Here is a 44,722-nt window from a genome sequence, read left to right on the forward strand (position 1 = left end):
CCCAATTGATTCACTCTATTAACCTGGTCGACGATGTTGTTCGACGAATCGCGCAACACCAGCAGCTCGCCGCCATCGTCAAGCTCCACGGAGCTGTCACAATAATCTTCCACAATGTCATTATCACTGAATACATTTGAATTATCGGCGATAATGAAAAACCCTTTTGCGGCGATGCTTTTCCCCGACGGTATTGTAATCGCATTCGATCCGGCCCCCAATCCCTCTATCTGCCAGCCGGAAAGATTTACAGACGCATTCGTGTTGTTGTATAGCTCGATCCACTCATGCTCAGGGTTGGCCCCTGTTCCCATCCAGGCAACCTCGTTAATCACCACGCGCGGGGGCTCGATGACACTGTTGAATCTCCTGGGTGTACCGTCGATTGGATCACCAGTCGCGTCCAATCCGTTACGCCAACCCAGATTATTGTTTTCCCAGTTCCGATCATAATCTCCCGATGCGGGATTAATCCTCTCCATGCTCAGTTTTGGCGGTGGGGCATTCTCCCCGGCCGGCCAGCAATTGTACTCCGGATGGTTATGATCTTCCATGTTAGCGCTGTCTATGACGCCGCCTTCTCGATCTTTAAGCCGCAGTTTCTCGCCGTCATTGTCGAGCCCATACCCTCCGTAGGGCATGATCAGATCCGCGGCAATATCAGTCACTGCTCCGTCGTGCCGCTCTATCAGATAGTAACCTCCGGGTCCTGTGGACTCGCCGCTGTCCCCATCCAGGCAACTTCATTGATAACAATATCCCCGGCGTTCACAGTGTAGATGGACGAGCCGGCTGAGACGCTGTTGAGATTTTTGGGCGTGCCATTGATAGGATCACTGTTTGCATCCAGGCCGTTCCTCGCGCGCCTGTCGTTATAGATCCAGTTGGAATCAATTCCCGGCGAGGCTGGATTGATCCGCTCCATGCTGTATTTTACAGGCTCGTTGCTGCCCGCAGGCCACGGCCCGCCATCGCTGTTCGCCGAGTCTATAGTCTGCCCCGTGTGATCTTTCAGCTCAAGGCCCTCTCCATCATTGGAGAGAGCGCCCTGATAGATCTTGTCAGCGGCAATGTCGCTGATTGTCATGTCATCCCCGCATTCGAGAAGGTAATAGCCATGTGATGGAATCGTCCCGCTCAGAGTAAGATACGGGCTCCCGCTCGATGCCCGAAGCGTCCAGCCGGCAAGGGATATAGCCGCGGCAGTATTGTTGTACAACTCGATCCACTCGTCATTGAAACTCGCCGTGGTCCCCATCCAGCCGATCTCGTTGATCACGACACTGAGCGGATCGGCGGGCGGGGGCGTCGTGGTCGGCGTGGCCGTAGGCGGGCCGCCGGAGGTGATCGTCGGCTCCGGAGTGTCCGTTGCCGTAGGTGTAGGAGAGATTGTCGGAGTGGGCGTTATCGTCGGCGTATCCGTCGGCGCGACAGTCGGCGTTTCCGTGGGCGTTGGAGTAGGCTGTACCCCGACCGCCATCCCGGGATTCGGTATCTGAGGCTCGAAATCCGCCGCGTTATCGCCGGTATCGCTGTATCCCGCCGGATGCCTTCCAAGACTCAAGCCCGCTCCGGAGCTTCCCGCCGCCGTTCCTTCGCCGTGGAAATATGCGAAATGATTATTATCGCCCGGCGAATCAAGATCGTACGCGAGAGAATCCACCACCTGTCCCCACGCATCCCTCAGCTCCAGGTTATCAGGGCCGTTCGCGAGATCGATCTCCTCCGCCGCGTAATCATAATTCGCAACTTCCGTCTGCCCGTTATTCAAATCGGCGACGACCAGCATCCCTAATCCGTTCCCGTCGTCAGGAATAATCGCATGCTCCGGGAATCTGTAACTCTGTGTCTCCTCTCCGGTGTCCCCGTCAATCCCCACGAGATACCATTCCCCGGCGTCGGTCCCCGCAGGGCCGATTATCTCGATGAATGCACGCCCGTCGTCGTACCCGGCGGGATTGTAATACAGCTCGCTGATCTTCACTTCAGGCGGCGCAGGCGGAGTGGGTGTGACGCTCGGCGTCGCGCCGGGTGTCGGTGTTGGCTGCACGCCTGCCGCGGCCCCTGGATTCGGCGCCTGTGGCTCAAAATCAACCGCATTGTCATCTGTGTCGCTGTTCCCCTCAGGATGCCTCCCCAGGCTGTATCCCTCGCCCGAGCTCCCCGCCGCATTCCCTTCACCGGCAAAATGCTCGAAGTTGAAGTTCGAGCCGGGGGATACCGCATCGTATCCAAGCGCATCCACCACGTTTCCGTCTATGTCCTTAAGCTGAATATTGTACCTGCCGTTCGGCAAATTCACATTCGGCGCCGTATAGTCGGCATGTGTCACATAAGTTATGCCTGAGGCATCGGTATCGGCCACCACGAGCAATCCCAACCCGTTCCCCTCGTCACTGAATAGTGCGCCTGCCGGGAACATGAAGATGAGTTCCGACTGTCCACTATCGGGGTCGACTCCCATCAGCCGCGAGCCGCTTATATCCGTTCCCGCAGGCCCCACCAGCTCTACAAACGTCCGCCCCTCATCCTGCCCCAGCGCGTCATACAGCACCTCGCTTATTTTTACGGGGTCAGAGGCGGGCGGCTGCACGCCTGCCGCGTAACCCGGATTCGGGTAATCCACCACAAAATCATATGTGTTATTGTCCGTATCAAAGAGCGCCGGATATCTCACAAGGCTGAATCCTTCTCCGGATGTTCCGGCGGCTGTCCCCTCACCGGCAAAGACTCCGAAATGGCTGTTGTCTCCGGGCGTGACACCGTCATAAGCGAGCGCGTCAATAATCCTGCCGTAGTTATCTATAATCTGCACATTATCAGGGCCGTTGGAAAAGTCCATGTCGGGATCGGTGAAGTCGTAGTGCGAGACATAGGTGACGCTATCAGCCTCATCTGCCACCACAAGCAGCCCCAGCCCCCCGCCATCATCGGGGAATACCGAGCCCGGCGGGAATGTGAACTGCTCATCAATACTTCCATCATCTCCGTCAATCCCCACTATCTGCCACCCGCTGATGTCCCTCCCCGCAAAGCCCACCAGCTCTATAAATGAGTGCCCATTATCCTCGCCATCCGGGTTATAAAGGATTTCGCTTATCAAAACTATCGGCAGCTCGGGTTCAGGCGTGGCTGTTGGGATAGCGGCACGGAGCGCATAGACGGCATTGTCGTGGGAACCGACATAGACACGTCCGTCATCGCCGATCGCCGGGGAAGAGTCAAACCAGCTCCCGCTCTCGTAGCTCCCGGCGAGCGTCCCGTCGGAATTGAGCGCGTACAACATCTTGTCCTGCGCGCCCACGTACACCATCCCGTTGCCGCCTATCGCGGGAGAGGAATCAATGTTCATGCCCGCTCCGTAGCTCCAGAAGAACGCTCCCACAGAGGTCAACACATAAAGGTTATTGTCCCTGGAACCGGCATAGACATTTCCGGAAATGCCAATCGCGGGAGACGAGTACACATCGGACCCGGTCAGATATGACCAGGAGAGCGCACCCGCCGATGTGCATGCATAGACATTGTTATCATAGCACCCGATGTAGACGCTGCCGTCGGAGCCGATCGCGGGGGATGATTGCAGTGTGCCGCCTGTCCTATAGCTTCACACGAGCGATCTGCCGGAGTTGATTGCATACACAGTGTCCTTATCACCGGTGCCCCAGAATATCTGACCGTCAGTCCCCACCGCGGGCGACGAGGGATGAGCATTGGTCGCCGCGCCGGTAGTGAAGCTCCATGCCATTTCCCCCATGGAGCCGTCCCACAGGCTGAACGCTATGAGGCTCCGCCGCGCCTGGACATAGACTTCACCCGCAGTGCTTATCACGGGGGACGATGCCCAGGTGTCCTCCGCTCCATCGCCCGGATGGGTATAGCTCCACAACAGGCCGCCAGTGGAATTGAACGCATAGAACCGGTTGTCTTTCGAACCGATGTAGACTTCCTGAGTGGCGCTGATCGCGGGAGACGAGGATATGGCGCCTTCGGTCGCGTAGCTCCATGCAAGCGCTCCGGTTGAAGAATACGCATAGAACAGATTGTCGTCGCTCCCGACGTATATTGTCCCATCCGTACCCATGGCGGGTGAAGAGGCCACGTTGTCAGCCGCCAGATAACTCCACGCGAGCGCGGGCAGCGAAGGCCCCGCGTAGCTACTCCGGCCCGTATGCTGGAGATCGGAATGGAACATCGGCCACGGGCCCTCCGGCCTCGGCGTCGGCGTGATGGTCGGCGTCGGGGTAATCGTGGGGGTTTCAGTGGGGGCCGTGGGCGTGGGGGTCGGTGTCTCAGTGGGCGTAGGAGTTTCCGTCGGGGTCTCGGTCGGAGTAGGTGTAACTGTGGGGGTTTCCGTCGGCGTCAATGTGGGTATCGAAGTCGGCTCGGTGAGCACGTACAGGAAGGTATCATCTGAGCCTACGTATACATTGCCCGCATCTATTGCCACAGACGATTCGACCACACCGCCAGTCGCGTATGTCCACGCCAGTGTGCCATCAGAGTTGAGACTATAAATTATGTTATCCCTGGATCCAACATACACCGTATCAATTCCGCTCACTGCCGGCGAGGAAGAAATATCGCCGCCAGTCACATAGCTCCAGGAGAGCGCCCCGCTCAGGTCAATCACGCAGTACAGACAGTTGTCATCAGAACCCACGTACACCGTGTCGGTGCTTACCGCAGGTGATGAGGAAATAGGCCCTGAGGCGGCATAGCTCCATATCAAGGCGCCGGCTGAGTCAATGCGGTAGAGCTTGTTGTCTCTCGAGGCGACGTACACCGTGTCGATTCCGCTCACCGCAGGAGCGGAAGAGATATCACCAGCCGTTGCGTAGCTCCACGAGAGCAGGCCCCCCCCGTCAATCACGCAGTACAGACGGTTGTCATCAGAACCCACGTACACCGTGTCGGTGCCTATGCCTATCGCAGGCGACGAAAAGATAGGCTCGGAGGCCGCGTAGCTCCACAATAATGAACCGACCGAGTTGAGACTGTAGAGCCGGTTGTCCTCTGACCCCACGTACACCGTGCCGGTGCCGCTCACCGCAGGCGAGGAGGATATGTCGCCGCCCGTCACATAGCTCCACAGCATGGCGCCGCCTGAGTCAATGCTGTAGAGGCAGTCGTCATCGGCACCGATGTTCACCGTGCCGGCGCTTATTGCCGCTGATGAGGAAACAGGCCCGGAGGCGGCATAGCTCCACAGCAATGCGCCGCCTGAGTCAATGCTGTAGAGTCGGGCGTCCTCGGCGCCCACATAGACGGCGCCTGAGGAACTCAACACGGGAGCGGAGGAAATCCCACCGCCTGCTCCGTAACTCCAACGTAGCGCAGGGATGAGAGGGCCTACGGCGGAGCTCTTACCCGTGCGTTGAGGGTCATTACGGAACATCGGCCACCAGCCGCTGGCGGGATAGACGCAGTGGAGAATGATGCACGAAACAATGAGTGCGAGGACAGTCAAACGACAGCGAGGAATTGACTTTTTCATGCGCCCCCCTCCTCTGCTTCGGCGCCTGAGAAACAAACGCTATCGAGTGTGGGAAGATTCCTGTAAGTTTCTGTTACTTTCAGATGTCACAAGGCAGCCCGCTTGACTTTGCCGCGCTTCTTTTGGTAGTATAATAAACACACCCATTTCATCTCCGCAACACCACTAAATAATCCATAAATCATCCATACTGAATGGGTGCCGGCATCCCGATTGATATTATGCATAACCGCTTTTATCTCAGTCCATTAAATCTCGGAATCCCCGAAGGGGCAGAAACGCACGGGCTTACCCGTGGGAGAATGAATAAGCGGCGAGATGGCATAACGGCATGTGGAACTTGACCCCTGCCCGCCGTCTCGGGCGCGGGGCGTATCTTGCGGATCATCATGTTACGTGCTATTTTTATAATGAGGGATGATACATCCCTGACGTTCTCAGCATGCGGAGAATCAGACGCCATGAAAAGGATTTTGGCGGCGGCCCAATTTACTCTCATCGCGATGAGCGCGCTGCCGCTCTTCGCCCAGACCCGCCATTTTCCAGACACCCGAAACGGCATACACCTCTTTTCCGACCAGCTCCAGGACGGGATGACCGCATCGCAATATTCGTTCGCGGCCGGCAGGTATGCGGGATGCCAGAAGATGCGCGTGAGCGACGTGCGGAAATTACGGCTGTACAACCCGACCTTCATCGTGCTGCATTACCAGCTCGGCTGCGGAAACGGTCCCGCGCCCTTCATTGACGGGGATAACTGGATATCCGACTGGGATTACGTGACCGGACAGGAGGGCTGGTTCATGCATCAGGGCGGATCACGCCTCCACCAGTCGGCGTGGGACTGGTACCTGATGGACATCAACAATGCCGCCTATCGAACATACTGGATCGAAAAATGCAAGGATCGCATGCGCGACACGGAATGCGACGGGGTCTTCGCGGACAGCTTCACCGTTGACGGCTATTTCGATCAGCTCACCCCCGCGCATCCCTGGTTTACCGATACCAACCTGTGCCTGGATAACTGGCTGCCGCGTCTTGAGTCTTATGCAGACTCCATCACGAGCAACTTCGCCGCGTCACCCGAAAGGTTTTACTTCCTGCCCAACCTCGGCGGGTTGGTGACGGGCTGGGATACCACCGACTACGCGGCGCTGGGCGATGGCGGCATGGTGGAGGGGTTCGGAGCCTGGGGGAACGGAGACTATTTCAGCCCTGATGACTGGAATCTCCAGATGACCCGCGCCCTCCAGCTCGTGCGGCTGGACAGGATCGTCATCTGCCAGTCGTACACGAGCGATGATAATCTCCGCGAGCGCATGTTCCTCGTCGGCTGCTACCTCCTCATCAAGGGGAACCATACCTATTTCAACATGATCGGCGCCGAGCACGGCGAGGAGCTGCTGTACTATCCTGAATACGGCGCCGCCCCCGGTTCATACACGGGTGAGATCCCCAGCAGCACGGCTGACCTCTACGATTCCGCCACGGGGTGTTACCGGAGGGAATATTCAAACGGCCGGGTCTTCGTCAATCCGGGAGAAACAGATGTCCACATCGGCAATCCGGGCGGCACCTACCAGCTCGTCTCCGCGAGCGGCGGCGGCTCGGTGGACACACAGGGGGGGAATGCAGGCAGCCTCTCATACAGCGCGGTGACGAGCGTCGATCTCCCGGCGCACAGCGCGGCGATACTCCTCGGCGAAGTGCCGTCTACACACCATACCGTGACGCTCGCGCTCGACCGGGCGAGCTTCTCAACCGCCGACGCGCTCACATTGAGCTGGCAGATCGGAGCGGCTTCCGGCGCACCGATACACGTCGCGGACGCCTATGTGGCGGGCATGACGCCGGGAGGAAAACTATATTTCTACAGGCGGGGATTCACCACCAAGACAGCCCCCATCGCCCCCTCGCTGCGGGTGACCGACCGCTCGGGAACACTCGGGCCGTTTTCGCTCGCCGGACTCTCTCCGGGCAACTATGCCTGGTACGCCGTGCTCGCAATCCCGGGGAGCGATCCGCGGAGCGCTTCAAACCGGCTCAGCAACCTGGGCACTATCCCCTTCGCGATCAATTGATCCATGCCGATGCCGCCACCTGGGGTTCTCAATTGGATAATGCAGCAGAAAATGTGGGCTTCTCTCAGAATACGGTCATTGCGAGGGAGTGTAATGACCGCAATGACGGCCTAAAGCCCACACTTATGTGTCCATCATCCTCAATCATGGCGCGATCACCAAGGCGGTGATCGGGACGGCGTGGGCTCCTCACCTCACCCGCCCCTTCATGGCGCGCTCGATTTCCCTCTCGGCCACACGCCTCTTGATCGTCTCCCGCTTGTCGTGGGCCTTTTTGCCTTTCGCCAGGGCCAGCTCCACCTTCGCCCTCCCCTCTTTGAAGTAGAGCTTCAAGGGGATACAAGCGAGCCCCTTCTGGGCGGTCTGCCCTTCGAGGTATGCGATCTCGCGCTTGTGGAGGAGGAGCTTCCGCTTCCTCAGTGGATCGGGATTTTCGCGATTGCCGAACTCGTACGGGCTCACGTGGGCGTTGCAGAGAAACGCTTCCCCACCCGCGACCATCCCGTAGCTGTCGTTGATGTTGGCCCTTCCCTGGCGGAGGGACTTCACCTCGGTCCCCTTGAGGGCGAGGCCCGCCTCGAATGTCTCCAGTATTTGGTAGTCGTGGCGGGCCTTCCTGTTTGTCGCAATCAGTTTGGTCTCTGTCATGGGATGAAAAAGGCCCTCATCCGACAAAAGCCCAGGTATAGAAGCGCGCTACCTAAGTTAGCCCTGCCTTTTTTGTGTGCACCTGATCTCTCTGATCAACCTGATTTTTCAGAGTAATCAGGTCAATCAGGTGCTCATCTCAAAGTTCATTGAAATTCCGAATAGGGAGATCCCACATACTCGTCATTTGAATCTTGTCATTGGGGATTTGGGATTTGTTTGGGATTCGGAATTTGGGATTTGGGATTTATTCCTATTCCTTCCCTCCCACCGTCCCCGGGACCTGATCCTCCTCCAGCTCCGCCTCCTTCCCGGATGGGCTGAGATCAACCTTTTCGGCTTCAATCGTCGCGGGCGCTTCGGCGCGCTCCCCCGAGGCCTTCTCCAGCTTGGCGCTGATCGTGAGATCATTATCAGCGAGCACGCTGATGACCCTGGCGTACTGTTTATAGCCTGGTTTCCGGATCTTCAACACGTAGCTTCCTGCCGCGAGTTTCAGGAGGGATGTCTTCCCATTGCCGATGAGGCTGTCGTTGATATAAATCTCGGCATCGGGTTCCTCGGGGACTGCTGAGATGATCACGTTTCCGTACTCCTTCTCCGCCGCGAGCTCCTTTTCATCCAGGTAGAGCGTGATAGCGCCCTTGTATTTCTTCACCTGATCGGTCACTCCCTCGTTCTCCAGAGAGAGTTTCTTGTAACAATTGGCGACGGTCACGGTTTCGACCTCGTCATCATAGCCGCGCTTGCGCGTCACGATCTCGGAAAGATCAGCGGCGATAAAATGCGCGGACGAATCACCCTCATTGACCGCCGTGTATTTGTACGGAGTGCGGCCCACATAGTGGCCGTTAAAGTAAAGGCGAGCTCCCTGAGGCATCGAATATATCCAGACCTCGCACACCGTCTTGCTCACTCCCTTCAGGTATTTTGTCGTGCAACCGAAGATCGCGCACGCGCCGAACGCCAGCCCCCACAGCATCGCCCGTTTCATTTGCCAGCTCCTTTCATGATCACACCGTCAAAGAAAAGCGGTTCCCTCTCCCCTGACTTTCATCTCCACGGCATTTTGCAATTCTATCACAAGGGTCACGCGGGGCAAATTGTTTTCAGGTGAGGCCATTGCGCGCGATCCCGAGCGGCAACTCGCCCCCCCCGCGCGGGTGCTGCGCTTAGTGGACCCGAAGGTCGGGAGGGAAATGCAGGTAGCAGTGCCGGTTGCGGGAGAGTATCGAGTAGAGCAGATCGACGGATTTACTTTCCGGGAAGGGGCTGTCGAATCCCCCGCTCATGGATGAAAAAACCAGCTCCTTCAAGCTGTCGATCGCCTCGTCAGGCGATCTGCCCAACGCATCGAGGGAGAGCTCAGGGCATCTGGCTTCGTAGTCCCCGCAGGGTCTTTCCGTAATCTCTATTGTGAGATGCAGCCGCTGAACCATAGGTACCCCATCCCACCCAGTTTTAAATATATCAAGTTTGTAGCGCACACCTGTAGCTCACCCTTTAGGGTGAGGCGCTACGCCCGTGGACAATCTTATGGCGCTATTTTCTCGCCGCACAGCTGGAGCAACTCGCTCCAGCGCCTGTCGACGTCCGCCTGTATCTCGGCGACCGCGGGCGCGTTCTCCGGCTTGAGCAGGTGCTGAAACCGCTTCTGAGTTTTGAACCATTCGATGATCGGCACTTTCGTCTTCGGCCGGTAGTTGAGCTTCCACACGCCGTTTTCGATCTCGAAGAGCGGCCAGTAGCACGTTTCGACAGCCATCCTGCACACCTCGAGCGAGTTGCTCATCGGGACGCGCCAGCCCCGGTGGCATGAGGAAAGCGCGTTTATGAATTTGGGGCCTTCGATCCTGAGCGCTTTCTGAACCTTGGTCATGAGATCGAGCCACCTGTGCGGGGAGGCCTGGGCGATGTACGGGATGCGGTGGGCGGCCATGATCCTGGTAAGATCTTTGGGATACTGCTTCTTCCCCTGCGCCGCCTTCCCCACAGGTGACGTGGACGTGGCGGCGCACATAGGTGTTGAGCCGGAGCGCTGTATCCCGGTATTCATGTACGCCTCATTGTCGTAGCAGACGTACAGCATGTCGTGGCCCCGCTCCATTGCCCCTGAGAGCGACTGGAGGCCTATGTCGTAGGTGCCGCCATCCCCGCCGAACGCGATGAACTTGATGTTCTTGCCGATCCTCCCCTGCTTCTTCAGCGACCGGTACGCTGACTCGATTCCGCTCATCGTCGCCGCGGCGTTCTCGAACGCGTTATGCATGAACGGGACGCGCCAGGCGGTATACGGGTAAATGGTCGTCACCACCTCCATGCATCCCGTGGCGCAGGCGCAGACGATCGGATCCTCGGCGGCCATGAGGACGAGCTTGATCGTGATGATGCTCCCGCAGCCGGCGCACGCCCTGTGCCCAGGGCTGATCGGTATCGGTTTCTTCGAGAGCTCCTTCAGATTGATCGCCATAACAACGTCTTTCAAACCACTGAGAACACTGAAGCCACTGAAATTATTTTTTATAACAACTCGGTTTTCAGTGTATTCAGTGCCTTCAGTGGTTAATTCAAATCTATTCCCTGACCCCCAAATGAATCGCTTGGCGCGCGTCGGCACGGCCTTCGGCCAGATCATCGAAGACAGAGCGGATCATCACGGGGCTCAGGTCCCTGCCGCCGAGGCCGTAGACGTAGTTGCACACGTCCGCGTCGCTTTTCTTATAGAGGGCCGATTTCACTTCGGGCGCGAGCGGCCCGCCAACCGCGTTAAACCCCTCAGCCCTGTCCAGCACCGCGATCGCCCTGGCGTGCCCTATCGCACGGGCCAACTCCCCATCGGGGAATGGGCGGAATACGCGCAACTTCAGGACGCCGACCTTCCGCCCCCTGTTCCTCAGCTCGTCCACCACCGATTTAACCGTGCCCGCTGCAGATCCCAGGCACAGGATGATATACTCCGCGTCGTCCGTCCGGTACTCATCGAAGAACCCGTAGCCGCGCCCCGTGAGTTTTCCGTACTCCTTCCCGATCGCCAGAATCACCTCTTTCGCGCGCGTCATCGCCTCCGCCTGCTGCTTCTTGTGTTCGAAATAGTAGTCCTGCAGGTCGAGGGCCCCGAAGGTAATCGGGTGGTCCACATCGAGCAGTGGATATGCGGGCCGCCACTCGCCGATAAACTTCTTCACCGCATCGTCGGCCAGGGTCTCGACCCTCTCGAGCGTGTGGCTTATGATGAATCCGTCGAGCGTGGGCATGACGGGAAGGAGGACGTCCGGGTGCTCGGCGATCCGCACCGCCTGCACGACATTGTCGTAGACCTCCTGGGGATTCTCGCTGTAGAGCTGTATCCAGCCGCTGTCGCGGCAGCCCATGGAATCGCTGTGGTCGCAGTGGATATTGATCGGGGCGCTGAGCGCACGGTTGACCACGGTCATCACGATCGGGAGGCGCGTGGAGGCGGCGATATACACAATCTCCCACATGAGGGCGAGGCCCTGAGAGCTCGTCGCCGTCATCACGCGCGCGCCGGCGGCGCACGCGCCCACGCAGGCGCTCATAGCGCTGTGCTCCGACTCCACGAGGACCACTTCGGTCTTCACAATGCCGTCGGCGACGAACTGCGCAAATTTCTGCATCAGCTCGGTCTGAGGCGTGATCGGGTAAGCCGCGACAACGTCAGGCTCAATCTGGCGCATCGCCTCTGCCGCGGCTTCATTTCCCGTGAGGGCTGCAATTCTTTGCATGGTATTAACTGCTCCCGCGACGACCGGGAGAGAATGATCTACCCCTTCTTCTTTGAGTGGAAGCACCCTTTCCTGTCGGCGTCCACGGATCCTTCGGTTTCCAAAACCATTTTAATCGCCTTGACGGGGCAGATGGTGGCGCAGATGCCGCACCCCTTGCAATGATCGTAGTCGTAGCCCACCATTTTCCCTCCCTCCACATCGATGCACACGTCGGGGCAAAACAGCCAGCATTGAAGGCAGTTGGTGCAGGTATCCTTATCAACGAGAGGACGATAGGTTCTCCAGCCGCCGGTTTTGTACGCGGCGGCGTTCCCCGCCTCGAGGATGAGCCCGCCGATCGCCAGTTCCTTATATCCCTTTTCCTTAGCCATTCTTCTTCACCTCGGCATAGGCCCGCCGTATGGCCCTGAGGTTGCCTTCAATCGTTTTCTGGTCAAATTTTTTCGAAAATTCACCCTTCACATCCTCGCAGAGCGCGTCCAGATCGAGCAGCCCGGCAACCTTGAGGAGCGCCCCCACCATCGGCATGTTTGGAATGGGCCTTCCTATCTCATCAAGCGCAATCTTCGTGGCATCGACGGTCCAGACCACGCCGTGGCACTGCGCGCCGAACGCCTTCCCCGGCTTCTTCGTGTTGACGATGATCGCCCCGTCGTCTTTCAGCCCCTCGCACACATCCTCGCTCCCCACCAGGCTTTCGTCGAGCACCAGCACCAGATCGGGGCTGTACACGGAGCAGTGCTCCATGATCTTTTCAGAGCTGATCCTCGTAAAACCCTTCATCGGCGCGCCCGAGCGCTCGGGGCCGTATTCCGGGAACCCCTGGCTGAATTTTCCCTCGTGTATGGCGACGGCGGCGACAAACTCGCAGGCGGTCTTGACCCCCTGCCCCCCCCGCCCGTGCCACCTGATTTCGGTGAGATTTTTCATGGTTTCAGCCTTGTGGCGAAGAAATTACGGTTGAAACATGATATCACGGAGAGAGGGGAAAGGCAAACGGAAAACCCCACCCGTGGAGAGCCGGGCCCACCGCGAGCTACATCTCCTGTCGGCCGTCCAGGGCTTTGCTGATCGTCACCACGTCGCTGAAATCGAGGCTGCTCCCCATCGGGATCCCGTGGGCGATGCGGGTCACCTTCACCGGGGACGCCTTCAGCGCCTTGGCGAGATAGAGGGCCGTCGCTTCACCCTCGACATCGGAGCCGGTTGCGATGATGACCTCCTTGATGCCGCCCCGCTTCACCCGCTCGATGAGCTCCTTTATCCGCAGGGCGTCCGGCCCGACGTTGTCGAGAGGGGCTATTTTCCCCATGAGGACGTGGTAGAGGCCGCGGTAGCTCCCCGCCTTCTCTACCGCCACCATGTCAGCCGGGCACTCGACGACGCAGAGGGTATGGGAGTCACGGCGCGCATCGGAGCAGATCGGGCAGGGGTCAGCTTCCGCCACGCTGTAGCAGACCGAGCAGTGGTGAATTTTCTTCCTCAGCTCCGCGAGCGCTGCGGCGAGTTCGGCGCTGTCAGACGCAGGCGCCTTGAGGAGGTGGAAGACAATCCGCTCCGCGCTGCGCGGCCCTATGCCGGGGAGCTTGGTAAGCTCCTTGATGAGTTTCGCAATTGGCTGGGGGTAGCGCATAATCAAATCCCAAATCCCAAAATAGAATGAATAAGAAGGCCGACTCTTAAAACCGGCGAGGCTGGAATAATGATCATGTATAGGAAACCGTAAAGAGATCGGTGACACTGTTAAAAGGGCAGGGGCAGATCCCCGGCGATTTTCTTCATTGATTCGGCGGCGAGCCCCTTTACCTTCTCCCGGGCTTGGTGTGCTGCTTCGAGCACCATCTCTTCGAGCGCGCGCGCGTCGCCACGGGCGAGCAACTCAGGCCCGATGGTGACCTTCGTGATCTTCATCGTGCCATCCATCCTGACGCTCACCGGCCCCTTGCACGAGGTGCCCTCCGCCTCCACTCCCGCGAGTCCCTCGCTCACCTTGCCCATCTCGCGCTTCAGCTTGTGGGCCTGCTTGAGCATATCGAATATGTTCGCCACGAACCATTCCTCCAGGGCAACCGCTATTTCTTAATGTCAATCACCTGCGCCTGGAACATCTCCAGTGCCGACTGGATCAGGGGATTCTTCTTAAGGTTCTGGATCTCCTTGCGCGGGGCGGAGCCTCGCTCCACTGTTTCTTTCTTCTCTATTTTCTTTTTGATGTCAAAACGGATGCCAACGTCAGCCCCGAGCCTCTCGCAGAGGATATTCTTCAGAAGCTTTTTATGCTGGGGGTGATCCAAGGAATCGCGGTGATACGCGCGATCCTCCGCGAACTCAACACACAGCACCCCCTCCGCGAATTCCGCCGGCCTCCCCTCAATGAGATAGGATTTCAGCAGCGGCCGGACTGTCGCAACACGCTCCAGCACCTCAGACCAGACCGCATGGACGCGAGCCAGCACCTCTCCATCAGCTGGTGGGCTGCGACGAGGCCCCTCAGTATCACCAGCCACCTGCGGGACTTGAGGTTTCACCGGGGCTGCGGCAGCAGGCGCGTCCGGTGGAGTATCATTCTTGACTTCCGCGGCGGCGCCTCTCCCGGCCGTAGCCTTCTTCGCCTCCGCGCGATCCCTCCCCGCCGAGGACGCGGATGGCCTGAAGAGATCTCCTGCCGCGCCATGGGCATCGCCCGGGGGGTTACTATCCTCCGCTGATCCCGTGAGCCTGCGCTCGAGCATCCTGATCTTATTCAGAATCTCGGGGAGCGAGGCAACCTCTTTCACCTTCGCCGCCTTCAAGAAGGCCAGCTCCAGGAGGATCCTCGGCGAGAGGGCCCACTTCATCTGCTGATCGGCCCTCGTGAGCACCTCCAGCACATAGAGTATCCCTTCCAGTGTTATTTTTTTGCTCTGGCTCGAGATCGCTTTCCACGCCTCCGGAGAGACACCCGCCCCGCCCTCATCGCCTCCCTGTACCAGAACGAGCATGATGGACCTCATGTACGTGATCCAGTCAGCGAGGAAGAGGGGCAGCTCCTTGCCCTCCCCGGCGATGGCCCCGATGAGTTCGAGCCCCTTGCGGAAATCGCCATTGATGAGGGCGTCCGTCATCTCACGGAGGACGGATTCCTTCACGAGCCCGAGCATGGAGATGACATCCTCCTCTCCTATCCTCCCCTCGGAAAATGAGACGAGTTGATCCAGGATGCTCTCCGCGTCCCTCATGCTCCCCTGGGCGTAGCGGGCGATCGCGAAACAGGCCTCCTCATCGATGGAGATCTTCTCTGATTTCGCGATGCGGGTGAGGCGGTCGACAATCTCTTTCGGAGAGATGCTGCGCAGGTCAAAACGCTGGCAGCGGGAGAGGATCGTCGCCGGAACCTTGTGCGGCTCGGTCGTGGCGAAGAAGAACTTCACGTGCGGGGGTGGCTCCTCGAGCGTCTTGAGGAGGGCATTGAACGCGTCCGTGGTGATCTGGTGGACTTCATCGATGATGTAAATCTTATACCTGCTGGAGCTCGGGGCAAACTTCACATTCTCCCTGAGCTCGCGAATCTGATCGATGCCCCTGTTCGACGCGCCGTCAATCTCCAGCACGTCCATGCTGTTGCCGGCGATAATCCCCTTGCACGAGGGGCAACGGTCGCAGGGGGCGGCGGCTGAGCCCTTCTCGCAATTGAGCGCCTTCGCCAGTATGCGCGCCATGCTCGTCTTGCCGATGCCCCGGGGCCCGGTAAAGAGGTATGCGTGCGCCACCCGGTCCCTGGCGATTGCGTTTTTGAGCGTCGTGGTGACATGCTCCTGGCCCACGACCTCGTCGAACTGCTGCGGCCGCCACTTCCGCGCGAGTACCTGGTACTCCATAATAACTCCTTAATAAAAATACTAGGAAACCACTGAGAACACTGAAGACGTTGAATTCATGGGATATTAATTGGTCCTTTCAGTGTACTCAGTGCCCTCAGTGGTTCATACTCAGTTGTTCTTTTTCCGTGGTGATTGTAGCATAGCGGGCGTTTTCTCACCAGTTGTCCTGAAGCTCCCGACCCCGAGTTCGAATTCTCCAAGGTGTTTCATGAAAAGCGCCGGGGTTGAGGTATAGGTGATCGTGTAGAACCTATCCCCCTTGATGAGCATCACCTGCTTGCTCTGGATCTCAGTTTCCATCTCCTGATGGCGCGCGGAGAGGCAGAAGGCCTTTGCCCCGTCCAGTTCACGCCACTCCTCTGCCGTCACCGAGTAGCCGGGGTAGCTCTGCCGGAACATATCTTTCATTTCTTTCACCGCAGCCTCGGTGAGTTCTTTCTGCCCGCCGGCAGAGGCCCAGGTAACGCTCATGTTCATGCCGGGATCAGCGCGGCAGAAGAAGATGACGTCTATGGGCCGGATATCTCCCTCGTGCCTCGCCCAACCCTCAGGGCAGGTGATACGATACCCGCCGCTGCTGCTCACGTACTCGCGCTTTTCCGCTTTCACTGCGGTGCTCACTTCTTTCCCTTTAGGCGTGCCCTCCCCCTGTGCCCCGGTAAAAGGAACGGGTGCTGCAAAAAAATACGCGAGCACAAAAATTGCCGGCGTCTCTATTCGCCAAAAAGGAGATCGGGCCATGGCCGTATGCGAACCCCCGGTGATCGGTGGAGAAGACTATCGATTTTGCGCAAGGATAATTTATCACGCCGGCGGGTGCGGGGCAAGAACTTGTTTCCCCCCATAGCACAGCGGGACCACGCAGTCCAAAAATGGCGGATAACATATCGAAACGGGCAGCGCGCAGGTTTGACGATTGCTGATAAATGATGTATATTGTATGTGGATAGATAAAACTAGCGAAGCTGCGCCTCCCCGGCGCGTACCGGCACGGGGCGGGCAAACCGACAAGGAGCAAGCCATGGTAACTGCTCGGTCAAGGGGAGATCGCATGAATAAAAAACAGATATCCATGGTGGCGCTCATACTAATCTTCTTGGGAGCTTTCTCCACTTCCGGATCTCTGGCGCAGAATCTTGAGATCTACTGCGTGTGGGGAAATAACCACCAGGGGACATGTACGATGGTCAGGGGACCCAACGGGACGGTGACGCTCCTCGATGAGACCGGTGGATCGCCCGAGGCAAACTTGCTCTACAACGATATCCTTGTCCCCAAAGGGATTACCTATATTCGCTACGCCACCGCCTGTCACTATGACGGCGATCACATCGGCGGGCTCGACGACCTTGTGTCAAAGATGGGCGGCACAAGCCATTTTGGTACCTTCTATGACCGCGGAGGTACAGTGGATGATGATGGCAATGCAATATCAGCGGCTTACCTCGCCACCGTCTCAGGCAAGAGGCAGACGCCGAGCCTGGATGGATCAAGCGATATCGATCTCGGCAACGGCGCTATCATCCGCTTCCTCTCCCTTGGCGCACCAAACACGACACCGGCGCTCTACATAAGGGGGAGGCCTAACGTCACCTCGGGGATATCGGAAAATAATAAATCAATCTCCGTTCTTGTCACCTATAACTGCTTCGACTTCTACTTCGGCAGCGACCTCGAAGGCACAGGTGAACAGGCTGTAGCGCAGGTGGTAACCCAGGACTTGGGCAGAAATATTGATGTTCTCCACGTGGATCATCACGGATCTGACACCCACGGCATAAACTCGCTGACATTCTTTCAAACCATGGATCCGGAAGTAGCGGTGATCTCTGTCTGGAGTAACTCCTACGGGCATCCGAGGAGAGATACGGTGGAAAACCTCGAACAGGTGGTGGAGCCGCTCCCCCAGCGCATCATACGCCTCGCCCCGGGCGACGTGGGCGACCCTGACTGGGCCCCGGAAGATATGCCTTACTGCCTCACCACGAACAGGCACCTGGTGATCACCACGGATGGAATAACCTACACGGTGAGCACTGTCCCCCGCAGCGGCGGTAATGACATAACCGAGCCGGGATTGAACAATCATTCAACTGACCAGGGATGCGTTGCTCCTACCGCCACACCACCACCTCCTCCCACGCCATTGCCGCTCATCCTGCGTCCGGATAAAACAGTTTTCGCAACGGCCGGCAGCATAACGATCACCGCCGATGTCAGGGCGACTGCAAACTTCACGCCCTATGTCCGTCTCGCCCTGCCGGGAGGTAAATATCTCTACCTTATGAACGGCGGCCGGTTTGCGCGGGGGGCGAAACCCTTCATTAAGGGACATCTTACATTGCGTACGGCCATCGCCGGCTACAGAGTGGCCCAGATCGCGTTCTCCGGGATAGCGCCCGGCAACTACGCGCTCCAGGGGGCGCTCGTGAGGAGCGGTCGTATCATTGACGGCATAAACGAGACGACGCTCACCGTGCAATAGTACTGGGAGTTTCCCCTTTTTTGCTAAATACCTTAAATGTTTTACCACGGAGTACACAGAGAAGTTCAAGAGTTTAACCGCGGATTAATATTAACCACAGATGAACACAGATACACACAGATTAATCTCTTCCCAGAAACCAGAAACTAGAAACTGTTGTTGCTGTTTTAACAATCTCCGCTCTCTCCATGCCTCAATAAGTGGAACATTACCCCATCCGCGGCAAAACCTTAATCCGTTTCTCCGTGAGCCTCAGTATTACAAGTGTGCAAAACCTTTTTATTTGAGAAAGTTTTTCAAACTGCATGATGATCTTTTTACCACTGAATAATCTGTGTCTATCTGTGTGAATCTGTGTCACACGTTAATCTCTGTGTCCTCTGTGCTCTCTGTGGTTACTTGAATCTTGGTTGCGGCCCCGCATGCGGGGCCGCGCTGTACTCTCCGTGGTGGAAACGCCATGGCTACTTTCCATAATCTTCAGTTCAATTGCCACAGCTCGCTTCCCATAAGAAATGAGGGGGGATTTGAGTCCCCCCCCTCATCACAGGTGCCTCCTGTTCAGACGATCAGGACTTCGCGCCCATCTTGGCCTTTAACTGCTGCATCTTGCTCGGCGTCGGCGTGTGCGCCTCGTTTATGAATTTGGCAACGCTCGCTGCGGCAGACTTCATGAGCGAGGTCTCATCGCCGCGGAACATCGAGGTGAGCCTGCCGCGGGCAATCGCGCGCCCCAGCTCCTGCCCGCTCGCCTTGTCCTTGACAAACGTGTTCACGGAGAAGAGGCCGGCCTTGGTCACGACCCGCTTCGCCCCCTTGTCAGGCGCCTTGTAATCCGTGACCATGCCGCCGACAACGAGCGTCGGCTCTGCCGAAGCTCCCCCGGTTGCAGGCCCGACGTTCGGGAACAGTCCGCGCGCCTTGATCGCCGCGATGACCTCGTTCTGCAGCTCGTCCACCAGTGCCGCCGGCGCCAGGTCACCCACGCCGCTTGTGAATTTCTCCACCTCGACGTTTTTGTACGTCTTGAGATCAGCGGTGATCGGCTTGATCACCTCAACGTCCGCCTTCTGTCCGGTGGCCTCCTCAAATCCCATCTTCGCGATTGAGAAACACCCCGCCATAGAAAGCGATAGCACCAACAGCAACACGTACCACAGGTACTTCATGGATGCCCTCCTTTCTTGTTACTCTCGCCACATGCAATTCACACTCAATTATGCCGATGCTATCTTAAAAGTCAATAGTGAGCCGCACCCCGAAATGGAGGACAATGTAGGGGTCATCCTACCCGCGTGAGCAACGCGGCAAGCTTGATACTCGCCCGCCTCAGGCGGGAAACTTGTCCTGAGCGAAACCGAAGGATCACGCCCCCACAAATTGCGGTGATACTCATCCCATCATAATTGAGGGACTACGCTCCGGAATATATAGAGTAGTACGCCGAGGGAGAACATGAGATAATTTCTACGTCATTATGGAATCCATCCGTTTTTTCATCCTTGAGAAACGGGGACGATGGGGCGCCGATGTCCTCATCCTCTCCCTTTTCTTTGCCTTCGCATTCTTTCAATGCCTGGGAGAATATCCGCTCATGGACCCTGACGAGGGGCGCTACGCGGAGGTTCCTCGGGAGATGCTCGAGAGCGGGGGATTCGTCACGCCGCACCTCAACTATGTGCACTTCTTCTTCAAACCACCCCTCTTCTACTGGATGAACGTGATCTCACTCAAGGCATTCGGCGAAAGCGAGTTCGCCGTCCGCTTCCCGAGCGCCCTCTGTGGATTCCTCGTGCTCGTGCTGACCTATTTCATCGGGTGGAAGGTGTTCGGGCGCAGGGCGGCGCTACTGTCCGCCGTCATCCTGGGGACCTCCGGAGGCTATTACACCTGTTCGCGGCTCAACCTCATCGATATGCCCCTGACACTCTGCGTAACGGCAGCCCTCGGTTTCTTCCTTCTCGCGTCCATTGAAACGGAGCGACACAGGGGTTTCTATTTCCACTTCTTCTATATCTTCATGGCGCTCGCGGTGCTCATCAAAGGCCTCATCGGGATCATCCTGCCCGGCATGGTGATCTTCTTTTACATGCTCCTCATGCGCCGCTGGCGGCTCCTGCGGGAAATGCGCCTTCTTGCCGGCGCGCTCATCGTCATCGGCATTTGCGCCCCGTGGTTCATACTCGTCTCGGTAAAAAATCCAGGTTTCATGAAGTTCTTCTTCCTCCGCGAGCACGTGGGAAGATTCATCTCGCAGATACACCAGCGCCACGAGTTCTTCGGGTTTTTTGTGCCCGCGCTATTGGGGATGATGTTCCCATGGTCATTCTTCCTGCCCGCGGCTGTTGCTCGATTCTGGAGTGCAAGAAAATCAGATGATTATGCCGCCTGGCTTTTTCTCGTCCTCTGGGCGCTCGTCATTCTCATTTTCTTTTCCTTCTCTGAATCGGCGCTCCTCACCTATATACTTCCGATCTTCCCGGCAGTCGCCCTGCTCACAGGCGCAACACTCTCGGCCGCTTTTGACCGGTGGTCCGGATGGATAAGATGGCCGTCGTTAATCATTGCTCTCGTGTTCTGTGTCGGCGGCGCCGGTGTGATTATATATCCCCATCTCGCTCGCATAACCGAAGTAACCCCGGGCATGTGGATCGCGCCCGGCATCATAGGGATTGTCGGAGGGGTTCTCTCTTTCAGGTTCACGCGGAGGGCGAACGCGGCGGGGCTCTTTTTCACGCTGTGCGTCATGCTGTACCTGATCCAGGTGATCGCGGCTAAAGTGATCCCCACCGTATTCCTCGCTGAGCGAACGACAAAAAAGCTGGCGCTGATCGCGAGGGAGAAAGTGGGGTCGGACACGCTGATCGCGAGCTATATGTACCAACCATCGCTCGCGTTTTACACGCACAGGAAATTCGTCATGGTGGATGCCGATAGCACAATAGACCTCGATCCCAGCCGAGGCCCGGGAGGAGATACCTCCCTGTTCCTTGATATCAACCAGTTCATACAGGCGTGGGACTCAGGCAAACCGATAATCGTCCTCTTGAAGGAGCGCGATCTGGCATCGCTGCGGGAGAAGGTCAAAGCGCCGGCGGTTGTCCTCGGTCAACAGGGCGATAAGATCCTCGCCACCAACCGGTAGGGGAATAGCGATTCACCATCCCCACTATTTCCCGGAACAGACGTAATGCGAGAGGAAGCGCGGTCCCACGCAATTACGACATAGTTCTGGATGTGTCGAAGGGCGGTTGTGAGGCGCGTGATAAAATAGCTACCCACACTACGGAAATAGGAAGCGGCCATTGCCAATGAGCAGGAGAGTATTCCCATGCGCATATTCCTGATTCACATCCGAGACCCACAGTTTTACGCGCTCCCGGAACGAACTCGTGTTAAAAACGGAAATATCCGTGTGACAGGCTTCCCGCCGATCGGAATCATGTCGCTCTCCGCGGTGCTCAGGCGCGCCGGCCACGAGTGCGTCCTGTTCGACCAGGCTAATCCTGAAACACCCCGCGAGGTTATCATCGAGGAGATCCACAGGCAGCGACCGGCCCTCGTCGGCTTGAGTTTCTTGAGCACTACCAGTTACCCGTATGCGAAGATCCTCGCCCGCCAGATCCGCGCCGCCGACGCAAAGGTGTTGCTGGCATTCGGTGGTGTGTTTGCCACGCTGAACGCCGAGCATATCAAGCTTCAGTGCCCCGAGGTGGACTTCGTCTGCCGCGGCGATGGCGAGCAACTCATCCTCGATCTCGTGGAGCGTCTGGACGATCCCGCAGGCGTCGCGGGGCTCACCTGGATGAAGGATGGCCAGGTGGTACACAACCCCAACCGCGAGATGGACCGCGACCTCGACCAGTGGCCGTTCCCCGACCGTGACGGCCTGCCGTTAGAGTTCGTCGAGTCGATGCCGCTCGACGTGCCGGTGGTTTTATCCATGGAGCGCTTCACGACCATGCAGACCTCCCGCGGGTGCCCGTGGCAATGTGTATTCTGCGACGTTCCGATTTTCAGCGAGGGGAAGTGGCGCTCTCGCAGTCCGCAGCACGTGGTTGACGAGTTGGCACACCTGCAAAAACTTGGCTACGGTTCGGTCTACTTTGTCGACGATAACTTCCTTCTGCAGCCCAAGCGGATCGAGGCGATCTGCAAGGGGATCAATGACACCGGGATCACCATCCGGTGGGGCTGCGAGGGGCGCGTTGACTCAGTGGTCCAGCATCTTTTCCCCGCCATGGCCAAGGCACACTGTCATGCCCTTATGTTCGGGATCGAGAGCGGCAGCCAGAAGGTGCTCGATCGGCTGGGAAAGAAGCATACGCTGGCGGAGGTTGAGAGCGCGGTGGCGAACGCCAAGCGGGCGGGAATCGATATCGTCCACGGGTTCTTTGTCGTCGGCAGTCCGGATGAGACCATCGAGGATATGAAAGCAACCTTCGATTTCGCATCAAGGATCCGACTGGATACCTTCTCGTTCAACCGCCTCTGCGTCTACCGCGGCACACCGCTCTGGCAGGAGTACGTAAAACGCGGCTTGATACAAGACGAGACCGATTGGTACAAGTACTTCAAATGCTCCGAGATCGATCCCACCTGCCTTTCGGGCGAGGTGATCAACCGCGAGCGCATCGCCGGCATGCGGCGGCTCTTTCTCTACAAGATGACGCATTACCCGGGCCAAATGCTGCGCATACTTCGCCGCTTCGCCCGCTCTATGCCGCTGTGGGACATTCTGTATCTCATTATTAAGCCCTTCCTCGGGAAGAAGCGCGGCAGGACGAGGGCGGAACGGGTGTCGCGCGCGGTCACGTGAGGGATGAATCGAAGGCCTGATGCCACAAAAAATAAACCGGAGATTCAAGGCAGTTTTACCCCAACCCTCCGGTTCGAATACTTCCAAGCGGTATTTTTCTAACGCTGCTTTTACCAGAAACTAGTGACTATTGACTGTTGTTGCTGTAGTACTGGCGCCCCACACGGTTGCCAGTTGGAACCAGATTGTCAATTGGCTGAACGAAATGAATATCCTGAGAGAATCCTTTGCCGAATCCGCTATTTAGCGCCCTTCAGCCTGCTTTACTCACACCCCTCTTGGGTTTGGAACCTCGATCCTGATATCACTATTATTTCCTCGCTGTATGGCAAGCGTAACTGCTCAGGAGCCAGAATTCAGGAGTCAGGAGCCAGGAGTTGGAATGAGGACGCCGGCGGCGACATTTGAGGACTTGGGATACGGCGATGTTTCCGAGTTAATGCAGTTACTCGAAGAGGTCAGCAAGCTCCTGGAAGCTTATGCGCGATCCATTCCGGATTCTGGCTCCTGACTTCTGACTACCTGAGTAGTTACGAGTTTTGACACGAAAGGGCCACGCTCTTTATCTGGCATCCGGAATGCGGTATAATTTGGGGGCCCGCCACCTTATCACAGGCGGACGGTAATCCCGTGGCATTTATGCGACGACCCTCGCACAATCGCCCAGGCGCCGTGCGCCTGGCTGTTGCTCTGCTTTCTACCGCGCTGTCCCTCTGCCTCCCCGCACGCGCCTGGGATAAGGGCACGGCGGATGCGATCAGGGGAGCGGCCCGTTCGTCCCTACCCGGCGAGATCGCGGCCTTTCTCGAACGGGAGAACTCGTTTTTCATCCAGGGGTGGGAGGCCGACGAGGAGACCCTCGCACGCTACGCGGGCTTCGCCACATACGACAGCGCGGGCTACGCCGCGGGGAAGCTGGGCTCCCAGATAACGCTGCTGCGCGACCTGTTCCCGCGTGAACGAACTCCTTACATGGCATACCGCCTGGGGATCCTTGCGCGACTCGTGGCGGACCTCAACTCTCCCTTTGCGACCGCCTCCTCTCCTCAGGAACAGAAGCTGCGCGGCCGGTTCATGCGGGATGTCGAGGCCCACCGTGCCGCGCTGCGAGGCGCGCCGCAGCCGCCGCGCGTTCTCCGTAACCCCGGCGCGGCCGTCGCGACCGCTGTGAAAAGGGCCTCCGGGTGGGCGGGCCCGGTGCGGGCGCAGTATCTCTCGGGCAGGGGGTACAACGTCATCGTGCAGCAGGCCGCTGCGACATTCTATCGGGCGTCTGCGCAGATGGTGCCGGATGTACTCTTCACAGTCGGGTCCGGCGGAGGCGGCACAGCGGAACTCGGCGCGCGATACGGCTACTATAACGACGCCTGCGATTACTATCTCCGGCGTGGAATGGCGCAGGATGCGCTCGCGGCGTACAACAGTGTTGCAGACATTGCCCCCGCGATCCAGGCCGGCAGCATGGTCTCTCTCCAGGACGCGGTGGAAAAGTACAGTCTCAATCTCCACATTCTCTCACTGGAGGAGAACCTGCGGAAGGCGGGGATCTCTCCGGAGCGGAAGGCGGGGGAGCAACTGATGGCGTCTTTCCTTTCAGGGCTCGCACGATTCGCGGTGCGCAGCCTGGACGCCCGGCGGGAGGAGGACTCCCGATTCGCGCTGTCGCTCTGCCTGCGCGAGGGTTACCTCCCCGACCGGACGCTGCAGAATTGCCGGCGCCTCTACGGACTGGAGGGGCTGAAGAACCTTGATGTGCCCGAGAACGCGTGGAAGATCTACCGAGAGGCCAACAGCTTCGAGGCAGCTGCCGGCAGGGCCTGCGATGAGGGGAAACTCTGGGTGGCCAACGACTCGTTCCTCCATGCGGCGGCGCTGTACTCCGCCATCCCCGAGAGCGTGCGGGAGCTGAACCGTGCGAGCAACGCGAGAATAGAGCAGATCAGGGGAATGATGCGATCGCTCCCGCTGTCCGCGCTGCTCTCGGAGAATCTCTTCCATGCCGCCGTTGACTCCCTGGCAGCCGGGAACGGGGACGCCGCGGTACGCGATCTCCAGCTCATCCAGACCTGGAAGCCCGGCGATGCCGAGGTGCGCGCCACCATCGGCGATGCTGAGGCGCTCCGGATTTTCACACAGGGGAAACAATTCGTGGAAAGCGGTGACTACGCACGCGCCGCAGAACAGTTCCGCGGACTGGTGCAGCGCTACCCCGGCAGCCCGCTCTCCGCCTCCGCCCGGGAGATGCTCAAGCTATACGAGAAGATGCAGGCCGAGAATAGAGGAAAGCTCCTGACCCTGCTGCGGTCGGCGTACGAGGCGTCGTTCGTCGGCGACGAAGACACGGTCTACCAGCTCTGCGACGAGATACTCGCCTCCCATCCCGAGGACGACCTCCGGGACAGGGCGCAGCTGCTGATCGCGGTGGCGTGGTACGAGTCCAACGGTAAGGGCTACCAGAAAATCGACCGGATATTCAGGGACCTGCTCAAGCAGCAGGTCATTGAGCAGGATGGTGACGAGCTCGTCATGAAAAAGAGCATGGATTTTTATTTCGGCCTCGCGGATCCTTTCCCGCGGATGGAGCTCTCGGAGTTCAAGGAATCTGTCCTGGCGAAGCTTGGCCCCAAGGGCGCCGGGCTTCTGTCGTCGGAAGAGGGTGCCGCCTCGGCGAAGGAGTTGGAGAGTGCGAAGGACGAGGCGCAGGGGGCCCTTGACGATATCGACGCGAAAATCGAGCAAGCGGAGGAAGCCATCTCGGAGGTGGAGAGCGATCGCAACATGGAGCTTGAGAGTCAGGGGGAGGACCTGGATGATGCGCGCGACATCCAGAGCGAGGCGAAGACCCTTTTTGAAGACGGCGACTACGAGGGGGCGAGGAAGAAGGCGGAGGAGGAGGCCGCGGAGGTGGAGAGGATCACGGAGCAGATGGAGTAACTCAAGGATTAAAGTATCCGGGTGAGCGATAATGATGAGGTGAGCGAGGAGTGAGAACGAAGAAAGCGGCAAAGGTGTACCGAGCCTTGTCGGAGGCATGGGAGCGCAACAGGATGCTGTATCTCTGCGTGCTCGCGTCCGTGCTCGCTCATTTCTTCGCCCTCGTATCCGTGGGGCCTCCGTGGAGGGCACGGGAGTCGCGGTTAAAGCCCCGGGCGGTGAAAGTCGTCTCGCTCAGGATCATGCCGAGGATGGTCGCCCCCGCGCACCCCGAGGAGAAGCGCCCGTCGGCACCGACCGTCAGCGCGCCCCCCGCGCCTGCCCCCCGCAAGGCCCCGGAGAAGGTGTATACGCGGGAGGCTGAACGGGATCTCGCACGACGGCGTTCGCAGGAGGTCATGGGCAAGTTCGCCCGCCCACCGGCCGCAAGGGCGAGGGACGTACTGTTGGAAAAGGGCAAGGAGGCCCGGGCGTGGGCGTCGCGGGAGTTTGCCGCGTATGAGGAGTCCCTCACGCATGAGGAGGCGGGTGAAGTGGGCTTCCGGCGGGTCGTAGATCTTAAGGCGAGCTCTGATTCCCAGATCTCCCGGCTCATGGAACACTACAAGATGAAGATCGGGTACGGCAGTCGCGCCGTCACCGATCTTAACCTCCAGTTCACCTCCGCGTGGCTCCTCACAAAGGGGCAGATCAGGAACTATCTCGCGAGACACACCGTCGCAGGGTCCAGGAAGATCCTCGCATCCCCGTCCCCCGGGGTATCGGAGGTAGCGCTCAGGGAGTCGGGGGAGGGGGCGCCGCGGCCGTACATCGAGCCCACTATCGCCGCGCTCGCGGCGCTTCTCGCGGCGGAGGAAAAATATTTCTCCTCCACCGGGGCGTCGCCGGAGGAACTGGAGTGCCTGGTGTTCATGCCGGTCTGGAGCTACCGCGGGCCGGCGTTCACCGTCGCGCGGGCGGAGAAGAAAGGCGTCCCGCAGAAAGAAAAACAGAGGGACGGGATAAGGATGGCGGATGGCACGGTGGCACAGGATGCGCGCAGATGAACGCGGATAAGGGAAGGGATCTTCTGCACGCCGATGAACACAGGTAGGCACCACAACAGGGTAACTGCTAAGGAGCCAGAATTCAGGAGTCAGGAGCCAGGAGTTGGAATGAGGACGCCGGCGGCGACATTTGAGGACTTGGGATACGGCGATGTTTCCGAGTTAATGCAGTTACTCGAAGAGGTCAGCAAGCTACTGGAAGCTTATTCGCGATCCATTCCGGATTCTGGCTCCTGACTTCTGACTACCTGAGTAGTTACACAACAGGAAGCAAAAGGGGAGGCATCGAAAATGCGGGCGATGCGAGTTCTAGGGATAACAGAGAAAGGAGGCGATGCTATGCGAAGGTTAAAATGGGGCCGGGTGGCATTTGCCGCACTGGCGGCGGTCGCTGCGGCGGCAACTGCACTCGGGGCGGATGATTCCTGGCTCTCGCTGCGGTATCACTCGCTGGCGAAGGGGGGCGTGCTCATGATCCCGCTCGCGGCGTGCTCCGTGCTCGCCGTGGCGTTCGCCGCGGAGCGGTTCATCATGATGCGGCCGGACAAGATTGTTCCCCTGGATTTCGTAAAAGAGGTGAGGGATCTCACGGCGCAGGGGAAGTTCGCGAAGGCCGTCGAGCTCTGCCGGGCGCACAAGAACCCGGTCTCCTCGGTTTTCCGCGTGGCCCTCATGCTCAGCGAGAAACCATCGATGACCAACGACATCATCCGGAGCACCGTGGAGGACCTGGGGGCGCGCGCGATCGACGAGCTCGCCCTCCGGATCAAGCCGCTGCTCATGATCTCCAACATCAGCCCGCTCCTGGGGTTGCTGGGGACGGTGTTCGGTATCATACAAGCGTTCAACGTCGTGGCGTCTGAGGCGGGGCTGGGGAGGGCCGACCTCCTGGCGGCCGGCATCTCGATGGCGCTGATCACGACCGCCGCGGGGCTCACGATCGCCATCCCCGCTCTGGCGTGCTTCTATTACTTCAGGGGACTTCTGGAAGGCAGTATTTCCGAGCGGATGGAGATCACGCTGCGGGCCTTTATGGAGGATTTCGTTGAGGGAAGGGGGAAAAAATGAGGATCTTGCGCAGGAAGTCAACCGAGGGGGACGAGCTCAACCTGGTTCCCCTCATTGACGTCGTCTTCAATCTTCTTGTCTTCTTCCTCGTCGCCACCTCCTTCCAGCGGGTGCAAAGGGAGCTGCAGGTGGAGCTCCCGCGGGCGAAGAGCGCGGAGACGGCCGCGATGGACATGCAGCCGATCTACGTGACAGTGGACCGGGAGGGCGTCATCACGATGGGCGAGAAAAAGGTGTCACTAGAGGAGCTGCCGAAGACACTGCGCGAGTCGGCCCGGGAGGTGCGGAGGCCGAGGGTTTTCGTCCGCGGTGACGCCAAGACCTACCACCAGAACATCGTTGCCGTGTTGAATTCGTGCCAGGAGGCGGGGATCACGGACGTTTCCCTGGCGACGGAGAAATGAATCCCCACAACAGTGGGGTGTGGGGTCAGTAACCCCTCAGTTATAGGGGGGAAACAGTATGGACGATCATCCACTGATTTCACGGATGAGCGCGGATTTTATTAATGGGAGTGCCTAATCTTTTACACATCCACGCGCTGTCATTGCGATCCCGCAAAGCGGGAGAAGCAATGACGTATCAAACATTTCCTGCTCTCAGTAATAAACGGGTCATCAGTGTAAATCCGTGCCTGCACACCGGAGTGCGTTTTGGCACGCAGGCGTGTCAATCCGTGGATGAAAACACTGAGTGGAGTGAATTAGTGCCCCCCATAAGTGACCCATTACTGGGGTCAAGTCTTTATCCTTGACAATTGGAAGCATCGTGAAGCGCCGGCGTTTTCCGGACAAGGCACTTCGGCTCATTCAGCCTCCGGCTTCATTCGCTCAGTGCCAAAATAAAAAGAGCCCGCATCAGGGCTCTTTTTATTTCGGCGCCCCACACGGTTGCCAGTTGGAACCAGATTGCTACTTGGCTTCGGGGAATCAACACCCTTCGGGAAGCAGAAGCTGCTTGTGCGGTATAGAGGCTCGTCCCCACCTGCTTCCTCGCCTACTCAGAACGTCCCTCTTGGGATTGGAACCGAGATATTGATAGATTATCCAGGAGGCACAGCGAGACGATCTGTTCACGCAGGCGGCATGACGATTGCGCTCACCTTAGCCCTGCTACTTCTATCCGCCTCAATTCCACACCTCAGCATTGTGCAAATACACCCTTTAGTGCAGATTGAAGCCGTTCGAAACCTCGACCGGCGGCTTGGCCGGGTACTGCCTGTTGTCGCGACGGATCAATGCCGCAGCGAACACCCAGCGCCCCGCCGCGCCTCTTGGCGCCCTGAATGAGAGATTGCCGCTCGACTTGACGCCGTTGACGGGGAATTTCACGCGAGAATATGTCGGCTTGAGAGTTCGCGGATTATAGCGCACGGGTTTGAGCTTCGAGTTGAAGATGAACAGGGCCTTGCTGGATACAATCTGCTGCACGGTCAATGGACTATTCTCCGAGGGCGGATTGAGGACGGCGGCAATGTACACCGCGCAGGGCACGCCGGTGAACCCGTACCTGTCCTGGAAAGATTCCCATGTGAGGTTTATCTTCTCTCCTGGATTAAATACTGCTCCATTGGTAACTCCCAGCTCAAGGTAGTACGGGGTAGGTGTCGCGGTGGGCGTAGATGTCGAGGTGATAGTGGGTATCGGTGTTGTGGTCGGCACTTTAGGTGTCGGGGCGATCGTGGGTGTCGGTGTAGTGGTCGGCGCCTGCTGAATGCTATAGAGGCAATGATCATACGAGCCAACATACACCTTCCCATCCGAACCTATCGCGGGCGAGGAATATATCCAGTCCCCGGTTTTATAACTCCAGTCAAGGCTCCCGTCTGAATTGACGCTATAGAGTGAATTATCCTGTGAACCAACATACACCTTCCCATCCGAGCCTATCGCGGGCGAAGAATATATCAAGTCCCCGGTTTGATAACTCCAGTCAAGGCTCGCGTCTGAATTGATGCTGTAGAGGGAATGATCCTTAGAGCCAACATATACCTTTTCATCCGAACCTATCGCGGGCGAAGAAGATATCTGGTCTCTGGTTTTATAACTCCAGTCAAGGTCCCCTTTTGAATTGATGCTGTAAAGGGAGTTATCCAACGAGCCAATATACACCTTCCCATCCGAGCCTATCGCGGGCGAGGACCATTCCCATATTATGGCGTTCCCTGTTTTATAACTCCAGTCAAGGCCCCCGTTTGAATTGATGCTGTAGAGGGAGTTATCCCACGAGCCAACATAGACTTTCCCATCCGAACCTATCGCAGGCGAGGAATAATATATCTGGTCCCCGGTGTTATAACTCCAGTCAATGCTCCCGTTCGAATTGATGCCATAGAGGGATTTATCGTCTGAGCCAATATACACCTTCCCATCCGAACCTATCGCGGGAGAGGAACGTATGGAGAATCCGGTTTTATAACTCCAGCCGAAGGCCGCGTTGGAATTGATGCTATAGAGGGAATTATCTGCAGAGCCAACATACACCTTCTCATCCGAACCTATCGCGGGAGAGGAATCTATCAAGGCCGCGGTTCTATAACTCCAGTCAAGGCTCGCGTCCGAATTGATTCTATAGAGGCGATTATCGGGATAGTAAGAGCCCACATACACCCACCCGTCCGAACCTATCTCGGGAGAGGAATTTATCCAGCTCCCAGCTTTGTAGCTCCACGCCAGAGACGGTATGGACGGGCCGGCGTAATCGCTCAGGCCCGTGTGCCGGAGATTCTGGTGAAACATCGGCCACTGGCCAACAGGTTGAGCAGATGCAGGATAAACGAAAAAGGCAGCGATAAAAAGAGACGCCGCTGCTGAGATAAATGTACATGACTTCATAATCCCTCCTCAGGGACGCCGCTTCGCACATTACTGTAATTCAGCCCATCAACTCCGGATAATATCTCAAATCCTATGCAGCAGCAAGTTTGAAGTGTCCCACTCTCAGCAAAGCTATATTGCTCGCCACCATATATGGTATTTTTGTGTTGTGGATAAACGCCTGCATGATCCTGCGGGGCGCGACATTGCAGGAGTGGAATCTGCTAGATAAGATATGCTACACTAAAATATAAATGGTGAAGTACATGCTCTGTTTCGCAGCAGTTTTCGCGCTCGCCGCTCTTCCCCGCGTGGAAGCGGCCTTAGATGCCGACCCTGCCCTTATCGTGGTGAGTCCTGATGCGTATGTCGGGGAGGCCGTGACGGTCGCGGTGAAGTTTACAAAGATCGACAACGGGAGCGAGCCGTGGGAGGAGCAGGCCAACCTGAAGGCGAGCTCGAAGATCAAGTTCACGGCCGCCCCCCTCGCCGAGATCAAGTGCTATGCCAGCCGCACGCCGCGGAACATGGAGGTGATCGAGGGGCTCAAGAAAGGAAAGAAGCTCATCCTCACCGGCGCCATCAGAAGATACCGGATGGAGGTGAAAACAACCCATCATCAGATGGTGACTGCTACCGGCAGGAGGCGTACGGTGGAGCGCGAAGAGAAGGGGCGCATACGCACACGGTATGCGTTCATTGTCGAATCCATTGTGCGGGCGGAATAAGACCTCTCACCCCTGGACAGGGGTTCGAGGTCAACAATTCGCAGGGCGAATTTTTAAAGGAAGTGGGGGTATGAGAAGAGCAGTCGCGGCGGCGCTGTGGGTCATTGCGGGCTTGGAGGTGTACGGCCCGGCGTGGGCGGCGGTGCTTAAGAAGGCAGACCCCGCCAGGATCGCAGCAGATCCGGGTGCATATGTCGGGGAGGCCGTGACGGTCGCGGTGAAGTTTACAAAGATCGACAACGGGAGCGAGCCGTGGGAGGAGCAGGCCAACCTGAAGGCGAGCTCGAAGATCAAGTTCACGGCCGCCCCCTTCGCCGAGATCAAGTGCTATGCGGACCGCACGCCGCGGAACATGGAAGCGCTCACGGGCATTAAAAAAGGGAAGCAGCTCATCCTCACCGGCGCTATCAGAAGATACCGGACGAAAGTGCACGTAACGTACCATCGAAAGGTAAAGGCTACCGGCAAGTGGATTACGGTGAAGCGTGAAGAGAAGGCGCGCATCCGATATGCGTTCATTGTCGAAACCATCGCGCGGGCGGAGTAAGAGCTCGCGTTTCCGGCAAGGAGCATCCGCGATCAAATTAGCTACGCACTCACTAATGTTCGCCGGATTGATGTTGCGTACGGTTCTTCCGGAATCAGGAGTAACCCAGATATATGATAAGGGGGGACGTGGTGGACGAAGAGAAGGCGCCGCGCAATCGCAACAGGTAAGCCAGCAGGTAGGGGGCCTTCCGACGATTCACTCCTCCTTTGAGGGAGTCCGACGGTGGTTCCCGGTCACTGTCCTATTGTGAATCTACCGCTAGCCTCCAGGAACGCATCCTGCCTGCCCGTGATTCTGGTCTGCGAATCGAAGAACGCCGCAACCACCTCGTAGGCGCCGATGGGTGCTCCTCCGGAAATAGTTGTAAAGATCAATCGAAAGTTAAACGGGGCGTTGAGCCTTGGCACATTCGCCGCTACTGGCGCAAGCTTGGGGGTGAGCGTAAGCGCATTGAGCATCGAACCGCCGGGGAGAATGATTATCGCAAATGCCGTGAACGGCCTTTCGATCGACTCATTCAACTGGAACGTGGCCTCGAAATGGTCTCCGGCTTTCAAGCTGCTTCCGCTTAGGAGCATCTCAGCCTGCGGAGCGGACAAACCGAACGAAAACACGGTGCCATTATAGAATGTCCCACCGCTATAGGTCATCCCGTAGAGGTTGTTCCCGATCGACAGCAGAGGCCCGGCAAATCCCACCGGGCCATCGCGCTGGGAGTCGTTGAAGTTATGGAGGATTGTATAGCCCGAGCCGTCGGTCTGAATGGAATAAAGGGTTCCGCCCTCGGTCGACCCGCCGGTACCGGTCAAGCCATAGAGCGTTCCGCCTTTCAGAAGCACGTCGCCCGGGTTTTCGCCGTCACCGGGTTCGCCGATAAAACTGTGGAGAATTTGATAGTTCGCCCCATTTGTGCCTATGGAAAATATTGTCCCCTTAGAACTAGAGCCCCCGGTATTGGTCACGCCGTAAAGCGTTTGCGTCCCGCTGTCCATCACCAGAGTCCCATCCGCTCCTACTCCGTCGGATGGCTCGCCGGTAAAGTTGTGCAGTATCGTATGACCGCTGCCATCGACATTCATGGAGAATATAACCCCCGATCCCCAGACTCCCGGGCCGGTGCCGCCCTCGTGGGTCATCCCGTAAAACTTGCCTCCATCCAGGATCAAGGAACCGAATGGCGACATCCCATCTCCGGGTTTGCCCGCAAAGCTATGCAAAGACGTACAACCAGTACTCACCTCGCCCGTGGTTTTTGAGAATACCACGCCTACATGATTCGCGCCGCCGTAGCGGGTCATGCCATAGAGTTTCCCGCCCGATAAAAGCAAACTGCCCTCGGGCCCTAAGCCTGGGTTAGCCGGTGTATCACCGAAATCGTACAGGTAGCCATAACCCGAGTCGCCGATATTGACGAAAAATATCATTCCCTTATCAGCAAAGCCGCCATAACAGGCCATCCCATACAATCTATTATTAATGCTATCCAATGTCAGGCCGCCGAACGGCAGTCTTCCGTCATCGTCATATTGGGTGCCTGCAGGATGAAAACTGTGAAGAACTGAATAGTCGGAACCGTCCGGTTTAAGCGAGAATATGGTCCCCCACCCCTGGGCTGTGTCTCCGCTTCCTCCTTCTTGCGTCATCCCGTACAGTTTGCTGCCATCCGTTATCAAGCCCTGGCCCATTGGTCGCTGCCCGTCGGATAGAGCGCCTGCGAACGAGTGGATAATGTTCAGGCTCTGGGCACACATACCACACCAGGGGATGAAACAGCTGAATGTCATTGCCAACAATCCCGCCGTTAGTCTCATGTGCCGCATGTGCCATCTCCTCTCTAGGGTATATATGAAGTTTACATCATCCATGCAAATATATCAAACCCATAAATGCATTTTGAGGGAATGCACGGGTACATTGTAAACAGGAAGTGGGATGGCGCCCGGGGTGGGCCGTTTGGGGTCAAATCTTTATCCTTGACAATTGGAAGCATCTTGAAGCGCCGGCGTTTTCCGGACAAGGCACTCCGGATCATTCAGCCTCCGGCTTCATTCGCTCAGTGCCAAAATAAAAAGAGCCCGCATCAGGGCTCTTTTTATTTTGGCGACGCAAACAGAGTTTGCTCAAACCATCCAGATTGTTCTACCTAACTTGATACATCATTGCAAAAAGAGGAATCCCAGCCGCTGATTCCCAAAGAAATCTTCTCGCTATTCCCGGCGGTCGAAATGGCTAGTTTTGAGTGCCCGGCGCCAAATTCCAGGAAAAGTCAGTCATTTGATCGGCGGGACTCCTCCCTTCCACGTACCCCAGTGTGAAATTATATAGCGTGTGACCTCGCTCCCGACACGGTATGCGTTTTCAATCGCAAGTGGATATCCGGGATTGTCCGAGCTGAGTGCCGCACCGAGGGATTGTATCGCAGACTGGCCGGGGTACTGCTGGTCAAAATCAGCAGCACAACGCAATATCATAACCCGGTTGGGATCCACTAATCCTGCCTGGGCGAGGCGCATCAGTGCCGTCGAAATGCCGCTATCCTCCATGCTTGTCATAGCATAACTGCCGGCGCCTCCCGTCCATTGCGTCATCCACCACTCAGACCATTCGCTCATAATTGCACCTACCTTGAAAGTACTTCCCGCGATGCAATCTCCTTTTGTCACAAATGGCGGTTGCCGGGCGGGAAGGTCAGCCGGGTAATTATTCCGGTAATCCTGGGCCTGTTGACTATCGAGCAACGGAGTGTCCTTTGAGAGACGATATGCCCATTCAACCAGTACAGGATTGAGGTGAAAAACCTCGGTTCCTATGAACATGCCGTCGCACCAGGGCTCGGTGCAACCAAGGCGGAACCTGGGGTAGGTCCATTCCAAGGGCATCTCGCGGACGTCGATCTCGTGACATAGATCGCTGTCTACAATCCATTCCGCCCATGCCGCCGCACCAAGGGTGCCGGCGCGTGGTACCGTTCCTGCCAGACCTGCCACCATGCAGTAGGCATTTCGAAGGTCCAGATCCGGGTTGAGGCCCACTGCCATAAGCGACGCCGTCGCATTAGCCGTTCCCATGCCGGTGATAGTGAGGCAATGTCCCGCATCGTTGCAGTAGAGCTTCGAATAAGCTCCGGGTATTTGGAGCTCCCGGGTCATCCCCTCATTTTCGACCCAGAGCTGGGCTTCTCCCGGGAAATCGCCACGCACATCCCCATCTTCGAACACAACTATCGTGAGCACCTTGATCGGGAACCTGCCTGGCTTCACAACAGTCAGTGCATCCGCGTCGTAGGTCAGCACATTCTTCCGCAGGGGGTCCGCACCTTCGGGGAGGACTGCAATGAGGGCTGTCCACGTGCCGAGCTGCATGTTCTCATTGACGGTGAACGAAGACTGGCTCTCGCAACGGCACGCGGATGGATTGACGACCCCTTTGTAATAAGGTTGAAAACCTCCCACCATTTGACCGGCCGGCGTAATAGAATAACTCTCTCCTGAAGGGGATATGAGGGATAGATAAACATCCACCCTTTTTTCCCCAAGGGGAGGGATACAACCGTAGCAATCTAACTGATCCCCTGGAGATACGACATTTTCTTCAAGAAAAAGGAGCGCATTATTGCATGCGACGGGTGTGGGGGTGGGGAGGATATAGGGGTCCAGAATTGCATCCCGCCTGCTATGGAATGGTGTACGCCGTGAGTGTTCGGCCGGCTGAGCATGACATACACTGATGTGGTTAGACGCAATATATAACAGAACAAACACGATAAACGGATGAACAAATTGTTTCATATACTCCTGCACTGTTTATAACAAATTGTCTGTAATAGACAACAGAAAATTGGTAATGGGTCACTTATGGGGGGCGCTAATTCACTCTACTCAGTGTTTTCATCCACGGATTGACACGCCTGCGTGCCACAACGCACTCCGGTGTGCAGGCACGGATTTACACTGATAACCCGTTTATTACTGAGAGCAGGAAATGTTTGACACGTCATTGCGAGAACACCGAGTCCCGCTAAGCGGGACGAGGCGGACGTGGCAATCTCAACTCTATGGGTTTTCGATTCCCATTTGTGCGGTTCATCTCTTCTGGAATGTTAGATCTCGCCCAGCGTATCAGATGAAGTGATCTTCTCCTATCTCTGGCATTTTAAAGCTTTGTACGTCTCCTTCCTCTTTTCTCTATCGCGGAAAGCTCTGGAGTGGATACTCTTTTTCGTGCCGGTTTCCTGTCTTTTGTGTCGCCCTTTGGCATAACTAGTCATTTTCTAATTTGCATTTCATCTTTATCCTCCTGATTACTCATGGTAAGATTTGTTTTATAATCTCGCTGAATCATTTTGAAAAAGCGATGGGAAAAAGTGCCAAGAACAAAGATGTTGCCTTACCTTCTCGTTAAGATTTGAGGTTTAAGTCTGATTACTTTCAAGGCCTTGAAACTTATCATTTGTCCGAAATGAGCAAGAAGATGTTAACCCGCAGAGAATTTCTAAAACTCTGTGCCAACTCCGCAGCCGGTTTAGGGTTATCCCGCATTTATGTACCCGCGATTGTGGAAGCCCTGGGGAATGCTGCGAGGGGCAACCCGCCGGTTATCTGGCTTCAGGGCGCCGGTGAGAACGGATGCTCGGTATCTTTGCTGAACACTACTTACCCCAAGCTTGCCGATGTTCTTCTTAAGTTGCGGTATCACCCGACAATTATGGCCGGAGAAGGAGAACTTACTCAACGCGTCGTAGTAGAGCTGAAAGAAGAATATGCGGGAAAGTTTATCTTAGTTGTGGAGGGCGCAGTCCAACCGGGAGAGGATGGGTTTTACTGTATCATCGGAGAGAAGGATACAAAGCTGTTTACACTCCCCGACGTTCTCCAGCGCCTGGCTCCCGCGGCGAGAGCGATAATCGCTGTTGGCTCGTGTGCTTCTTTTGGAGGTGTCGTCAAAGGCAAACCCAACCCTACAGGGGCTATGGGCGTAAGAGAATTCTTAGGGAGGACTGTGGTAAATATCCCTGGCTGTCCCGCTCATCCAGATTGGATCATAGGGACCCTTGTTCATATGCTTCTCTATGGGCCGCTGCAGCTGGATTCTCAAGGTAGGCCTATTTTATTTTATAGCACCCTTGTACATGGAGAGAACTGCCCTAATTACCCCTACTACCTGAGGGGAGAATACGCCAATTCTTTTAGCGAAGGTGGGTGCTTATACCAGCTCGGGTGCAAGGGGCCGATTGCCGAGGCCGATTGTCCTATAACAAAGTGGAATTCAAAGACTAACTGGTGCAATGAGTGTCGAGGGCCGTGTATCGGATGTTGCTCTCCTGAATTTCCGGATGGGAGAACATCTCCTATCTACACCCCGATACATTGGGACGCCGCCCAATTCCGTGACATCATCACAAAAGAACCAGCACGCGAAGAATAAGAAAGCCCTGGTACCTAATTGAGCTAAAGGGGTAACACTTTCATGTCAAGAAGAATAATAATTGATCCCTTAACACGAGTAGAAGGTCACCTGGGAATTGAGGTGGAAGTTCATAATGGGAAGGTAATAAATGCCCGCTGCAAGGGAAACATGTTCCGCGGCTTCGAGATAATCTTGAGAGAAAGAGATCCTCGCGATGCGCTGCATCTCACGCAAAGAATATGCGGTGTATGCTCTTCTTCTCACGGCAGTGCAAGTGCGATCTGTTTGGAAAATGCCTTTAATGTAACACCGCCGGATAATGCAAGGATTATCCGAAATTTGGTCGCGGGGGCTGACTTCCTTCATTCGCATATACTTCATTTTTATATCTTGGGAGCACTGGATTATGCCAGGGGTCCCTATGCCCCGCCTTACATCCCTCGCTATAAGGGAGATTATCGCTTGCCCAAGGAAGCAGATAGGGTTTTTAGGGAGCATTATCTCAAAGCCCTTACTATTCGCAGATTGGCGCATGAGTTGCGTGCAATATGGGCAGGAAAGGCTCCCCACCATACAGGTTTTGTGGTAGGTGGGGTTACGCAACGACCCAGTGCGGAAAGCATCAGTGCCTGTTCATCGAGATTGATTCAAATACAAGATTTCATTGAAAATACGTATATACCCGATGTCACAGCTGTTGCCCGTGCATACGAAGATTACAGGCATATTGGCGGAGGATATGGGAATCTTCTCTGTTTTGGGGGTTTTAATCTGGATAGCGAAGGGACAAAGAAATTTTTTGCAGCAGGTGCGTACATAGGGAGCAGTTATGTAGAGGTAGATCCCAATATGATAACCGAATATATTTCTTATTCCCGGTATAACGACCACACGAGCGGAAGAAATCCGGCAGATGGAGAGACCCTGCCAGAGCCGAAAAAGGAGAGAGCGTACAGCTGGCTGAAGGCCCCTCGATACAATCGTCAGCCAGCTGAAGTAGGGCCTTTAGCAAGAATGTGGATAAAAGGTGTTCATCGAGAAAGGATATCCGTAATTGACAGGCACATAGCCCGGGCCCTGGAGGCAAGAGAAATCGCTACCGCTTTAGGGGAGTGGTTAGAAGAAATTAGAATTGGCGAGCCAATATACACGGAAGCAAGCGTACCGGATGAGGCTGTCGGTGTGGGATTGACAGAAGCGCCCCGTGGAGCTTTGGGACATTGGTTAAGGATAGAGAATTCTAAGATAGCTCATTATCAGATTGTCACACCTTCTACTTGGAATATTTCACCCCGTGATGATGAAGGTATTCGCGGACCACTTGAAGAAGCATTGATTGGCACCCCTGTCGATGATCCAGATAATCCGATAGAATTGGGTAGAGTGGTTCGTTCTTTTGACCCATGTATTGCCTGCTCTATCCACCTTATAAAACCTAATGGGGAGCTACGGGAATATCGCGTAGCTTAGCTACAATGGTACTAATAATTGGTTGTGGGAACATCCTTCTTGGAGACGAAGGGATAGGGGTTCATCTCATCAAGGAGCTCAAGAAAGCAAGGCTGCCTGATACTATTGAGCTTCTTGATGGAGGAACGGCGGGATATGATCTTATTCCTTATATTGAGGCGGCAGAAAAGGTAATCATTGTGGATTCTGTTAAAGGAAATGGGAAGGCGGGCGAGATTTATAGATTTACCCCCCATGATTACAAAGAGGAATCATGCGCCAGCCTTTTTTCCTTACATGAAACTAGTTTAAAAGATGTATTTATAACAATGGAGCATCTAGACATCCAAAAAGAGATTTTTATTTTTGCAGTAGAGCCCGAGAAGGTAGAGGCAAGAATAGGCTTGTCGAAGAAGCTACAAAATCTACTCCCTGATCTTGCAAAGTTAGTTATTGAAGAATCAAATGTCTCAGAAAGAAATACGAAAAGGTGATTCTAATTTTGTAGTGCCCATTGGCGAGCCAAATGTTTTATTCGCTCAATATAATTGAACTTACTGCGCGCGCCTTTGAAACTTTACCGACCCGACAAGGTCGGGACGAAAATAAAAACTGCCTTTCCGGCCCCCTAAAAATTGGGTCAGAAAAGCAGTTCGAAGCTAATCCTGCGGCAACTTCGTTTTCCTCAACCAGAAACTCGCGACCAGAAACTGTTTTTGCTGTAGTAATGGCGACCCAAACGGTTGCCCGTTGGAACCAGATTATCACGTGGCTGGGGGAAGTCAATATCATGCGGGAAGCTACGGCAGCTTGCGGAGTGTAGGGCCTTATTTCCCCTACTTCCTCCCCTGATAAGAATATCCCTCTCCTATTTGGAACCAAGATATTGACATCTATACGGGGTATTTCAGTGAGAAGAGCTGCTGCTGCAGGTCACCAACTCTACTGATGACCAGTGCGATTTTGAAGTCCCCTCCCCCGCCCCTCGCCTAGTGCACCGTCACGTCCGTCACCGCCGCATACCCCTCGATCGGGACGAGGGGATCAAAGCCCGCAGGAACGAGCTCCACCACGACGGTGTACTCCCCTGAGGCCCTGCGAGGAATCGTCAGGTTGAGAAGGCGGGCGGTGTACGCCGCAGAGAGCTTGGGGACGTTCCTGACGAGCGGGTGGGTGCCTCTCTGGAGCGCGGTCGGCTTGCCGAGCGTGAACGAGTGCGCGGAGGGGCCGGGGCCGAAGATGCAGCCCCACGCGTCGAACTTCTGCGTGATCGGCTGCACCACTACGTCCACGGTGAAGGTGTCCCCGGCCGCCGGCGTGAGCGAGCTGCACGTCACGCTGAGAGCAGGCGTGGGTGTCGGCGGGGGCGCGGCGAGGTACTCGATACAGTTCTCGAGCAACTTCTCCATGTCGGGGCCGAAAAGCTCCGGGGTGATCCCGAGGAGGATCGTCCGCCCTCCGTTGCCTATGACGATCGCCGCCTGGTAATCCGCGGCCGCCGGGGTGTATCCGGCCACTGCGGTCGCGTCATCGCACGGCTGGAGATAAAACCCGTCAACGGTTGAGGGGGAATCCCCCCCTACCGGCATGAGGTTGGGGATGGCGTTCGGCGTGGTGAGGAGGGGGTTTGCGGGTTCCCACCGCAGCACGGGGATCGGAGTCGTGTAGCTGTAATCGCTGGGCCGCATGTTCGCCCCGAGGATGTTCGCGAGCGCCCAGTCCATGTCCCAGTAGTTCACTGCGCAGCGGCCGCCTTTCCCGATGTAGTTCATGAGGGAAACGAGCGTGCTGTCGTCAAAAGTGCCGTCATAATTATCAACCAGCACCAGGCCCCATTCCGTCCCGCCCGTCAGGGCCGCGTGGAAATCAGTGACGTTGCTGGTCTTGGTAAACGTGTATCCCCGGGCGTTGAGCGCCGCCGGGTAATACGCAGGTATCCCGGCGGGTATGTTGAGCAGCAGGATGTTCGGGGCGGCCGTCACGGACGCTGCCGCCGTGAGAATCAATACTGGTACAAGGATTGTGATCGCTCTCATGATGCGCGGCCTCCTTTACCCGTTGAGAATGGTACATTCCGCCCATATGACGGGCGCGCGATAACGGGGGTCAAGTCCTCATTTGCTGCATAGTGGTTTTGCTGCTGTTTTGCCTTTATCCAGCAACGAGCAACTATTGCGCGTCACCACTATTTCCTCACCTAAGCAGTACATGCCTCTTGGGTTTGGAACCATAGATATAATATCAATTGGGGTGGGCAAAAACAATTGACTATCACAGATATATTGTTGTTTCCGGCTACTTTGGATAGAATTTACATTCGGAAGGGAAGTTGACAGCCTGGTGGCTGGAACAAAGCAGGTACATAATGAGGACAGCGGGAATGAAGGAGAAGTGCAGAAGAAAGACGGTCGCGGAAAGGCGCAATTACTTGATTCTGACTGTGGATCAGGCAAAGGCCGTCGTTCTTGAATGGTTGCGCCAGATAAGGTTGGAGAGAGCCACGCGCTTCGGCCTACCAGAGGTTGAGCGGGCCGTTTGGGGTCAAATCTTTATCCTTGACAATTGGAAGCATCTTGAAGTGCCGGCGTTTTCTTGACAAGGCACTTCGGCTCATTCAGCCTCCGGCTTCATTCGCTCAGTGCCAAAATAAAAAGAGCCCACATCAGGGCTCTTTTTATTTTGCCGACCCATACGGTTGCCAATTGGAACCATATAGTCGCTTGGCTTCGGGGAATCAATATCATTCGGGAAGCAGAAGTGTCTTGCGCGGTCTAAAAGCTCCTCCCACCTGCTTCCTCACCTGCTCAGAACATCCTTCTTACCTTTGGAACCACGATTATAGCGAAATATATATTGCCCGCCCCCCCCGTGTATGGTATTCATGGTGTGGATAATGGCTTGTGACCCTGCTGGGCGCGACCGAGTCGAAAGAGGGGAGCAGCGCAAACCGAGGGAGGAAGAGATGAGGGCAAAGCTGATCATGGCATTGAGCGCGGCGGTTATGATTTCGGCGATATCCTTAACATTTGGCCAGCTCATGATCAGCCCATGGCCGATGTTCCATCAAAATGCCAAGCACACGGGCCTGAGCATTTATTCGGGGCCTCCGACAGTCTCTATCGCATGGAGTTATCGAACGGGGGATGAGCTGGAATCATCTCCTGCCATAGGCTCTGACGGGAGAGTCTGCGTGGGATCTTATGACAACAATGTGTATGCCCTTACTTCGACAGGTTCACTTACATGGTCATATGTGACGAATGGCAATGTGCAGTCATCTCCCGCCATTGGCTCTGACGGGAGAGTCTCCGTGGGGTCAAGTGACAACAATGTGTATGCCCTTACTTCGATAGGTTCACTTACATGGTCCTATGTGATGGTGGACGAGGTGGCGGCAGACGCAGTGTATTCATCTCCTGCCATAGGCACTGACGGAACAGTCTTCGTGGCGTCTAAGAAACAGAGGGTATGTGCCCTCACTCAGACAGGTTCACTTACATGGTCCTATAGGACGAGCAACGAGGTGAGATCATCTCCTGCCATAGGCTCTGACGGGAGAATCTATGTGAAGTCCTTTGATAAGAGCCTCTACGGCCTCAATTCGACAGGTTCACTTACATGGTCCTATATGACGGGAAGCCCGGGAAGCGATGCCTATGAGGAATCATCTCCTGCCATAGGCTCTGACGGGAGAATTTACGTGGGGGCAGGTGACAACAATCTGTATGCCCTTACTTCGACAGGTTCACTTACATGGTCCTATGCGACGGGATTGCATGTTAATTCATCTCCTGCCATAGGCTCTGACGGGAGAGTATACGTGGGGTCTTATGACAACAATGTGTATGCCCTTACTTCGACAGGTTCACTTACATGGTCCTATGTGACGGGACTGGATATTTATTCATCTCCTGCCATTGGCTCTGACGGGAGAGTCTACGTAGGGTCAACGGATTACAGGGTGTATGCCCTCAATTCGACAGGTTCACTTACATGGTCCTATGCGGCGTGGCGGGAGATTTGGTCATCTCCTGCCATAGGCTCTGACGGGAGAGTATACGTGGGGTCTTATGACACAGTGATCTACGAGTTTCAAAGCGAGCCATCGGCAACGCCAACCGGCACACCCACCAATACGCCCACGATCACGCCGACTCAGACGCCGACTCAGACGCCGACTATAACCTCCACGCCGACAAATACTCCGACAGCGACGCCAACCGGCACACCCACCGATACGCCCACGATCACGCCGACGGTGCCGACGCCCACGCCGACGGCCCAGATGTCTCCTACGTCGACACCTTCGGCTACCCCGTCTGCGACGGGGGCGCCCACGGCCACGCCGATACCGCCACTGATCATTGTTCCGGGGGCATTGACGGCCGGGCAGACCTTCTCGCTGTACGTGGCACTGACCGAGGATATTACCCAGCCATTCGACTTCTATATCCTCGCCGACACCCCCGCGGGGCCCTACACGCTCTACCTGAACGGCAAGATCAAGAAGGGAATCACGCCGCTCTACAAGAACGTGAAGAGCTTTACTAAGGATTTCATAACAACGGTGCGGTCGGCGGTCAAAATCCCATTATCTATGAAGGGGAAGACGATCACCTTCTACACCGTCGCAGTTAATGCGGGCAAGAAACCGCCGGTGAGGAAGCTCTCTGAGCTCACGCCGACCACCAAGTATGTGAACCTGATGGCTAAGGCCGCAGCAGTGGTTAACTGAGCGGGATCGTTGTTCTATCAATAGCAGGGGGGCCTCAAGGCCCCCCTGTTTTTTCTCCTCATGCATTCCCACCCGCAATGATCCAGACAGTGCGCTTCCCCCACCTCCCCATAGGGCCGTCCAGTAACGGTAAATTAAGCCGTCTGGGGTCACTTGACAATTGGAAGCATCTTGAAGCGCCGGCGGTTTCTTGACAAGGCACTTCGCACCGAGCGAAGCCGAGGTGCTCAGTGCCTGAAGGGACCTCAGCTCGCTTCGCTCGCTCAGTCCCAAAAATAAATGGCGGGCCAACTTCAAAAGGCCCGCCCTTTATTTTTGGCGACCCAAACGGTTGCCAGTTGGAACCAAATACGCACTTGGCTTCGGGGAATCGATACCTTTCGGAAATCAGTAGCGTCATGCGCAGTATAGAGCCTCATCCCCCCTGTTTCCTCACCTGCTCAGTACATCCCTCTTGGGGTTGGAACCATGGATATAACATCAATGGGGGGCGGGGCGAAACAATTCCTTTTGTGGTTAATTCACGGGAGCACAACGCTATGTTGAATATCGGATAGGGCTTACAGCTAATTTTTGGGGCTAAAAATTGCAGCTAAGGCCCTTATCTAGCCTTAAAATAATCCCATCGCATTCCACAGCAACACAATATCGTGGTCCGACCCGAATGGCGCTTACTTAGCCCATGATAACCCGCCATAACCATCACCGTATCAATGTATAGCAAGAAAAGGGCACGCCGTCTATCCACACGCAGGATTTATTCCTGCCTCGATCGTCACATCCGCACGTAACAGTCAGCGGTTTTGTGACCCTCGCTTTCGTTTCGGAACCCCTGAGCCGAAGAATAGTAT

At 56.4% G+C, this 44,722-nt stretch carries 36 protein-coding genes; 17 read left to right on the plus strand and 19 right to left on the minus strand.

The window, feature by feature from the left end; all coding sequences use genetic code 11:
* The 3 genes from NTX71_11705 to NTX71_11715 form a co-directional block, all read right to left on the minus strand.
* The coding region (locus NTX71_11705) for a lamin tail domain-containing protein (GenBank protein ID MCX6340563.1) at positions 1-668 on the minus strand (668 nt) is incomplete at its 3' end.
* A 20-nt stretch (positions 669-688) separates the two neighbouring features.
* The gene (locus tag NTX71_11710; GenBank protein ID MCX6340564.1) at positions 689-3,385 is read right to left on the minus strand and encodes a lamin tail domain-containing protein; all 2,697 of its coding nucleotides are present in this window, start codon (positions 3,383-3,385) and stop codon (positions 689-691) included.
* Between the two features lie 222 nt (positions 3,386-3,607).
* Positions 3,608-5,497 (minus strand): PQQ-binding-like beta-propeller repeat protein, encoded by a 1,890-nt coding sequence (locus NTX71_11715; protein MCX6340565.1) that lies wholly within the window; start codon positions 5,495-5,497, stop codon positions 3,608-3,610.
* Positions 5,498-5,958: 461 nt separating this feature from the next.
* On the opposite strand from NTX71_11715, the gene NTX71_11720 reads away from it, so the two are divergent.
* Positions 5,959-7,581 carry a putative glycoside hydrolase gene (locus NTX71_11720; protein ID MCX6340566.1) on the plus strand — a complete coding sequence of 541 codons (1,623 nt, stop codon included), beginning with the start codon at positions 5,959-5,961 and terminating at the stop codon, positions 7,579-7,581.
* Positions 7,582-7,770: 189 nt separating this feature from the next.
* Here NTX71_11720 and smpB read toward each other — a convergent pair whose 3' ends face one another.
* From smpB to NTX71_11775, 11 genes are all read right to left on the minus strand, one after another.
* Positions 7,771-8,229 (minus strand): SsrA-binding protein SmpB, encoded by a 459-nt coding sequence (gene smpB, locus NTX71_11725; GenBank protein MCX6340567.1) that lies wholly within the window; start codon positions 8,227-8,229, stop codon positions 7,771-7,773.
* A gap of 253 nt (positions 8,230-8,482) precedes the next feature.
* Positions 8,483-9,223: a PEGA domain-containing protein gene (locus NTX71_11730; GenBank protein ID MCX6340568.1), complete on the minus strand. Its 741-nt coding sequence runs from the start codon at positions 9,221-9,223 to the stop codon at positions 8,483-8,485.
* A gap of 178 nt (positions 9,224-9,401) precedes the next feature.
* A complete protein-coding gene (locus NTX71_11735; protein ID MCX6340569.1) occupies positions 9,402-9,668 on the minus strand; it encodes a hypothetical protein in 267 nt (88 codons plus the stop codon).
* A 95-nt stretch (positions 9,669-9,763) separates the two neighbouring features.
* Positions 9,764-10,699, minus strand: a complete 936-nt coding sequence (locus tag NTX71_11740; GenBank protein ID MCX6340570.1) for a thiamine pyrophosphate-dependent enzyme — start codon at positions 10,697-10,699, stop codon at positions 9,764-9,766.
* A 103-nt stretch (positions 10,700-10,802) separates the two neighbouring features.
* Complete coding sequence (porA, locus tag NTX71_11745; GenBank protein MCX6340571.1) at positions 10,803-11,972, minus strand: pyruvate ferredoxin oxidoreductase; 1,170 nt, start codon at positions 11,970-11,972, stop codon at positions 10,803-10,805.
* 38 nt (positions 11,973-12,010) lie between these two features.
* Positions 12,011-12,346, minus strand: coding sequence for a 4Fe-4S binding protein (locus NTX71_11750; protein ID MCX6340572.1), 336 nt, complete (start codon positions 12,344-12,346; stop codon positions 12,011-12,013).
* The gene (locus tag NTX71_11755) at positions 12,339-12,905 is read right to left on the minus strand and encodes a 2-oxoacid:acceptor oxidoreductase family protein (GenBank protein MCX6340573.1); all 567 of its coding nucleotides are present in this window, start codon (positions 12,903-12,905) and stop codon (positions 12,339-12,341) included. Before NTX71_11755 ends, NTX71_11750 begins: the two co-directional genes overlap by 8 nt.
* Positions 12,906-13,011: 106 nt before the next feature.
* On the minus strand, positions 13,012-13,608 hold the full coding sequence (gene recR, locus NTX71_11760) for a recombination mediator RecR (protein ID MCX6340574.1): 597 nt from the start codon (positions 13,606-13,608) through the stop codon (positions 13,012-13,014).
* Positions 13,609-13,718: 110 nt separating this feature from the next.
* Entirely contained in the window at positions 13,719-14,024 is a 306-nt protein-coding gene (locus tag NTX71_11765; GenBank protein ID MCX6340575.1) for a YbaB/EbfC family nucleoid-associated protein, read from the minus strand.
* A 23-nt stretch (positions 14,025-14,047) separates the two neighbouring features.
* Entirely contained in the window at positions 14,048-15,832 is a 1,785-nt protein-coding gene (dnaX, locus tag NTX71_11770) for a DNA polymerase III subunit gamma/tau (GenBank protein ID MCX6340576.1), read from the minus strand.
* A 111-nt stretch (positions 15,833-15,943) separates the two neighbouring features.
* Positions 15,944-16,444 (minus strand): DcrB-related protein, encoded by a 501-nt coding sequence (locus NTX71_11775; GenBank protein MCX6340577.1) that lies wholly within the window; start codon positions 16,442-16,444, stop codon positions 15,944-15,946.
* Between the two features lie 442 nt (positions 16,445-16,886).
* Between NTX71_11775 and NTX71_11780 the strand changes: the two genes are divergently transcribed.
* Positions 16,887-18,320 carry a hypothetical protein gene (locus tag NTX71_11780; GenBank protein MCX6340578.1) on the plus strand — a complete coding sequence of 478 codons (1,434 nt, stop codon included), beginning with the start codon at positions 16,887-16,889 and terminating at the stop codon, positions 18,318-18,320.
* Positions 18,321-18,889: 569 nt separating this feature from the next.
* On the opposite strand, the gene NTX71_11785 is transcribed toward NTX71_11780, so the two are convergent.
* The gene (locus NTX71_11785; protein MCX6340579.1) at positions 18,890-19,489 is read right to left on the minus strand and encodes a hypothetical protein; all 600 of its coding nucleotides are present in this window, start codon (positions 19,487-19,489) and stop codon (positions 18,890-18,892) included.
* A 308-nt stretch (positions 19,490-19,797) separates the two neighbouring features.
* Between NTX71_11785 and NTX71_11790 the strand changes: the two genes are divergently transcribed.
* From NTX71_11790 to NTX71_11820, 7 genes are all read left to right on the plus strand, one after another.
* Entirely contained in the window at positions 19,798-21,465 is a 1,668-nt protein-coding gene (locus tag NTX71_11790) for a glycosyltransferase family 39 protein (protein ID MCX6340580.1), read from the plus strand.
* 186 nt (positions 21,466-21,651) lie between these two features.
* Positions 21,652-23,139 carry a radical SAM protein gene (locus NTX71_11795; GenBank protein MCX6340581.1) on the plus strand — a complete coding sequence of 496 codons (1,488 nt, stop codon included), beginning with the start codon at positions 21,652-21,654 and terminating at the stop codon, positions 23,137-23,139.
* A 639-nt stretch (positions 23,140-23,778) separates the two neighbouring features.
* Complete coding sequence (locus NTX71_11800; protein MCX6340582.1) at positions 23,779-26,073, plus strand: hypothetical protein; 2,295 nt, start codon at positions 23,779-23,781, stop codon at positions 26,071-26,073.
* A 50-nt stretch (positions 26,074-26,123) separates the two neighbouring features.
* On the plus strand, positions 26,124-27,119 hold the full coding sequence (locus tag NTX71_11805) for a hypothetical protein (protein ID MCX6340583.1): 996 nt from the start codon (positions 26,124-26,126) through the stop codon (positions 27,117-27,119).
* 33 nt (positions 27,120-27,152) lie between these two features.
* Positions 27,153-27,356 (plus strand): hypothetical protein, encoded by a 204-nt coding sequence (locus tag NTX71_11810; protein MCX6340584.1) that lies wholly within the window; start codon positions 27,153-27,155, stop codon positions 27,354-27,356.
* 102 nt (positions 27,357-27,458) lie between these two features.
* A complete protein-coding gene (locus tag NTX71_11815; protein ID MCX6340585.1) occupies positions 27,459-28,187 on the plus strand; it encodes a MotA/TolQ/ExbB proton channel family protein in 729 nt (242 codons plus the stop codon).
* On the plus strand, positions 28,184-28,591 hold the full coding sequence (locus tag NTX71_11820) for a biopolymer transporter ExbD (protein ID MCX6340586.1): 408 nt from the start codon (positions 28,184-28,186) through the stop codon (positions 28,589-28,591). The genes NTX71_11815 and NTX71_11820 overlap by 4 nt, the downstream gene beginning before the upstream one ends.
* 759 nt (positions 28,592-29,350) lie before the next feature.
* Here NTX71_11820 and NTX71_11825 read toward each other — a convergent pair.
* A complete protein-coding gene (locus tag NTX71_11825) occupies positions 29,351-31,021 on the minus strand; it encodes a PQQ-binding-like beta-propeller repeat protein (protein MCX6340587.1) in 1,671 nt (556 codons plus the stop codon).
* A 248-nt stretch (positions 31,022-31,269) separates the two neighbouring features.
* Here NTX71_11825 and NTX71_11830 point away from each other — a divergent pair, with 248 nt between their 5' ends.
* Entirely contained in the window at positions 31,270-31,731 is a 462-nt protein-coding gene (locus tag NTX71_11830) for a hypothetical protein (protein ID MCX6340588.1), read from the plus strand.
* Positions 31,732-31,801: 70 nt separating this feature from the next.
* Positions 31,802-32,278: a hypothetical protein gene (locus tag NTX71_11835; GenBank protein MCX6340589.1), complete on the plus strand. Its 477-nt coding sequence runs from the start codon at positions 31,802-31,804 to the stop codon at positions 32,276-32,278.
* Positions 32,279-32,514: 236 nt separating this feature from the next.
* On the opposite strand, the gene NTX71_11840 is transcribed toward NTX71_11835, so the two are convergent.
* Together NTX71_11840 and NTX71_11845 are read right to left on the minus strand one after the other, a co-directional pair.
* The gene (locus NTX71_11840) at positions 32,515-34,065 is read right to left on the minus strand and encodes a hypothetical protein (GenBank protein MCX6340590.1); all 1,551 of its coding nucleotides are present in this window, start codon (positions 34,063-34,065) and stop codon (positions 32,515-32,517) included.
* Positions 34,066-34,551: 486 nt separating this feature from the next.
* Positions 34,552-35,736, minus strand: coding sequence for a purine nucleoside permease (locus NTX71_11845; GenBank protein ID MCX6340591.1), 1,185 nt, complete (start codon positions 35,734-35,736; stop codon positions 34,552-34,554).
* Between the two features lie 1,003 nt (positions 35,737-36,739).
* On the opposite strand from NTX71_11845, the gene NTX71_11850 reads away from it, so the two are divergent.
* The 4 genes from NTX71_11850 to NTX71_11865 are packed head-to-tail and all read left to right on the plus strand — an operon-like array spanning position 36,740 to position 39,959.
* A complete protein-coding gene (locus NTX71_11850) occupies positions 36,740-37,705 on the plus strand; it encodes a hydrogenase small subunit (GenBank protein ID MCX6340592.1) in 966 nt (321 codons plus the stop codon).
* A gap of 42 nt (positions 37,706-37,747) precedes the next feature.
* Entirely contained in the window at positions 37,748-39,157 is a 1,410-nt protein-coding gene (locus NTX71_11855; GenBank protein ID MCX6340593.1) for a nickel-dependent hydrogenase large subunit, read from the plus strand.
* A 5-nt stretch (positions 39,158-39,162) separates the two neighbouring features.
* On the plus strand, positions 39,163-39,630 hold the full coding sequence (locus NTX71_11860) for a hydrogenase maturation protease (protein ID MCX6340594.1): 468 nt from the start codon (positions 39,163-39,165) through the stop codon (positions 39,628-39,630).
* A 32-nt stretch (positions 39,631-39,662) separates the two neighbouring features.
* A complete protein-coding gene (locus NTX71_11865) occupies positions 39,663-39,959 on the plus strand; it encodes a hypothetical protein (GenBank protein MCX6340595.1) in 297 nt (98 codons plus the stop codon).
* A gap of 166 nt (positions 39,960-40,125) precedes the next feature.
* Here the strand turns inward: NTX71_11865 and NTX71_11870 are convergent, their stop codons facing one another.
* Positions 40,126-41,172 (minus strand): hypothetical protein, encoded by a 1,047-nt coding sequence (locus NTX71_11870; protein MCX6340596.1) that lies wholly within the window; start codon positions 41,170-41,172, stop codon positions 40,126-40,128.
* A gap of 329 nt (positions 41,173-41,501) precedes the next feature.
* Between NTX71_11870 and NTX71_11875 the strand changes: the two genes are divergently transcribed.
* Both NTX71_11875 and NTX71_11880 read left to right on the plus strand, forming a co-directional pair.
* Positions 41,502-41,732: a hypothetical protein gene (locus NTX71_11875; GenBank protein ID MCX6340597.1), complete on the plus strand. Its 231-nt coding sequence runs from the start codon at positions 41,502-41,504 to the stop codon at positions 41,730-41,732.
* Positions 41,733-42,098: 366 nt separating this feature from the next.
* Entirely contained in the window at positions 42,099-43,871 is a 1,773-nt protein-coding gene (locus tag NTX71_11880; protein MCX6340598.1) for a PQQ-binding-like beta-propeller repeat protein, read from the plus strand.
* Positions 43,872-44,722 lie beyond the last annotated feature (851 nt).

Source organism: Candidatus Auribacterota bacterium (assembly GCA_026392035.1).
Classification (GTDB): Bacteria; Auribacterota; Tritonobacteria; order UBA1439; family UBA1439; genus JAPLCX01.

What these genes read in the sequence shown, in the direction of transcription:
- NTX71_11715 (MCX6340565.1), bottom strand. Translation starts at nt 5,497, where the DNA reads ATGAAAAAGTCAATTCCTCGCTGTCGTTTGACTGTCCTCGCACTCATT.
- NTX71_11720 (MCX6340566.1), top strand. Translation starts at nt 5,959, where the DNA reads ATGAAAAGGATTTTGGCGGCGGCCCAATTTACTCTCATCGCGATGAGC.
- smpB (MCX6340567.1), bottom strand. Translation starts at nt 8,229, where the DNA reads ATGACAGAGACCAAACTGATTGCGACAAACAGGAAGGCCCGCCACGAC.
- NTX71_11730 (MCX6340568.1), bottom strand. Translation starts at nt 9,223, where the DNA reads ATGAAACGGGCGATGCTGTGGGGGCTGGCGTTCGGCGCGTGCGCGATC.
- NTX71_11735 (MCX6340569.1), bottom strand. Translation starts at nt 9,668, where the DNA reads ATGGTTCAGCGGCTGCATCTCACAATAGAGATTACGGAAAGACCCTGC.
- NTX71_11740 (MCX6340570.1), bottom strand. Translation starts at nt 10,699, where the DNA reads ATGGCGATCAATCTGAAGGAGCTCTCGAAGAAACCGATACCGATCAGC.
- porA (MCX6340571.1), bottom strand. Translation starts at nt 11,972, where the DNA reads ATGCAAAGAATTGCAGCCCTCACGGGAAATGAAGCCGCGGCAGAGGCG.
- NTX71_11750 (MCX6340572.1), bottom strand. Translation starts at nt 12,346, where the DNA reads ATGGCTAAGGAAAAGGGATATAAGGAACTGGCGATCGGCGGGCTCATC.
- NTX71_11755 (MCX6340573.1), bottom strand. Translation starts at nt 12,905, where the DNA reads ATGAAAAATCTCACCGAAATCAGGTGGCACGGGCGGGGGGGGCAGGGG.
- recR (MCX6340574.1), bottom strand. Translation starts at nt 13,608, where the DNA reads ATGCGCTACCCCCAGCCAATTGCGAAACTCATCAAGGAGCTTACCAAG.
- dnaX (MCX6340576.1), bottom strand. Translation starts at nt 15,832, where the DNA reads ATGGAGTACCAGGTACTCGCGCGGAAGTGGCGGCCGCAGCAGTTCGAC.
- NTX71_11780 (MCX6340578.1), top strand. Translation starts at nt 16,887, where the DNA reads ATGAATAAAAAACAGATATCCATGGTGGCGCTCATACTAATCTTCTTG.
- NTX71_11785 (MCX6340579.1), bottom strand. Translation starts at nt 19,489, where the DNA reads ATGAAGTACCTGTGGTACGTGTTGCTGTTGGTGCTATCGCTTTCTATG.
- NTX71_11790 (MCX6340580.1), top strand. Translation starts at nt 19,798, where the DNA reads ATGGAATCCATCCGTTTTTTCATCCTTGAGAAACGGGGACGATGGGGC.
- NTX71_11795 (MCX6340581.1), top strand. Translation starts at nt 21,652, where the DNA reads ATGCGCATATTCCTGATTCACATCCGAGACCCACAGTTTTACGCGCTC.
- NTX71_11800 (MCX6340582.1), top strand. Translation starts at nt 23,779, where the DNA reads ATGCGACGACCCTCGCACAATCGCCCAGGCGCCGTGCGCCTGGCTGTT.
- NTX71_11810 (MCX6340584.1), top strand. Translation starts at nt 27,153, where the DNA reads ATGAACACAGGTAGGCACCACAACAGGGTAACTGCTAAGGAGCCAGAA.
- NTX71_11815 (MCX6340585.1), top strand. Translation starts at nt 27,459, where the DNA reads ATGCGAAGGTTAAAATGGGGCCGGGTGGCATTTGCCGCACTGGCGGCG.
- NTX71_11820 (MCX6340586.1), top strand. Translation starts at nt 28,184, where the DNA reads ATGAGGATCTTGCGCAGGAAGTCAACCGAGGGGGACGAGCTCAACCTG.
- NTX71_11825 (MCX6340587.1), bottom strand. Translation starts at nt 31,021, where the DNA reads ATGAAGTCATGTACATTTATCTCAGCAGCGGCGTCTCTTTTTATCGCT.
- NTX71_11830 (MCX6340588.1), top strand. Translation starts at nt 31,270, where the DNA reads ATGCTCTGTTTCGCAGCAGTTTTCGCGCTCGCCGCTCTTCCCCGCGTG.
- NTX71_11835 (MCX6340589.1), top strand. Translation starts at nt 31,802, where the DNA reads ATGAGAAGAGCAGTCGCGGCGGCGCTGTGGGTCATTGCGGGCTTGGAG.
- NTX71_11840 (MCX6340590.1), bottom strand. Translation starts at nt 34,065, where the DNA reads ATGACATTCAGCTGTTTCATCCCCTGGTGTGGTATGTGTGCCCAGAGC.
- NTX71_11845 (MCX6340591.1), bottom strand. Translation starts at nt 35,736, where the DNA reads ATGGTGGGAGGTTTTCAACCTTATTACAAAGGGGTCGTCAATCCATCC.
- NTX71_11850 (MCX6340592.1), top strand. Translation starts at nt 36,740, where the DNA reads ATGAGCAAGAAGATGTTAACCCGCAGAGAATTTCTAAAACTCTGTGCC.
- NTX71_11855 (MCX6340593.1), top strand. Translation starts at nt 37,748, where the DNA reads ATGTCAAGAAGAATAATAATTGATCCCTTAACACGAGTAGAAGGTCAC.
- NTX71_11860 (MCX6340594.1), top strand. Translation starts at nt 39,163, where the DNA reads ATGGTACTAATAATTGGTTGTGGGAACATCCTTCTTGGAGACGAAGGG.
- NTX71_11865 (MCX6340595.1), top strand. Translation starts at nt 39,663, where the DNA reads ATGTTTTATTCGCTCAATATAATTGAACTTACTGCGCGCGCCTTTGAA.
- NTX71_11870 (MCX6340596.1), bottom strand. Translation starts at nt 41,172, where the DNA reads ATGAGAGCGATCACAATCCTTGTACCAGTATTGATTCTCACGGCGGCA.
- NTX71_11875 (MCX6340597.1), top strand. Translation starts at nt 41,502, where the DNA reads ATGAGGACAGCGGGAATGAAGGAGAAGTGCAGAAGAAAGACGGTCGCG.
- NTX71_11880 (MCX6340598.1), top strand. Translation starts at nt 42,099, where the DNA reads ATGAGGGCAAAGCTGATCATGGCATTGAGCGCGGCGGTTATGATTTCG.